The following is a 56,261-nucleotide window of genomic DNA, read 5'->3' on the forward strand; positions in this document are numbered from 1 at the left end:
TGCCTGATAGAACATATATGGCAGTTATAGATGAAGATTTTGATATTGATAAATTTGTAGATATAGGACAGGGCATTTTAAAGTTTATTTGTCCTATGCCTTATAAGTTAGGGCCCTCTAGAACGGTGGAATTTGAAATGGATGGTCGAGGATTAATTGCAAATGTTCAAAACAAAGGGAGCGTCGAATCTAACCCAATTATAGAAGTTGAAGTAACGAAGCCTTCCACATTTCTTGATGTATGGAATGGAACGGATTATTTTCGCATTGGATATCCATTGAAAGCAGACCAGGTTCCAGTGGAAAGAAATCAACGTGTGTTATGGGACGAAATGGGGACAACAATAGGATGGACGGATGTTCCTAAAACAGAAGATATGACTGGTGGAGGAAAGTTTAAAACAGACGGATATCGTTTTATGGCTGAATATCTAGGTGAACCTACAGTAAAAGGTTGGCATGGTTGCATAGCCAAAAAGAATATTCCACAAGGACCATTACAGGATTTCATCATGCAAGCCTATGTACGTATTAATAGTCATCATTGGGATCAAATGGGACGTGTGGAAATAGGCCTTCTTGATGAAAATAGCGATTATGTAGCTCGTATATCGATGAGCGATGTTCAATGGGAAGCCGAGCAAAACAGTGGATTCGCTTCTGTTGGTAATAGTAAAAAACCAGGTGGACAGGTATTCATTAATGAACATGGAGATCACCCAGACACTTGGACAAATTTTAGAGGTCGTTTATGGCTTGCTAGAACTGGGAACAGATGGGAAGCGTATATTTCTAAATTTATTTTAGGTACGGAGATTGATGATGCTGAAAGGTTTGTTGTATGGTTCGATGAAAATAACGTCAATATGAATAAAATTACTCAAGTACAAATCAGTATTTCTCAATTCTCTAACAACATGTTTTGTTCGGAAATGTCTATTGACGATTTGAAAATTTGGAAGGTTAACATGAATACACAAAATAATCCGCCTTATATCTTTGATGTTGGTGACAAAGTAGTTATTGATACTGAGCGAAGTCTTGTAACGATAAATGGTAAAAGTGCTATTAATCTAAAAGATATATTTAGTGACTATCCTGTTATTCATAAGGGTTCGAATAAACTAGAAATCATGCCTTCAACTGTCGGAACAGCCAAAGTAACGTATAGGGAGCGATTTAGATGAGGACACCAAGTGGAATCTTACATGTTGTTGATTTTAAAACGAGTCAAATTGTTTCCAATATACAACCAAAAGATTATTGGGACGATAAACGACATTGGGAAATAAAAAATAACATTGATACATTAGAGTTTAAAGTGTTTGATAATACAGATCATGCAGTAACACTCATGCAGCAAAATTTAGTTTTAAAAGAAGTTCGTGATGGTCGCATTGTTCCATATGTAATTACTGAAGCTGAAAAAGATTCAGATGATAAATCAGTCATTGCTTATGCATCTGGTGAATGGATTCAACTCGCGAAAGCTGGCATTATCAATCCACAGAAGATTGTAGGTAAAACGGTCAATGAGTTTATCGATATAGCTCTTGTGGGTACGAAGTGGAAAAGAGGAAAAACAGAATACGCTGGCTTCCACACTATGACGATTGATGAATTTATAGATCCACTGAAATTTTTAAAAGACATTGCTTCCTTATTCGATTTAGAAATTCAATATCGCGCGGAAGTTGTAGGGTCTCAAATTGTTGGCCGTTATGTAGATATGGTGAAAAAGCGAGGGTGTGATACAGGTAAAGAAGTAACTCTTGGTAAAGATTTGATGGGTATCAAACGAATTGAGAATTCCCAAAACATCTGTACAGCCCTATTAGGGTTCGTAAAAAAAGAAGGTGGAGATTTTATAACCATCTCTACTATTAATAATGGAGTTCCTTATCTTGTAGACAGTGATGCGTTTCAGCGATGGAATGAGCGAGGTCAACATAAATTTGGCTTTTATACACCAGAAACAGAAGAAGATATAACACCACAACGTCTTTTAACTCTTATGAAAACAGAACTAGCCAAACGAATAAATACATCCTATATATATGAAGTTCAAGCACAAAGTATAGGTCGTGTATTTGGACTAGCTCATGAGCTGATTAATGAAGGGGATACAATCCGAATAAAAGATACAGGGTTTACACCAAAGCTTTATTTAGAAGCAAGAGCAATTGCTGGTGACGAGTCATTTACTGATCCTTCACAAGATAAATATGTATTCGGAGATTATCGCGAAATTACTGATCCAAACGAAGAATTAAGGAAGTTATACAATAAAATTCGCACTTCTCTTTGGGATCACCAAGAAATCCTTAATCAGCTAGATGAGTTGGTTAAAGAAACTGCTGAAAAAGCAAACGATGCTCAAAAAGAATCTGAATCTGCTAAGAAACTTGCTGAAAAGGTCCAGGAAAATCTAAAAAATAATACGGTGAATATTATTGAAGCTAAAAATCCACCGACCGATAATCTTATAGTAGGTAAGACATTATGGCGAGACATTAGCTTTGGTAAACCTGGTATTTTAAAAGTGTGGAACGGTAAAGATTGGGAGCTCCTTATTCCTGATGTAGAGTCAGTAAAGGAAGAAACACTGAAACAGGTTAATAAAGATATTCAGCTCACAAAAGAAGAATTAAACAAAAAAGTGGAAGAAGCGCAAAAGGAGACCGCTGGACAATTTAATGGGGTAACAGAAAGCCTTCAAGAAGTTACGAGAACTATATCTTCTGTACAAAATTCGCAGGGGGAAATAGATAAAAAAGTTACGAGCTTACAGCAGACTAACGAAGGATTCAATAAATCTATTGAATCATTAAAACGAGAAAATGGTGAAATCAATAATAAACTAAATACAGTTGAAGATACAGTTGAAGGTACAAAACAAACTATTGCCGATGTGAAGCAAACAACAAATGATTTAACAAAAACAACAAATGAAATAAAGAATACGGCGACTTCAAATAAGCAGACCATTGAACAATTACAAACCGACATGAGTAACATTTCTGTAGGTTCAATTAATCTAGCAAGCGATTCAGAAACAGGGTTAAACAAGCAAAATATGACCGGAACATGGTCAGACAGTAAGCAAATGACTCTTTCCAATAAGATTAATTACAGAAACAAAACGTTTACTATCTCCTTCTTATTTACTGGGAAAATGACGAAACTCAATGCGAATCCTTGGTTTGGCGTGGAAACTGCAATAACTTATACAGATGGAGAGCAAGAATGGAAATCTGTACGTGCAGACTCACAATTAAAGATTAATGTAGATTATAAGGACGAGCCTCTAACTGTTACATTCAAAACAAAAGATAAGGATGTAACTCAAATTAGGTTTTATTACTCTGGACGCAATATTGATGGTAATTTAAACTCACATCATGCGAAATTGGAAGAGGGGAACATAAGAACTACATGGCAGCCTGCTAATGATGAAGTTACTTCTAAAGAAACGTTCACGAAAAAAACAACTGAGATTGAGCAAAGTGTGAATGGAATCAAAGAAAGTATTAAAACGGTAGAAAAAACACAAACCTCTTTTAATGAACGTGTTAACACTGTAGAAAAGAATGCAGAAGGAACAACTGCAAGTGTTAAGAAATTACAAGAAACACAAACCAATCAAGGGAAAACGCTTAGTGAGGCTACTACAACAATAGGTCAACATTCTGAAGCATTGAAGTTAACGATGAAAAAGAAAGATGTTGAGGATTATGTTGGTGGATTGGGTTCCATAAATGATCTAAGGAACGCTTCATTCGCTCAGGGCTTCAAGTATTGGTCACAAAATGGTAATAGTGCTGTTATTGAATCTTCTGTAACATATAGAGGCTATACAACGGCTAAATTACATGTGGCTGGATTGAATGAAGATAAATGGTATAGCCTTCATCAAACGATAGATGTAACTGCTGGTGAAGATATTGTAGCTTCGGGTTACTTTATGTCAAATAACATAGGACAAGGTTTCGTGTTAGAAATTGAGTATCTAAATGCCCAAGGTAGTCGAGTTTCACAATCATCAATTGGTATCGATGTAACTGCGAATTCTAATTGGATTAGGGCTGTTATTTCCGGAACGGTTCCGGCTGGAGCTGTTAAAGCACGTTATAAACCGTGGGTGAGAAGAAATGGAACCTTATGGATTGCGTTACCTATGTTGCAGCGTGGTAAAGTAGTTACAGAATTTTGGTTACATCCGAAAGATCAAACTGATGTTGATAAAATGATGGAAGATATCGCTAATAAAGTAGCTACCGAAAAATACAATCAGAAAGTTACAGAGTTAGAAAGAAGTATTAGTGCTAATGAAAAAGGTGTTTCAATCATCTCTGGAAAACAAGAAACGTTTATAAATGAGACTTATAAAGCTTATGTAACGAAAACAGAATCTAGGTTAGAAGTATTAGATGAAGGGATCTTAGCACAAATTTTAAAAGACGGTATCATTACTTCCATCAATATGTCACCTGGTAAGATTACAATCGATGCTGAGAAACTGAATATTAATGCCGATACAATGGTGAAATGGTTAACCGCAAAAGGCATTGATACGAATCTTATTAGAATTAACGGTGACAAGATAACCATTGATAAAGATGGTGTAACTGTTAAAATGCTAGACTTCCTATTCCAAGACGAATGGGGAACAAAAACAACTGCGGTATCAAGACGAAACCTAATAGCAGATCCAGACTTTTCTAGTGTTACAAAGAAAAACATTGGGAATGCAGATTATTATGGATTTGAAGGTGGATATGGTCTTACTTGGAAGTCCTGGGGAAATGTCGTGATAGAAAAGAATACACATATATTTGATTACGAGCAAATGGTGAATGCTACAAGGGTAGATATGTATAACTATCCAGAAGCAATCGTGAATAATGGGATACATCCTGGAAATGAATACACAGTATCTGCTCATTTTAGAACAGCAATGATAAATGGGGTACGTAAAACAGGGAAGCCGCGTTTACAAGTATGCTGCGTTACATTCCGAGACAATGTAAGTTACGATACATGGCATGAACAAAAAATGGATTTCCCTGAACCGTCTACCTATTATGGAGAAATCAGAAGATACTCTTTCACTTTCAAAGTGCCAACAAACTATATTCCGCAACAGCATGCATTAATTATTAAGGTTTGTTCTGGAAATGCTGACATGAGACAAGGGACAGCAGTTTGTGTATCGGGTGTAACGCTATACAGTGGTAAATATGCATCTATGTATAACTGGGATCGAGCAGCAGCAGAAAGGGCCGATGGTCTTCAACCGTTTAATAGAATTGCTATAGGCGGTGTAAATAACAACATAGGTCCATCTGATAACGGGCAGACCTTTGATATAAGTACAGAAAAGGATGTATTCATAAATCAACCTATTCTAACGCAGGGAATAAATTTAGGGCGTAATAGAATGGGCCAAGCTGGATCCGCTCGTTTCTTTGATGGTGGTCAAGGCTATGGGTTTTATTTTATGGGAATGGCAGGACAATGGTACAAGCTACCTAACGTTTAGGAGGAAAATATATGAATGATTACAAAGATTTACAAGGTTATCCCTTACAAGCAGGGGAAGGTGCTCCGTTTGCTGGTAGGTTAGTAGATTCAGAAAGAAACGAAAACGGAGTATTTGTACGAATTCCTTTTGATATGCTAAACAATGCCGGTTTATATGGTACTAATAAAGTAGAGGTGTGGGGGGAAACGGACGGAACGATATATTTCCGTATTGCAACAAGATGTGAAGTATGTAAACGTGGCGCGCGTTTGTATCCACTAGATATGGGGTTTGCGAAAAAGAACATTTGTTTAGAGTGTTTTACATCACTTACAGGGAATTATCCATCTCAAGAACCGCCAACACCAACTAATGAAAATAACACACAAACGGAGCAGGAGCAGCAATAGCTGGTCTTTTTTAATTTTGTACAAAATACGGCTTTTATAACAAAAGAGGGACAAATAACTGTCTCTCTTTTTTATTTTGAAATGAGGTGGTCAAAGTGGAAGGGTTACAAGAAGTAAGAAGCGATGTTCAAGAAATAAAGCAAGATATTAAGGACATTCGCTTAGAGATTAAAAGTTTAGAAATGCGGACAACGGGTAACGAGAAAGACATAATTAATATCAACAAACAGCTAGATAAAATCAGCGCCAATACTACCTGAATTTTGCGACTTATAGTTGGCGGAATTGTTGGTGGTATTCTCACTTTCTTAATGAAAGGAGGTGGTATGTAATGTTTGAAATTACTGTAATGATTGGAATTGTAGTTGGTCTTTCACAAATTGGAAAAACAATTGGTTTACAAACAAAATATGTTCCGTTACTAAATTTAACGCTTGGCATTGTGCTAGGCGTTTTATTTTTGGGCGGAGATATCAAAACAAATGTATTTCAAGGAATCATCATTGGACTATCAGCAAGTGGATTATTTGACCATACAAAAATTATGAAAAAGGATGTTGATGCTAAATGAAAAAGACAATGAAACATATTACCTCGTTACTTATGATTCTAGTACTTGCTGTTTCCTTTGCTACAAGTGCTTTTGCTGATCGAACACTTATTATTCCTGATTTACCGAAACAACCATACCGTTATGGTGTAGGTGCTTATGAGGGCGTTGTAGCACATTCTACAGCAACTCCAGAAGCTCCAGCTATTAACATTCAAAAATATGAGTCTCGAACATGGAGGAATGCATTTGTTCACTATGCAGTCGATTGGGATGAAACAATCCAAATTGCTGATACAAAATACATTGCTTATGGCGGCGGTCCTGCTGCTAATAAACGATTTGTACATGTAGAGTTATGCGAAACAGCGAACTATACAAAATTCAAACGCAGCTATGAAAAATACGTTAAGTTACTAGCTAAAATCTTACGTGATCGTGGGTTATCTGTAGAAAAAGGATTATGGACACACAGCGATGTAACTCATTACCTTGGCGGTACGGATCATGAAGATCCAATTGATTACTTAAATTCTCATGGCGTTTCAGAAGCTCAATTTAGAGCAGATGTACAACGAGCATACAATAATTCTAGTGTGGATGTTTCTGTTCCTGAGAAGCCATCTAAACCAGCGGAAGTACCAACAGCAGTAACAGACGGTATCGTCTATATTGAAGGTTACAACGTTAATTTACGTAAAGGACCAGGTACAAGCTATTCTAAAATTCGTCAACTAAACAAACCAGAATCTTATATTGTGTGGGCGGAAAAGGATGGTTGGTTAAATCTTGGTGGAGATCAGTGGATAAAGAACGATCCATCTTATGTGAAGTTTAATAAGAAAAGCACAGTAGATTCTTCTATTGTTGGAAAGCGTGTTGTTTCAAAAGTTAACAATCTACGTTTCTATGATGCTCCATCTTGGCAGGATAAAGATGTGGCAGGTTCTGTAGATGCAGGATTAGGATTTACAATTGATGCGAAAGTAAATGTAAATGGTTCACCCCAATATAAAGTGCACAATAGCAAAGGAAAAACATACTATATAACAGCAAATGAAGTCTATGTGTATGTGAAGTAAGAAAAGAAAAAGAGGTCACCTATTATTTTTGGGGACCTCTTTCCTATTTAATCATCCTACTCATTTATCGAAATAAACCTTGTATTTCAACTAAATATATCCAAAAAGTCTACAGTGGATCACGACAAAGGAAAACAAAATTATAATTATATCTTTAAAATTGTTGATATAATGTTAATAGAATGCAAAATATATTTAGCTATTAATCAGGGGGAGTGCCAAATGCAAACATCATCAGGTGAATCTATGCAGTATATAATAGATAGTATATTGGATTACATAGAAAGAGATAAAACAAGTTATGCCGTTTTATTAAACGGGAAATGGGGGAGTGGTAAAACATATTTCTGGGAAAATGTATTAAAAGAAAAAATTGAAGCAACAGGTAAGAAGAAAATAAGGTTTTGGGAAAAGGTATTTAAAAAGGAAATTAAAGCGAAAAATAAGAAGACTATTTATGTATCATTATATGGTGTCAATAGTATAGAGGAAATTAACAAAAAGATTTTCTTAGGTCAATGGGAAAAAGTTCAGAAATTTACTGGAAGTAAATTAGGAGGGGGAATGACGGAGGCTGGGAAAGCTATTTTAGGGATGATGAAAAGTGTTGAAATTCCAGGTATAAAAGAAGTGCAACTTCCTGAAATAAATTTTGAACAGTTTATTAATTTCGCTGATACGGTTTTGTGTTTTGATGATTTAGAAAGAGCAAGTTTAGATATTAACGAGATATTAGGGTATATAAATAACTTTGTAGAACATGATAATATAAAGGTTATTATAATTGCAAATGAAAATGAAATTGAAGACAAACTAAATGAGAAAAACCTTGAACTTAAGATGTTAACTACATGTTTTTACATAGATAAAAAAGATGGATTTAAGCAAAATAATAGCCTGAATTCAAATCAAAAACAGCTACCTATAAATGATTTAATTACACAAAATTTACAAGACTTATTTCAAAAGAAAAATGAATATAAAAGGATAAAAGAAAAGCTTATAGGTAAAACACTAACATTTCAACTAGATGAAAAAGATCTTATAGAAGACATAATAAATCACATTTCTAATGAAAAACAAGACCTTCAAACGTTTCTTGAGGGTAACATAGATACAATTGAAACTACGTTTAAGGAAAGTGATACTAAGAATATTAGGGTTTTAAAACAAGCACTAGAAGATTTTGATTTAATTTATCAAAAATATAAAGAGGGTTCTTACAAATCAGATGTAATGCTTAAATCGATATTAAAATTTGTTTTGGCAGCTTCATTTGAAATAAAAGCTAATATACCACGTAATGAAGAACTAGAGGAAATTAATTCACATGATGATTTTATGGCGGAGATAGGTTTATCAGGCATAGTGGGTGGAAAAGCGAAGAATTTCCCAGGAGAATTTCAAAAAAAATATTACACTGGCCAAGGTACATTATATAAAAGGAAATTTTTAAAATTTGCTGAAGTGCTAATAAGAAAAGGAATATTTGACAAAGAATTATTTAAAGTAGAGATGGATAGTTTTCAATTTGAATTAAATGGAATGAAAAATAAAGATCCGCACATAGAGTTTCTTAATGGGGGATATTGGGATTTATCTGATGCTGACTTTCAGGAAGTTGAACGATCTACATATAATAAATTAAAGAATGGAGAATTACAGTTTACTTGGTATTTCAAAGCGTACCAAATATATGAATTCTTTGTGAAAAATAAAATGGTAACTGAAAATATCATAGATATAAAGCAGGAATTTTTGGAGGGGTTAGAAAAAGCTGGAGAAACAGGGGAATACATTGAATATACCAATTCCATGTTCTATAGGTATAGTGAAGAGAATATGGATAACGAACATCTCAATGAGTTTAAAAATAAGATAATTGAAATCAATAATGGTTTAAAATTGGAAAAAGAAAAAGAAAATATTAAGATGTTGTTGGAATTAATGCGAACTGATTCCTATAATTTTTACATAAAGATGAGAGAACAATATCTATATAATCCTTTTTTTGCATATTGTAATGTAGAAGAATTGTATGATATTATAATTAATTTATCAGCAGAAGAAATTAATACTCTAAGAGGTTTAATGAGACACAGAATTCAATTAATAGATGATAAGTACAATAGCAACTTACAAAAGGACTTGCACAATTTAAAAATAATAAAGTATAGATTGAATAATGAAATAAATCCACAAATAAAAACACCTAGGCTAGTTTTATTAGAGTACTTAGTAGAAGATATTAAGGAATTTGAAAATAAAGTAAATCGTTTAAATGATACAAGCCAACCAACTTTATAAAGATATAAATTAAAACCGGCTCATTTGAGCCGGTTTTTAATTTATATCAATGAATTTATCAAATTTTAATCTTATTTCTAATCTTAATGCATTCGTATAACTTATATTTATTGTAACCCAAAATGCGCTTTATTTTGTAGCTTATCTTCTTGGAACATAAAATTAGCATTGGCACCAAATCCTTGTTCGCCGTTCCAAGAGTACATTATTGTGTAGAATTGCTGGCCTTTTTGACCACTATTTTTCCCGCCAACCACAGCAATAATTACTAAAGCGACAATTCCCCAAAACCACCACTTACTATAGAACGGCTTCTGCATAGTCTACCGCCTTGAATATGTAGTAGTATTTCAAAAATAATTATATCAAATAATTCTAATGACTTTACAGAAAGGTTACTAGCAAAATATTTTTTTGTATGGAACTCTTGGATGCATTAGTGGATGAAATAAATGAGGTGGTAAATAGTTATTGGTATCTAATCAAATAAAAAAGTGCTAACAAGTTTGCAAACGAACTTGCTAACACTTATACGGAATAGGCATAAAATATCGCTGATATGTCAACTTCAATAATAGTTAAAATCAATTAGAAAACACTAAATCGAAATGCTTATAAAATCAAATTGAATATACGTGGTATTGTAATAAATTCAAGCGCAATTTGCTTTGGATAAAAAAGTATTTGAGTTAAATCTAGAGCATGTATTAATAGTATCATGAAGCTTGTAAGAATGATAAAACTACCCCAAAAGAAACTTTTTGAAGTGTTGCGGAAATCTTTTATTAAAGAAAAGAATGAAAAAAATGCGGTAACAATGAGAATAAAAAATTTATACTTATCAGCCATTGTGATCCTCCTAAAGAACAGTAATTTATATTATACCGTATTTTCCAATATTATTATAAAAAGATTTTAAAGTGAATAATAAGAAAAAAATAAAGCCATAACTTCAAACATTAGTTTAGGTTCTATTGTTTGAATTTTTTGTTTTAGAAGATATATAATCTGAAATTGAAAATTTTCCAAATGAATTACGATTTTTTATTTCTGATCCAACATTAAGTGCTTAATGAAATGGTATGAAAGATTATAGGCTAGAGATACGAGATTAAATAAGAGGAGTTTGCGTGCTGCAAGCGTCCTAGCTCAGATTTCTACTAGAGAAAAGTATTTAGTTGGAGTTGGTATGTTAATAAAAAACGGATGGATGTCGAAACTAAATATTCATGAGATTAAGGACAAAGATCAGGAAATATAATTTGGTATTCTGGGAATAACCGGAGATCCGTAGTTAAGGTTGCATAGTATTTGTATTTTTTTTCTAATTTTTCAATTGTTGTTATGTGATGAGAACCTAATCCGCGTCGTACACTATGTTGAGAAAGAGTCGGCCCAATTTGTAATTTTCGTTTTTTCATTGCATCGTTCCATGGACTATAAAAAAATTTAAAAATAAAAGCAGGTTCCATGTAAATGCTATAAGGATAATGCGAACCATGTCTCCCGACTCTATAGTTCCCATGCGAATTATTGTGAATTAATCTACCGTTAAGATATAGTTGGTTTGGATTAGGTTGAATTATTATGCCGTGATAACGTTGTTTAACAAGCGGAGAGCTATATCTTGGATTAGTGTAGCCATGAGTCGGTTCATCAATCATCATAATCATTCTTATTGAAAACATATTGCCGCCCATAGTGTTAAGTGATTTGAAAAATTGTTCTTTATTATAACAGCACAGGAATTCTGTCGTATTCAATACCATTTTCCATCCTGTAATTTCTCTTTCAATTTCCATAACTTCTTGATCAACTAAATAAGCATCAAATTCGAATGATTTTGAGTTTCGTATTTCCCAATTAGGAGCGAATGTTTTACAGATTTCAACTGAACGATCAGTGGATCCACGGTTAATAAGAATGCCATGATCAAATAGCTTTGTATGGTGCATTAACCACCACGGAAGTAAATATTCTTCATTGTAAAAATGAGAAATTAAAGTAGTCTTAATCAAAATCACCTCCGTATTTAACCTGCTTCTTATTTAATATGATATGGAAGGAAACCTATTGTTAGAAGGTCTCCTCTTAAAAGTTTTAAACCACATAGGGTATGTGGATGGATTAGTATGTAAAGTAGTCTGAATGATAAAGAGTGGTATTAAAAAGTACAAAATCTAAAATGAGCATCGAATTAGTGTATAACGATTGAAACGGCACTGAAAACTAATAAAACAGCCATAATGATGTTAAATAATTGATTATGTTTTAATAAAAGTTTTTGGAACATGGAACCAAAAAGGCTCCAACTAAATGTACTCAGTAAACCGACTATACCTAGAAATAATGAGAAAAGTAGAAAACTTGAATATGAATTGTAGTAAGGGAGTATAAAAGTAGAGACTACTGTGAGTCCGAATAATATTCCTTTAGGGTTAATAAATTGAAGGAAAATACCCACTGTAAATAAGTTTTTATTATTTTTTTCATTGTGACCGGCACCGCCTTTACTAGTAATTATTTTAAAGGCTAAATATAGCATATACGCGACACCTAAAATTTTTAAAGGAAATTCAATTATAGGGATAATATTAATTAATACAATATTAAAGAAACTGCATAAAGAAGTGAGGATGAAAAAACCGAATGCTACTCCAAAGCAAAAGTTTATGCTTCTCTTTAATCCATGTTGATTTGCGTATGTCATAGCTAAGAAATTGTTGGGACCAGGTGTGAAGCTACTTATAAATACAAATAACAAAAAAGAAAATATAGGCATTTCAAAACCCCCTATTTTTTGTGTGTTATAATGACCAAAAAGAACAATATAACGTGTGCTTTTTATTATACATAACGGTCGTTATATTGTATACAGTGTAGGAGTGTTTTTTATGGAAGAAATTCAACTTATTCTGGCAAAAAATTTAAAATCAATACGTGAAAAAGAAAAATTAAGTTTAGAAAAGGTCTCTCAATTAACAGGTGTAAGTAAAACAATGATTGGACAGATAGAAAGAGGAGATTCAAGCCCGACACTAACAACAATATGGAAAATTGCTAATGGTTTGAAAGTATCATTTACCTCTTTAATTAATAATCCACAGCCTGATACGAAAGTAGTTTTACGAAATGATGTTCAAGTATTGTCTGAAGACAATGGGAGATATAAGGTGTATCCCTCATTTCCTTTCCAAGATGATAGGAATTTTGAAATCTATATGGTTGAAATTGATACAGAAGGGAAATTAAGTTCAGAAGCGCATAAAGAAGGAACAGAAGAGTTTATAACGGTATTTGAAGGGAAATTGACAATTGATATAAATGATTGTCAATATACGTTAAATAATGGAGACTCAATTCGCTTTAAGGCGGATAGACCGCATACTTATACTAATTCAGGAAGAACATTAACTCGGTTAAGTATGACTATTTATTATCCAGCTTTATAAGCTGGCAATAATATAAAGAGTAAAAGTAAATGTGTATTGTTAAAACCATCTATAAGAGATGGTTTTATTTTTTTGAATATAAAAAAAGACACTCAATTGAGTGTCAATATAGTATTGCTCTCGCGTATAGGATTGGAGATGTTCCTCAAATACATATTGAGATGGTCTGTAAAGAAGAAACGATCTTCATCTTTAATGTAACATCGACATGGGGGAAGTGTAAATTGATAATATATATACGGAAAATTTAGTATAGATGTTTTCTACTATGGATATAGTACAATTTATTTTTGTTACGTAATCACTATCGTAATATTTATCAATTGAGTATTTAGATTGTTTATTATAAAAAGAATGAATCATTTTTTAATCAATTCGTATAATTGTAAGAGAGGCACCTGTTGATCCACCTCCAACTAAATTCACGACGGATAATATACCAAATAATTGTAGTGAAATTGTATTACCAGCATTTAAATTAGTAATTAAATTATTACTATAATTTGAAGTTAATAAAGCGGGAGAAAAAATAGAGCCAGGAATTGGCGTAGAAGCGTTTAATAGTAGTCTAGTTCCAGCAAGTAGAGCGGTTGTCGTATTAACTTGATAGGTTAAATGATATCTTCCAGTTACAGGAATTGTAAATACGTCATTTGAAGCGTTAACTGTAAAATTACCGAGACTTTGGTTATTTGAAAGTGGAATGTTTGTTCCTCCTAATATGACTGAAACAGGACCACCTGATGTATTATTAGCGAACATAGAGTTTGTTGTAACGATTGAACCAGTACTTCCGGTAGGCCCAGTACTTCCGGTAGGCCCAGTACTTCCGGTAGGTCCAGTACTTCCGGTAGGCCCAGTACTTCCGGTAAGCCCAGTACTTCCAGTAGGCCCCGTAGGTCCAGTAAGCCTGTAAGGGAAAATAATGTCAAGGGCCATTGACATTATTTCTTTTTTTCTAATTTCATTATTATCATGAATATAAATCACCTCATCTTTTTAAATAAGAATGTTATAGATTTAGTACTTTTTAAATAGAATGATTAATTTATTATATTAATTAAAGCGGTTATAGCAACGGTAAAATGTTTAATATATGTAATAATTCTTTGGGGAGAAAAAAGAGAATAGTTATAAAGTTATTCTTTAATGATAGGGTCATAATGATGTGTATGAATTAAAAAACATGTGGAATGAGGTATTAAATTGAAACGCAATGACAATTTATCATTGAATAAGGAGATGATAGGACCAGAAAATATTGGACCTACATTTCCGATTCTTCCACCGATTTATATTCCAACAGGAGCAACAGGCCCGACTGGAATAACGGGGCCGACCGGAATAACAGGCCCAACCGGAGAAACGGGGCCGACAGGAATAACAGGAGCAACCGGAGAAACGGGGCCGATCGGAGTAACAGGACCGACTGGAATAACAGGACTAACCGGAGAAATGGGACCGACCGGAATAACGGGGTCGATCGGAGAAACGGGGCCGACCGGAATAACAGGAGCAACCGGAATAACGGGGTCGATCGGAGAAACGGGGCCGACCGGAATAACAGGCCCAACCGGAGAAACGGGGCCGACAGGAATAACAGGAGCAACCGGGGAAACGGGGCCGACTGGAATAACAGGAGAAACCGGAGAAATGGGACCAACTGGAGAAACCGGATCAATAGGGATAACGGGACCGACGGGAGCAACAGGGATAACAGGAGCAAAAGGACCAACTGGAGAAACGGGAGCAACAGGTCCTACTGGGGGCATTGGTCCTATAACCACAACCAATTTGTTATATTACACTTTTGCAGATGGAGAGAAACTTATATATACAGATGCTGACGGGATACCTCAATATGGTACAACGAATATTTTGTCTCCTAGTGAAGTTTCTTATATTAATTTGTTTGTTAACGGAATACTGCAACCACAACCATTATATGAAGTGAGTGCTGGTAAATTAACTTTATTGGATACGCAACCACCATCGCAAGGATCTTCAATTATATTACAATTTATCATTATTAATTAAAAGGACAGATCCTTAATGAAAAGGAATCTGTCCTTTTTGTTTTATATTTAAATAGTTAAAATTAAGTAAAGGTACATTCAATTTCTAGCTGTCATAAATGGTTGAATGATAGGGATTTTAACTTCAATCCTTTTCATAGTGTATTGGAATAAAATATAGAATGAATTTTTCAATATATTTTATATGAGAGTTCTCTATAATACAAACGGCTTCATGTTTAAAAAGAGAACACAATCTTAGTAAAGAAATAATGTAAATTTATATGTAAAAAATGGCACCGTTAATTGTTGAGTACATTCAAATTAATATGTGTCTTTGAACCTAAGAGATAAACGTGGAAAAATAAAATAAACTATTAAGTTTAGGTATTTAATCTAAGCAGTCAATTATTAAAAACATATAATTAATATGTGAGTCATGAACATAATTAAATTACGTTTTCAAGTTTAATTATATTTCATGTTTCCTATTTTAAGCCAATATATAACACATACTCTTTTACAACTTTATGATCCTTATAATAGGAAAAACTCAAATATAAAACAAGTAAGGAGGACATAAATGACAAATAATAATTGTTTTGGTCATAACCACTGCGATAATCCGATTGTTTTCACTCCAGATTGTTGTAAAAATCCACAGTCAGTTCCTATTACTAGGGAACAATTAAGTCAATTAATTACTTTACTAAACTCATTAGTATCAGCTATTTCAGCATTTTTTGCAAATCCAAGTAATGCAAACAGATTAGTGTTACTTGATTTATTTAATCAATTTTTAATTTTCTTAAATTCCTTATTACCTTCTCCAGAAGTTAATTTTTTGAAACAATTAACTCAAAGTATTATAGTTTTATTACAATCTCCAGCACCTAATTTAGGACAATTGTCAACATTATTGCAACAATTTTATAGCGCCCTTGCACAATTCTTCTTCGCTTTAGATCTTATCCCTATATCCTGCAACTCAAATGTTGATCCTGCAACTTTACAACTTCTTTTTAATTTATTAATTCAATTAATCAACGCTACTCCAGGGGCGACAGGTCCAACAGGTCCAACAGGTCCAACAGGTCCAGCCGGAACCGGAGCAGGTCCAACGGGAGCAACAGGAGCAACAGGTCCAACGGGAGCAACAGGTCCAACAGGAGCAACAGGCCTAACAGGAGCGACAGGTCCAACAGGAGCAACAGGCCCAACAGGAGCAACAGGAGCAACAGGTCCATCAGGAGTAACAGGAGCAACAGGCCTAACAGGAGCAACAGGTCCAACAGGTCCAACAGGTCCAACAGGTCCAACAGGAGCAACAGGTCCAACAGGAGCAACAGGCTTAACAGGAGCAACAGGTTTAACAGGAGCAACTGGTGCAACTGGTGCAACTGGTGGCGGAGCTATTATTCCATTTGCTTCAGGTACAACACCATCTGCGTTAGTTAACGCGTTAATAGCTAATACAGGAACTCTTCTTGGATTTGGATTTAGTCAGCCTGGTGTAGCTTTAACTGGTGGAACAAGTATCACATTAGCATTAGGTGTAGGTGATTATGCATTTGTAGCACCACGCGCAGGGGTTATTACGTCATTAGCTGGTTTCTTTAGTGCAACAGCTGCTTTAGCTCCATTATCACCTGTTCAAGTGCAAATACAAATATTAACTGCACCTGCAGCAAGCAATACGTTTACAGTACAAGGCGCACCTCTTTTATTAACACCAGCATTTGCCGCAATAGCGATTGGTTCTACAGCATCAGGAATCATTGCTGAAGCTATTCCAGTAGCGGCTGGAGATAAAATACTACTGTATGTTTCATTAACAGCAGCAAGTCCAATAGCTGCAGTTGCTGGATTTGTAAGTGCAGGTATTAATATCGTTTAATTTGTTACAATGTTTAGTAGGAAATTAAACAGGGGTTTGTATATAGTCCTTCCTAATAAATTTAGGAAGGACTATATTTTTTGAGGAAATAAGTAATAAATCAATTGAACAATTACTCTTTATTAAGTTCGTATAAAAAAGTATAATTTACCCTTTCTCATTTAAGGCATAAGTTATGTAACTTTAAAAATTTCCGATCAGCAAAAAAAGATGAATTCTTTTAAAAAAGAATTCATCCATAAAATAAACTATTTATTTTTATTACAGTTACATCCTTTTTTCTTTACATAGCCTTGCTCGGCTAAGTCTCTTTGCGATTGGGAATTGGAAGATTGAGAATTGGAAGATTGAGAGGATGCTGAAGAGCTACTATTTTTATTATAAGAGTAGTTTTTTCGATAGTTATAATTACTCATAGTACTATCACCTCCAATTTAATATATAAATATTATATGTATGTACACTATCAATTGTTACTATTATTAATAGGAAGAGAACATACAATAAAAAAATCTCCTCGGTATTTTCCTAGGAGATAAATGATGATTCTTTTAAAAATTTACAAATTAATAGCCCCAGTAAAGAGGAAAGTAATAAGAATCTTGGGGATACGGATTATGTTGTTGAGGGAGGGGCTGGGTTGGGTAATTTTTCATTCCACGGTTTTGATTGCAGTTTGCCGGAGGGCCAATAACAGTAGTTGATTGAATAGGAGAAACCGCTTGTTTCCATTGTTGTTCATTGAGGCAGTAAGTATGGGCCATCATATGAGCCGGAGTTAATCTTAAAATATCAGAACCGAAAATAACTTCTGGCGCTGGGGCATTGAAAATAGCTAATAAATGAGTATTATCAGCTGTAGCAATTTCATAATGCCACCACGCTTGTGGAATGTTGGCAACTTGCCCCGGTTTTATCGGTAAGTTTAATATTTGATTCGTAAATGGATTAAGTAAAGAAACAACAGCAGACCCTGAAATACAATAAACAAGTTCAGCTGTATTTTGATGAATATGTGGTTCTACAACATTTCCTGTACTTAAATAAATATCTAATAAAGAAGTATTTTCTAAAGTGTTTAATTGTTTAATACCAAGTACATTTATATAATTTTGGGCATCTTTCCGAAAAAAATTACTTTTATTTACATCATAAGTAAAATTGGTTGAGGGGGAGGTATAGTCGATGTTGGCAGTCAATTGTATTACCCGCCTTTCTATAGGTAAGTTAGGTTACAAAATTAGGATATGTGTCTAGTCTTTGTTTTGTGCTGTTGTCGGTAGCTTAATAAATTCACTTATTCCATAAAGAATAAAGTATAAAGATTAAACTATATTCGTATTCCCATTCATACTTTGGATTGATGGAAAAAAGTAATGAAAATGTTAATTTAAAAGTACATCAATCATTTATAAGGAGTGAATGTTCATGTCATTTAGTGAAATGATTAGAAATGAAGTACTCAGCTGGGCGGGTGTTTCTGAAAAACCGCATCGATTTGGTGGTATTGAAATAAATTATGGTAAGAAAGAACTTGGCCATCTTCATGGTGATAAATTAGCTGATTTACCATTTCCGAAGTTAAAGCGAGATGAATTAGTGAAGCAAGGATTGGTAAAACCACATCACGTATTACCTGAATCAGGATGGATCAGTTATTATATAAAGAGTGAAGAGGATATTCCATTTGCAATTGAGTTATTTCGTATGCAATATGACCGAATTAAAAAGTAATGAAATAAAGTAGGGTAATAAAAATTTATTTTCATGTCACATCCCTCCTTAATCGTTCGTCTTGTATGTAGAACGATAAGGAGGGATTTTATTATGAATACATTTGATGTAGCAATTGTTGGCGGTGGGCTTGCTGGATTAACAGCATCTATATATTTAGCGAAAGCTGGAAAGAAAGTGATTGTATTAGAAAAATCCAGTCAATTCGGTGGCCGAGGGATGACTATAAATAAAAATGGAATCTGCATGAGTCTTGGTGCACATGCTTTATATAGAGGCGGGGCAGCGTTTTTAACTTTTAATGAGCTCGGTTTGAATCTTCCAGGTGGAATACCATCTACAAAAGCACATGGAATATGGAAAGGGGATATATTCACCATCCCAACAGATTTTCGCTCAATTTTATCAACACCACTACTTTCGTGGTCTGCAAAAGTACAATTCTCACGTCTTATGATTCGTTTAGGAAATTTAGATGTAGGAGAAGTTCCGAAAATGAGTCTAACTACATGGGCAGAAAATGAAATAAAAGATCCAATGGTTCGTAATATATTTTATGCGCTATGCCGGACAACAACATATACGTTTGCTCCTACAATACAATTAGCATCATCTGTACTAAAGCAAATACAGCTTTCTATAAAAGAAGGAGTGCTTTATGTAGATGGTGGTTGGGAGACGATAATAACAAAATTAAGAGATTTAGCGAATGATGTCGGGGTAAAATTTTTGGCTAAAAAGCATGTTTTGGAAATAGAGCATTATGAAGATAAACAAAGAATACATTGTGTTGATGATGAGGTTTTTGCAGTAGATACAGTCATCGTGACGACTCCGCCAAAAGAGGCTTGTAAAATAATAAAAGGTGCAGAAGGAACAAGTTTGCATAGATGGAATGAACAATCGGTACCGGTTACTGTTGCTGCATTAGATATTGGCTTGAGACAATTACCCAATCCTACACATCAATTTGTATTAGGATTAGATCAACCTATATTTTTCACAAATCAATCGAGAGCAGCTAAATTAAGTGAAGATGGATCAATTGCAGTGAGTCTAATTAAGTACCATAATCCTGTGCTAGAGATGAATCATATTCATGAAGATAAAGAACAGTTGGAAAGTACGATGGAGTTGTTACATCCAAATTGGAAAAGAGAAGTTGTTGCACAGCAATATTTACCAAAAATAACAGTAGTACATGATTTTCCTCATATTGACCGTGTTGAAAAGCCGGGTCCTAATATACCTGAAATGCCAGGTGTTTATGTTGCAGGAGATTGGGCAGGGCATGATGAAATATTAGCTGATGCTGCGGTAGCAAGCGGGAAACGAGCAGCGTTACACATTTTAAAGCAATATGAAAGTGAGGCAGTTCATCATGGAAACGGAGCAGTTATATGAAGCGTATCAACCATTATTATTTTCGTTAGCATACAGAATCCTTGGGAGTGTTATGGATGCTGAGGATATCGTTCAGGATGTATTTATCTCGCTAAATAATATAGAAGATCCTCAATCTATAGAAAATATGAAAGCATATTTATGTAAGATGGCGACAAATCGTTCAATTGATAAATTACGATCGGCAGCGCATAAACGTAACGTGTATGTAGGGATGTGGTTACCAGAGCCACTTGTAGACGAGAGTGATGAGCCATCAAAGTCATTTATAATGAAAGAATCCCTTTCCACCGCATATTTATTACTTTTACAACAACTATCTGAGGTAGAAAGGATTGTTTTCATATTAAGAGAGGTTTTCAGTTATGAATACGAAGAAATAGCTTCAATTGTTGATAAGAGTAGTGTGAACTGTAGAAAAATCTTTCAACGTGCACGAAAAAGCATGTTGGAGAAACCGAAGCAATCAAAATTAAGCACGGAGAAAATGGCTTCTTATGTTGAAAAGTTTGTAGCATCATTACAGTGTGGGGATACGGAAGGTATGTTGGAAGTATTAAAAACAGATGCTATATTCAAAGCTGATGGTGGCGGTAAAGTTACAACTGCGATCAATCCGATTTATTCTGCAGATCGAATTATTCGCTTGTTCTTTGGGATTGCACAACGATTGACAGAAGAGTACACTGTTGATTTTAAAATGGTAAATGGTATACCAGGAGTTATAGTTACAATAAATAATAAAGTAACGTATGTTCTTTCGTTTGCATTTGAGGATGAGAAGATTTCAAATATTTATATGATGGTTAATCCTGAAAAACTTATGCATTTAAATGTAAAAATATAAAAAAGCGCATTTCTTTAGAAATGCGTTTTTTTATTATTTTTCTAACATTTCAAGAGGTACATCTTTTTCGCCAGCTACCTCAAATTTAATTTCCCCGTCTTCTTCATAAATACGTGTAATAATCGGTATAGTAATCATTAATTTTTTATGCTGCTTTCGTTTTCGAGCAGCATCTAAGCTAATCACGTTCATTTGTAAGCATCCTTTCTTCTGGAAATATATAAACAAAGAAAATGCGTCCGAAAAGGGCGCTTAATTGAATTTGAAATACCGATTCATTTAAATGGGGTTTATATAATTTAATAACTGCAATTTTAATATGAAATAATATGAATGGAATAATTGCACGTAGAAATTAACTTTACCAAAAAACGAAACAATATGCTATAAAAAATTATAAATCTTTGTCATATAACGGGAAAAAGGATTTCGTTTCGCATATAATAAAAGTAGACGGGCAGCAAGAGCTTTTTCATCATATTGCTTGGAAAGGCGATGAAAAGAATGGATACGTTAGATTCATTATTACTTCAACTTGAACAATATGGAGAAGAGCATGATCGGAATAAAAAAATACGGGAAGAAAAATTACGGAATATTTCTCGTGAGATGGGGCAATTTTTATCAATTTTAGTAAAAGGGTGTAATGCAAAAAACATTTTAGAAATCGGAACTTCTAATGGTTATTCTACATTGTGGTTAGCTAATGCGGTAGAAGAAACAAATGGAAATGTAACAACTGTAGAGCTTTCTTCAGAACGAGTTGGAGAGGCACTTGTCAATTTTGAAAAGGCAAACCTTTTACAAAGGATTGATGTTCACAATCAAGAAGCAGGGGCATTTTTAGATTCACAACTAGATGATTCATTTGATTTTATTTTCCTAGATTCAGAGCGTACGCAATACATGTGGTGGCTTGAACATATAAAACGCATTTTACAACCACAAGGTCTTCTTGTTGTCGATAATGCTACTTCTCATGCGAGTGAATTAGTTGAGTTTATAAAAATGATTGAAGAAGATGAAATGTTTGAAACAGTATTATTGGCATTTCAAAAGGGTGCATTTGTAGCGCGTAAGAAGAAATAGGATTGAGTGTAATATAATTATCACATTGAAAAAGGGTGAATGTCAAAAGATTGAGTGTAGCACGATTGAAAGAACGTAAATTATTTAGGAAATATATGAAGAATCCGCCTTCAGCATGTTGTTCTCTAGGTCTTAAGTCTGAGGAAAATTATGTTCATTACAGGTATACTTATAGTAAGAAACAGGGAATGACTGCATAAATAGGCATTTCTAAAAAAGTCGATTTCAAGCAGTCAGAATGTATATGAAATACGATATAATTGATGAAATATAGTGCATATAAATTCGCACATATAAATAAAGGAGCGATTTTGTTGACTGAACTCGAGAAAAAAGAACCTGTATCCATTGTGAAAGATAATAATGTAGAAGTAGTAGTTGATACAGTTATAAAAGATGCAGAATTAGAGGAACTAAATAAAGAAGCTGATCTTTATGTACAAAAGTTAAATAGCGAGCAAAATACAGATTTATCAAAAGTATTGTCTCAGCTAGGAGATTTAGGGGATAAAGAGCAACAAGCAGCAGGACAAACGTTATCAGCTTTAAAACGCCCTGTAACAGCGATGATGAATGGGAAAAATGAAGAAATTCCAAATACATTGTTAGAATTAAGAAAAGTGGTATCAGAGCTTGATCCCAATTCACTTAAAGCAAGTGGTATGAAGAAAATAATGTTTAAAGTATTCAAGAAAAATCCACTTGAAACATACGTGCATAAATACCAATCTATAGATAAACAAATCGAGGAAATTATTAGATCCCTTCTAATTGGTCGTGATAACTTACAAGAGGATACAGTTGGTCTTGAAATGTTAAAGGAACAATCGCACGATAAAATTCATGCTCTTGATAAACAAGTATACTTAGGGAAAAAGCTTGCTGGCATGCTTGAAGCTGAGAAACAAAACCCAGAGCGTCAAAGGGATATTCCGTTAATTAACGATGCATTAGAAAAGATACTTGTACGTACACGTAATATGCAGCAAGCGAAAAGTGTATTATTACAATCTATAGCTTCTGTAGACATCATTAAGAAAAATAATGAAAAATTAACAGAGGCGATACGTAATGCGATTACGATGACACAAAACGTTGTAACAGTTTCAGCTGCTATTCAGCTTGCATTAACGAATCAACGGAAAACAATTGATGCCGTAAATGCGACGAATGAAGCAATTGAATCGATGGTATTAAGTAATTCTCAAGCGTTAAAACAAAATACAGAAGAAACGACGAAATTGCTTGAAAACCCTGCTATTAGCATGGATAAATTACGTGAATCATTCCAAAATGTGTTCGCTGCAATTGAAGCATCTGAAAAATCGTCAGAACGTATTATTGAGTCAAGCAAGAAGTTCGTTATTGAACTAGACACATTTAATGATGAGATGAAGCAGAAACTCATTCAGCGTCCAAGGAAATAACGGATTATTAGAGGAGGTGAACAAATGAGTTTCATTCAAACAGTACTATTACTACTCGGTACATTGCTTTTAATAGCATTTACTGTCGTTGTTTTAGTCGTATACTTCGGGCGGAAACTGTATTTTTCATGGACGAAGCCATATAAAAGAGCGCAAGATTCTCTTGATAAGATATCAAACAAATCAATACCGTTTCTACAAGAATTTACACAACATCCACTGTTTTATCGCTGGATTCGCACCGAAGGAAAGAAAGAACAAAATACATTAAATACTCTATTTTGTGCATCAGGTCAACGTACGAGAGAGCAAGTCTTCTCGATGTTACCGAAAGAAAAGCAGAAAAAAGTGCATGTAATGGCAAAAACTACGAAAAAGCTTACGAATGAAGATATTGATGTGGCTGCGATGAAAGTGAAAGATTTTTTAAGACAAGAAACGCAGCAAACTGTAAAACCGACAGACTTATCATTTTACAAATTGTATTTTTATGACCGTTATCCAGACGCATTAAATACAATTCAAGCGTATAAACGCTCAATAAATCCTTCATTACAAAGAACGGTTGATGATATTACAATTTCGGTATTAAATGCACTTCCGTACTATCAAGAGCAACGCATGTTTGAACAACAACATAAACTTGAAACATTCTTAATGAAAGATTTAACGGCCATGTTATCGTTGGTAGTACAATTACCACCTTCACAAAGACCAGAGAAGGAAGAAGAACTGAAGATCTACTTGGAAAATTTCAAAAAAGAAATGGAAGTAGTAGAGCGAGATATTCGCGACTCGATTGATCACGATTTAAATGTGAAGATGAGGGCAGCGACTGAGAAGTTTAAGAATAAATAACAAAAAGCGCCTTAAAAGCTAAGTATCACAGCTTTAAGGCGCTTTTTTTATGAGATTTTATTTTGCTCTAACGGTAGTATGATTAGAAGCCACACTTTCATTATGCAATCGATCAACTGCAGTTACGACATAGGTATACGTTTCTCCGGAAATAGCGGTTTTATCTACATAAATTTCTCCAAGTTTTGTTTTTCTTACAGTAGTAAGTAAATTTTTTGGGTTTTGTATATCCACTTCATTTTTCCCATTCACGCGGTAAATAGCGTAATAAGCAGAATCATTATCTCTATTGTCAATGATACCGATTGCAATACCTTCATCTCTTGGAATGGCGCCTTTTAAAGTCGGTTGTTTTGGTGGATTATGATCAAGCCAAGGCATAGGCGGGATTAATGCAGGATGTTTATATATGTTTTTTGAAAGTCTATCTTTAACTCCGAGTGGATTGTTATTAATATCTTTTAAGCTAAAATGCATACTACCTTTTATATCAGGATATAGCCGGTTTAATGCAATTTGTTTTGGATATTCTTCTGGATCAGACCAAGCAGGGACGGAGTTATTATTAATTTTATAGGCCGCTTGACCGATGTATAGGTGAATCGGTTTGTTATTTGTTTCTTTAACCCACCAATCTACTAATATGTCATATGCAGCTGGGGTGAAACCTATATTCCAATATATTTGCGGTGTAATGTAGTCAATATATCCTTTTTGTATCCACTCACGTGTGTCAGCATAAAGGTCATCATAGTTTCTTTGGCCTGCGGTTGTGTTAGAGCCAGTCGGATCGTCAGCTATATTTCTCCATACGCCGAACGGACTAATGCCAAACTTTACATATGATTTTTCTTGTTTTATAGCAGTATTTAAATCTTTTACAAGTTCATTTACATTGTTACGTCGCCAATCTTCTATATTTGTAAATCTACCGTTATTATATGTTTCGTACGTTTTCTGATCTGGAAATTCTTCACCGGCTACTTTATATGGATAAAAATAATCATCCATATGCAGCGCATCAATATCGTAATTTTGTACGATTTCTAAAGCACCTTCTGTTATAAATTTTTTCACTTCTGGAATACCGGGATTGTAATATAACTTTCCGCCATAAGGGACAACCCAATTGGGATGTTGCCTTGCAGGGTGATAGTTTGATAATCGATTTATATCGGTGTGATTCATCGTTATTCGGTATGGATTAATCCAAGCGTGGAATTCTATATTTCTTTTATGAGCTTCTTCAATCATAAATGCGAGCGGGTCATAACCAGGATCTTTTCCTTGTGTACCCGTAATGTATTCAGACCAAGGACCGTAATTTGAAGGGTAGAAAGCATCAGCGGTTGGTTTAATTTGTACAACAACTGCATTCATACCAGTGCTTTTTACATCGTCTAATAATCTTATAAATTCTTGTTTCTGTTTTTCAATGGGTAAGCCAGTTTTTGAGGGCCAATCAATATTCAGAACAGATGCAATCCATACAGCACGTAATTCATGTTTTTTGTACGTAGTATTTACTTCAGCATAAGTAAAGTGAGGGGGAATGAAAGAGAAAGGGATGAACAAGATGACGATACAACATATCATTAATAAACGTTTAACGATCATTTATACGCCTCCCTATCATATGATTATTTAAAATAATATATGAGGCGAGGTTGACTTTGCAATAGAGAAAATTGCATATTGAAACATTAATTTAATAGGAAAAATATTTTTAATGAAATTTACTTTCATTATAACTAAATTCATTTACTACTTCATATGCTTGTTAGTAAAGTGAAACTTCCTTTCATTTGAAGGGTAATAAATTATAAGTATAGGAGGATTAATAAATGAAAGTTTTGTTCGTCTGTTCTGGAGGAATGTCCAGTGCAATTGTTGTAAACGCTTTAAAAAAAGAAGCGGAGAAAAATGGTGTGAACATGGAAGTGCATGCAATTGGAACGAATGAGGTAGAGGAAGAAGTAAAGAATGGCTGGGATGTCGTAATGGTGGCACCTCAAATAAGACACCGATTTGACTCTGTAAAAAAATTTGCAGAGGAGGAATCTATTCCGTGTGGCATCATACCGCCGCAAGCATACACACCGCTTGGTGGCCCGACTTTATTAAAAACTGTAAATGAATTAATAAGTTAGGGGGAAACGTTATGAATAAGTTTGTCACGTTTCTTGATAAAAACTTATCTGGACCGATGGCAAGGCTTTCTGAGCAGAGACATTTACAAGCAATCCGTGATGGAGTTATTTCGGCGTTACCATTTATTATAGTAGGAAGCTTCTTTTTAATAGTAGCATTTCCACCACTGCCGAAAGATAGTTTCATATCAGTTTGGGCATTAAAGAATCAAACAAGTATATTGATACCATATCGTTTAACCATGTTTATTATGTCCTTATATATCGCATTTGGAATAGGATATAATTTAGCGAAAAGTTATAAATTAGATGCTTTATCAGGAGCACAGCTCGCGGTATGTTCACTACTTTTAACATTAACGCCTGAGTTAATTGATAAAAAAGGATTCATGCTTCCGATGACAAATCTCGGAGGTCATGGATTATTTGTGACGATGATTGTTTCTATTTTATCCGTAGAGATTTTAAGATTTTGTAAGAAGAAAAATGTAATGATTAAAATGCCAGAACAAGTACCGCCATCTGTATCGCGTTCATTTGAAGCACTTATACCTGCAGCATTCGTTATTATTATAATGAGTCTAGTAACTGTCGTTTTTAGCATTGATTTACACCATGTTGTTGATAAATTAGCAGCACCATTAGTAAAAGCTGGGGATAGTTACTTCGGTGTAATGATTCCAGTGTTTTTAATTACGTTTTTTTGGTCATTCGGAATCCATGGTGTGTCGGTTGTTGGAACTGTTGCTAGGCCATTATGGGAAGTATACCTAGGGAAAAATGGTGAAGCAGTTGCTAGTGGAGCAGATCAGTTGCCATTTATTTCACCAGAGCCGTTATATCAATGGTTTATATGGATTGGCGGTTCTGGTGCGACGTTAGGGCTTGTATTAGCTATGATTATATTTGGTCGATCGAAATATTCGAAAGCATTATCAAGAACTTGTATTGTTCCAGGTATTTTTAATATTAATGAACCAGTCATATTCGGATTACCGATTGTACTAAATCCAATTTTAATTATCCCATTTATCATTACACCACTTGTAACAGCAACTGTTGCATATTCAGCAACTGCGATGGGATTTGTAACACCAACGCATATTATGCCGCCATGGACATTACCTGCTCCAATTGGTGCATATTTAGCAACAGGTGGAGATTGGCGTGCGATTGTATTAGTTTTTATAAATATAGCAATATCGTTCCTTATTTATTTACCATTCTTTAAAATGTACGACAAAAATATGCTTGAAATTGAAAAGAATGGTGACGGGGAATCTGTTAATCCTTAATCTGCACGCTGTTATTTTGAGTGATAGACTTTTTGTCTATCACTTCTTTCACATTAAAACTAGAAAGGGGGAAATAGAATGAATATAAAATTTAGTTATAAAGGCGTATTTTTATTATTATTTGGAGTGATTTGTGCAAATTTACTTTTTGTCCCTTTATTAGGCATGCTAAATCTATCACAAATGCATAGTATCTGGCTCGTTACAAGTATTGCGGCAAGCGTTTTGCTTACGGTAGTTGTTTCTTTCATTGATGGGTCTTTTGCATCGAAAATTCAGTTGTTTTTTCGGTTTATATTATTTTCGATTGGTTGTACGTTCGTTACTTACATGATTGTTTTTTAGTAAATAGGAGGTCATGCACGTTATGTATATTGCAGGGGTAATGTCTGGTACTTCATTAGATGGAATAGATGTAGCGCTCGTTCATATAGAAGGAAGTGGTGTAGATTCTAAAATCGAACTCATCCATTTTACTACTGTTCCATTTTGTAATGATATGAAAAATGAGATCCAACAAGCGTTATCAATTGAAATTTCGAATGTCCAACTTATATGTAGTTTAAATTTTAAACTTGGTTTATGCTTCGCCAATGCTGTAAAGGAAGTTTGTAAAGAGGCCAATTTTCCTTTGAGACAATTAGATTTAATAGGCTCTCACGGACAAACGATTTATCATCAGCCAAAGCAAGAAGGGAATATTATTTCTTCAACATTGCAAATTGGGGAACCAGCAGTAATAGCATATGAAACGAACACGACGGTTATCTCGAATTTCCGAACGATGGACATGGCGGCAGGGGGACAAGGTGCACCACTTGTACCATATTCAGAGATTATTTTATATCGGCATCAAACTAAAAATAGACTACTGCAAAATATTGGCGGGATTGGTAATGTTACAGTGGTTCCAAGTAAACGAAGTAATGAGAGTGTTATTGCTTTTGATACTGGACCAGGCAACATGGTAATCGATGAAGTATGTCAAAGATTATTTCATGTACCATATGATCAAAATGGTTGGATCGCAAGTCAAGGGGTGGTTGTAGATGAAATTTTAACATACTGTATGAACCATCCATTTTTGAACGTGAAACCACCAAAATCAACAGGTAGAGAACAGTTTGGAGAAGCGTTTGTGACTGAATTATTAAATCGATTTGAAAAGCATAGTAAAGGAAATATATTGGCAACTGTCACGATGTTTACAGCATGTTCAATTGTTCATCATTATAAGGAGTATATTTTACCGTATTATGACATTGATGAGGTGATTTTAGGTGGTGGTGGAAGTTATAATAATACACTTGTTGAAATGATACGGAATGGATTAAGAGAAGAGAAATGTAGTATATGTATACAAGAGGATATTGGTCATTCTTCAGCAGCGAAAGAAGCGATTGCATTTGCTATTTTAGCAAACGAAACGTATCATCGTAATCCGAGTAATGTGCCGAGCGCAACAGGTGCTAAGAATTCCGTGGTTTTAGGGAATGTAACATTCCCTCCAATATGTAAATGAAAATGAGGCGAACATATGAAGTATATGATTGGAGTAGATGGCGGGGGAACGAAGACAGAGGCAATTGCATTTGATCAAAATGGAAATGAAGTTGTAAGAGGTACGAGCAGATTTGGAAATGTATTAATAGATTTTGATCAGGCGCTTTTGCATATTATGGAAGCAATTAATCAATGCCAGAAGAATTTAATAAATGAGCATTGCGTTTGTATTTGTTTAGGATTAGCTGGTATAAGCGGAGCGAATACAAATGAATTAACATTACGTTTAAAAAAGAAATACGGAACAAAAATTGAAATTTTTAATGATGCAATGATCGCGCATGCAGCTGCTTTAAAAGGTAAGGATGGAATATTAACTATAGGTGGTACAGGTGCAATTTGTATAGGAAAGAAAGGAGAAGTATATCAGTATAGCGGTGGATGGGGACATATTTTAGGAGATGAAGGGAGCGGATATTGGATTGCATTACAAGCTTTAAAGAAAATGACAATTCAATTCGATCAAGGAATCAGCCTTTGTCCATTGAGTTTGAATATTCAAAGGCAGTTTCAACTTTTGACACCGTCTCATATAAAAAGCTTAGTATATACTTCTTCTAAAGATAAAATTGCAGCAATCGCACCATTAGTTATTCAGGAAGCGAGAAGTGGCAATGATGATGCGCATGAAATTATAATGCAAGCTGGAAAGGAATTAGCAAGAATTACGGTAGATGTTTATAACAAGATGCAATTTAAGCGCTCAACTCCAATTGCAGTAAGTGGCAGTATATTGCGTTTAGTTCCTGAAATATTTGCTGTATTTAAGAAATGCTGTGAAGAAAGTATGAAAGAAATTACATTCGTATCACAAGCAGAAATGGCAGTGAAAGGAACATACCATTTAATGAGGGATATATATTTTTAAAATTAGCGCATGAGAATTTTTGTATGATTTGTAAAAATATGATGTTAAAATGTATAAAGGGGTGTATGTTAAAAACGTACAATATACGTAGTAATTGAATATTGTATATGTATTCCCATTTAGAAAGTGAATGATTACATGATTAATAGTATGCAGTTTTTATATTTGGTGGCTTCTTATTTAATTGGAAACATATTGACCGCTTATATAGTAACAAAATTGAGACATAACGTTGATATTAGGGATGAAGGAAGCGGAAATCCTGGCGCAAGAAATATGGGGCGCGTATATGGAAAAGGGTATTTCATCGCTACATTTTTAGGGGATGCGATTAAAGGGGCAATCGTTGTTGCTGTAGCAAAATATCTTTTTGAAGATCCTACATTCATAATGTTAACATTATTGGCCGTTATTATTGGACATATTTACCCAGTTTTATTTAAAGGTAAGGGCGGTAAAGGTATTTCAACATTTATTGGAGGATTAATCGCATTTGATTATTTGATAGCGCTTACCCTCATAGGCATTTTTATTGTATTTTATTTAATATTCAAAGGATTTACGAAGCCAGGACTAATTACGATTGCTTGTTTACCAATTTGTATGATTCTTTATTCTTATTCTGTTGTTACGACTATTTTAAGTGGAATGATTATTGTACTTATTCTATATGTAAATCGAGAATAAAATAAATGTTTAATAAGTGGGGATAATCTCCACTTATCATTTTTTATTAAATAGATAAAGGAGATAAGGCATGGGGTTAATTTATAAAGTTGCTGATCAAGATTGGGAATTTGAAAGTATACATAAATTAAATTATAAAACTTTTGTAGAAGAGATTCCGCAACATGAAGAAACGAAAGACCGGTTTCGTATAGATCGGTTTCATGAAGAAAATACATATTTAATTTGTTTAGATGAGGATAGATTAGTAGGTATGGTCGCGGTGCGGGGAAAACGACCATTCTCGTTAGATTATAAAATTTCAAATTTAGATGTTTATTTGCAAGAGCATGGAGAAAAAGTGTATGAAATTCGTTTACTTTCAGTAGAACGTGAATATAGGAATGGAAGAGCGTTGTTAGGATTAATCCGTTTTCTACATCGTTATTTGCTTCTAAATGGATATGAATTAGCACTCATTTCTGCAACAACACGTGAACTAGCTTTATATGAGCAAATGGGATTCAAAGTTTTCCATACGTTAGTTGGTACAGAAGAAGCGGCCTTTCAGCCAATGTATGTTACCCCTGCTATGTTTGAAGAATCGAGCATTGGGGGGATTATGACGAAAGAATATACGTTTTTACCTGGTCCAGTAGATATTGAAGAGAATGTTCGAAAGGCATTTTGTACTAAGCCTATTTCGCATCGCTCTAAGTCATTTCAAGTGACAATGGACAATGTGAAAAAACGGTTACTTTACATGACAAAAGCAAAACATGTACAACTTATGTTAGGAACAGGGACGTTAGCCAATGATGCGATTGCTTTACAGTTACGTTCTTTAACAGGGAAAGGACTAGTATTAACAAATGGAGAATTTGGAAATAGATTAGTTGGGCATGCAAAACGAGTACAATTACATTTTGATACGTATAAAAAGGAAATGGGAGAGCCGTTTATTTATACAGAATTAGAAGAAATAATGAAAACTGGAAATTATGAATGGCTTTGGTTTGTTCATCATGAAACATCTACTGGAATGTTAAACGATTTAAACGAGCTAAATACTCTTTGTAACACGAATCAAATGAAACTATGTGTAGATTGTATAAGCTCAATTGGTGCAATACCAATAGATTTGAAGAATATATATTTTGCAAGTGGTGTTAGTGGAAAGGCAATTAAATCGTTTACTGGAGTATCTTTTGTTTTTCATAATCACAATGTGAAAGTAAACGAGACATTACCGGCCTATATGGACATTGGTATGTACGAAGAAAATGAAAGTATTCCATATTCTCATTCATGGAATTTAATTTATGCTTTGCAAGAAGCACTGAAGAGATTTGAAGATGAAAAAGTATATGTGAAAATTAAAGAGACATATGATTATATGGAAGAAGCTATTACTAGTATAGGATTAAAACTTGTTTCACCTAAAGAATATGCCGCGAAAATTATACTTACGATTCAATTAAGCGAAGGTCAGTCTTCTAAAACGGTAGGTGATGCGTTAGCTTTACAAGGATATATTGTCCATTATGAATCAGCGTATTTACAAAAGAATAACTGGATCCAAATTGCATGCCTGAATCATTATAAAGAACGTGATATGAAGAGGATGTTAAATTGTTTGCAAATGTGTTTATTTCAGAGTGGGGTACATATATAAAGACTTTTTCTTTTCGTATAAAGGAGCTACGACTTACGAAAACTTAGGAATAGAACATTGGAAGAGGTGTAAGTATGATAACTAGAAAACTCCCATTACATATAGACGATATTAAAAAAGCTCACAAGATTCTAGATAGAAATGCTCGTAAAACGCCATTAGTAAAATCTTTTTACTTGACTAGTAAAACGGGCGGAGAAATTCATTTGAAATTAGAAAATATGCAATTAACGGGTTCTTTTAAATTCCGTGGCGCATTTAATAAAATGTCGCGGCTCACGGATCAAGAAAAAGAAAGAGGTGTGATTGCATGTTCAGCAGGTAATCATGCACAAGGAGTTGCATTATCTGCTCATTTACTCGGTATTAAGAGTAAAATTGTTATGCCAATTTCTGCACCGCAGGCGAAAGTTGAAGCAACTAGAGGATATGGATCTGAAGTGATTTTACATGGTGAAACCTTTGATGATGCAAAGGCAAAATGTGAAGAAATTATAAGGGAAACAGGTGAGACATACTTACATCCATATGATGATGTAGAGGTAATGGCTGGTCAAGGTACAATTGGATTAGATATTCTTGATGATATGTGGGATGTAGATACTGTTATTGTACCAATAGGTGGAGGCGGAATTATTTCTGGTATTTCTGTAGCATTAAAATCTTTTAATCCATCGATTAATATAATTGGTGTCCAAGCAGATAATGTTCATGGAATGAAGGCATCTTACGATAAAGGCGCAATCGTAGAACATTATGAGGCGCCTACTATTGCAGATGGTTGCGCAGTTAAAATACCAGGGGAATTAACATTTGAGATTGTAAAAGAATTAGTAGATGATATTGTAACTGTATCAGAAAAAGAACTGGAAGTAGCGATGAAAGATTTATTACAACGTGGGAAAGCTGTTGTAGAAGGTGCAGGTGCATTAGCAACTGCTGCACTTCTTGCAAGAAAAGTTGATAGTTATATAAAAGGAAAAAAAGTAGTAGCTGTTATATCTGGTGGGAACGTAGACTTACAGCGCATATCAAGTGTATGTGAGCACTTTTTTGTCGCTAATGAAGTGAAATAGTTTTATGAAAGAAGAGCTAAGAGAAATGATCTTAGCTCTTACTTTTTGTCTACTGTTTACTGTAAGTAGCAATAAATTTGCTGTTTAATGAATTGTTTTATTTAAGCACCAATTTTTACACATATCTTTAATGTTACAATAATTATTTCAATATTGTCGAAACATAAGCAGAAATTTAATATAATAGTTTTAATGTGCTAATGAGCGGTGAGGAGGGCAGGTCATGAATAAAGAAGAACAGGTCATGAACGGTTTCAGGGAATTATATAATAAGCTGGTTTGGCTTAATAAAGATAAGATGGAAGAAGGTCTTAAAGGTTTTAAGTCTTCTGAAGTCCACTGCATTGAATATATTGAAAACAATGCAGATTCTAACGTGACACAACTCGCAGAGGCTTTTTATGTGACTCGCGGTGCTATAAGTAGAATGACTAAGAAGCTCATACAAAAAGGCCTTGTTGAAAGCTACCAAAAGTCAGAAAACAAGAAAGAAATTTATTTTAGGCTTACCGAACAAGGGAAAGAAATTTATAAAATCCATGAAAATCTGCACAAAGAGTTTCAAGAGCGGGATAAAGCTGTATTTGAGCAAGTAACTGAAGAAGAATTCAACAGTATAATTAGCTTTGTGGAAAAGTATAGTAGACATTTGGATGCAGAAATAAAAAAACAAGGTATACATATTAAATCGTAATATATTTTAATAATGAAATGGCAGCCTTACTCTAATGAGAATAGGCTGCTTTTTTATCATGTTTTTGTTGAATAATCAACAAAACGGAGTTATCATTTTGTTGACACAGCAACAAAGTTTTTTAAGGAGAGAAGTTAAATGTCTATATTTAGATCACAAAATGAAAGGAAAACTGAAAAAAGCATAGATAAACTTGCGTTACTATTCGGACTTATTTCTGTATTTCTTTGTGGTATAGGTTTCAGTATCATCATGCCTGTAGTCCCATTCTTAGTACAGCCATATACAAGTAATCCGGAAGAACAAGCATTAGTTGTTACACTACTAACTTCCGTATATGCGGTTTGCGTGTTTTTAGCTGCCCCAGTACTCGGGGCTTTAAGCGATAAGTATGGCCGTCGGCCATTACTTTTAATATGCTTATTTGGTTCTGCAATTGGGTACTTAGTTTTTGGAATAGGAGGAGCATTATGGGTACTATTTGCTGGACGCATAATAGAAGGAATAACAGGCGGGAGCATAAGTACTATCTTCGCATATTTTGCAGACATTATTCCAAAAGAGCAGAGAACGAAATATTTTGGATGGGTGAGTGCAGTTGTAGGTGCGGGAACTATCATTGGCCCAACCATTGGGGGGATACTTGCCAAGTTTGGTGATACTGTACCTATGTATTTTGGTGCAATCATAACGTTAATAAATGTTGTATATGGGATCAAATATATGCCTGAGAGCCTTGAAAAAAATAATAGGTTGAAAGAGATTACTTTTGTAAGGTTAAATCCTTTTGCGCAGCTAGCAAACATACTTTCCATGAAAAATTTAAAATGGTTACTTGTCTCAGCGTTTTTACTTTGGATACCTAACGGATCTTTACAAGCAATTTTCACGCAATTTACAATGGATACTTTCAGTTGGAAACCGGCATTAATCGGAATTATGTTTTCAATTTTGGGCTTTCAAGACATCTTTTCACAAGCTTTTATAATGCCAAAGCTTTTGATCAAGCTTAGTGATAAACAAATAGCGATACTTGGGATGGTTTCGGAGATTATTGGTTACAGTTTTATTGCAGCATCTGCTTTGTTTTCCCTATATCCTCTTCTAATCGTTGGGATGTTACTGTTTGGTTTTGGTGATTCAATTTTCGGGCCTTCATTCAACGGGATGCTTTCAAAGTCTGTTAGTTCTAGTGAACAAGGAAGGATTCAAGGTGGAAGCCAATCTATTCAAGCTTTAGCAAGAATGATTGGTCCTCTTATTGGAGGGCAAATCTATGTATCGCTTGGTCATGCTGCACCTGCTTTTATGGGTATGATCCTTATATTCGCGGCAATAGCAGTTTTGTATAAGGGGACACATGCAACTGTATAACAGATAGATATAAGAACAAATAATAGGGTGACAGAACTTAGGAATAAGTGCTGACACCCTATTTGTTTACAGTTTGAGGACTAAGAGAAATTCTTTTACTGTTTAGGAATTTATTCTGCAATGCTCTCATGGTAAATGACTAGATAGTTTCATTATGCTTGTGCTGAAGTAAATAATGACTCCATCTTTACTTTGCTCTTCTCTCGAATTTCAGCATCTGCGTGTCTCATAACGTATTTATGCGCTACAGCGATTGCTAAAACATCATCTAATAAGCCAATCCCAATAATAGCAGCTATATCTGGAATGAAATCGATTGTTAATACGTAATAAGATAAAGCGGCTAATATTATGAATTTCGCTTTAGTAGGTAATTCTTTCTTTTTCATTGTGTAGAATAAAATAATACTTTCATATACGCTGGATTTACCGAGGTTTACAGAGCTTTTTTTGAACTTTTTCCAAAGTGTCTGTTTCTCCATATAAACACTCCTTTTACAAAATATAGATTTTTTAAAAGGATGGACAAAGAAGTGAGAGATTAATCAATTTTATTGTTTTTCTTAATTATATATTTCCATAAAAATAGGGGATTACCTGTTTAAAATAATATAATGTGGATTATACAATGATTCACATTGTTCCGTTACATAGTATATATATTGTAAGATGTATGTGGATGATTTAGTTATTATTATGCATTTTATAAGCGGTATGGGGGAAGAAAAATGAAAATAATAGAACTACCAATTGAATTCGAATTTAACTGGCGAAAACAATGTGTTTATCCAAGTTTAATTATAGTACATAATGAATTAACATTAGTCGATACAGGATATACAAGTTTTTTACCTTTAATTGAAAATGCAATATTAAAACATGGATATGAGATGAAAAACTTAAAAAATATAATTATTACTCATTATGATGATGATCATCTAGGGGCTTTATATGATTTCAAAGTGAAATATCCTCACATTAATATTATTGCTAGTGAAATTGAATCTAACTACATTAGTGGTGATATAAAATCAGAGAGGTTAGTTCAAGCTGAAGAAATGTTAGAACGTATGCCAAATGAAGAAAAAGAATTTGGTAAATGGTTTATACAACAGTTAAAAAATATAAAACATATTTCCGTCGATGAAAAAGTGCATGATGGTCAAATGATTTTGAATAATGAATGTCAAATAGTAGCGACGCCAGGACATACTTCGGGGCATATTTCATTATATTTTCCGAATTTAGATTGTGTAATTACGGGAGATGCGGCTGTTCAAGAGAATAGTGAGTTAGTAATAGCTAATCCGAATTTTTGTTTAGATATAGAAAAAGCGAAACAGTCTTTAAATAGGATTAAAAGTTTTAAAGCAGCAGAGTATTATTGCTATCATGGAGGAAAGCTTACTGTATAAACTAATGAAAACCGGTCTTTCCTAAATCGAAAAGATCGATTTTTTAGTTCATATATTTTGCGATTTCAACCAAATCAGTAACATTATATTTCGGTAAAATTGAAATATATATGTAAAGAAGAATATATATAATTTGAGCAAGATTATAGGGGGGAGAAGATGGGTTCGTTATTTGCTATAATAGAAAAATTAAGAAGTTCATTTTGTCTTCTACTAACATGGAAGCATTAATAAAATCCGAGAAAAAGCAAAAAGAATTTGTCCATCTAGTACACGATGAATATAAAAAAAGAAGATAAGAATTTTTTTATTTTTCATATTTAGTGAAACAAATGGTACAATGAAAGCTAATGTGAAAAATAAGGAAAAGAAGTGGTCTATTTGAAAAACTTTTTAGAATTAGGAATTAGTGAAACTTTTAATCATACATTACGTGAAAATGGAATTACAGAAGCAACACCAATTCAAGAGAAGGCAATTCCTGTTATTATGTCAGGTAAAGATATTATTGGGCAGGCGAAAACAGGAACGGGTAAAACGTTAGCATTCGTGTTACCGATTTTAGAAAAAATCGATCCAGAGTCTAGTGATGTTCAGGCTTTAATTGTTGCACCAACAAGGGAACTAGCCCTGCAAATTACAACTGAAATTAAAAAAATGCTTGTTCAAAGAGAAGATATTAATGTACTAGCGATTTATGGTGGGCAAGATGTAGCACAACAATTGAGAAAATTAAAAGGTAATACACATATTGTTGTTGCAACACCAGGACGATTATTAGATCATATACGCCGTGAAACAATTGATTTAAGTAATCTTTCAACGATTGTACTAGATGAAGCGGATCAAATGCTTTATTTTGGTTTCTTATATGATATTGAAGATATTTTAGATGAGACACCAGGTAGTAAACAAACGATGTTATTCTCAGCAACGATGCCAAAAGATATTAAAAAATTAGCGAAACGTTATATGGATGAGCCGCAAATGATTCAAGTACAAAGTGAAGAAGTAACGGTTGATACAATTGAGCAGCGTGTCATTGAGACGACAGACCGTGCAAAGCCAGATGCACTTCGTTTTGTTATGGACCGTGATCAGCCATTTTTAGCTGTTATTTTCTGTCGTACAAAGGTTAGAGCAAGTAAGCTTTATGATAATTTAAAAGGATTAGGTTATAATTGTGCTGAACTTCATGGTGATATACCTCAAGCGAAACGTGAAAGAGTTATGAAGAGTTTCCGCGAAGCTAAAATTCAGTACTTAATCGCAACGGATGTAGCAGCTCGTGGACTTGATGTAGATGGTGTAACGCACGTATTTAACTTTGATATCCCTGAAGATGTAGAAAGTTACATTCACCGCATTGGCCGAACAGGACGTGCAGGTGGATCAGGTCTTGCAATTACGTTCGTTGCAGCGAAAGATGAAAAACATTTAGAAGAAATTGAAAAAACGCTTGGTGCACCAATACAAAGAGAAATAATCGAACAACCGAAGATAAAACGTGTAGATGAAAATGGAAAACCGGTACCAAAGCCGGCTCCGAAGAAATCAGGTCAAAATCGTCAAAGAGATAGCCGCGAAGGTTCAAGAAGTGAATCAAGACGTGATTCAAGAAATAGTTCTAGAAATGAAAATAACCGATCATTTAATAAGCCAAGTAATAAAAAAGGTAGTACAAAGCAAGGTCAGCAAAGACGTGGCCGTTAAATAGTTATAATTGTAAAAGAGTCGCAAAATATTGTGGCTCTTTTTTTGTTTGTATACAACAAGGATGATGGCAAGAAAAAAACAAAAATTTCATTCACCGCATTTGAAATTTATAAAGGAAATTTTATAGTCCAAAACCATTAGAGCCAGGGTATTATTATCATTCAGCAGAACACTTTGGTTAAAAGAAAAGGTATTGAAGCGAGCGAGTATTTTCATTACACATTCCGCAATTATCGAAATAGAACAAGAGAAGTTTATGAAGGATTAAACTCGTATTGGTGTACGATCGTTGGAAACTGGAAAACTAATTTGTTAGTTTTGATCGATGAGGAACTCGAGAAGCACCACTGCCATCCTTATGGGGAAATTGCTTACGACGACGATGAAGGTAATGTAGTGATAATATGCGAAATAAGAAAAAAGGACTAGCAGTCGTACCTGCCGTCCTTTAATAGGAGAAAAAGTAATCTTGTTTAGAACTACGCATAAACAGAAAATCTGCTTGTAATTAGTTTTACCCTAAATATACGTGTCTATACAAAAAAGGGATAAGTAAAAAATACTTATCCCCGGAAGGGAAATCCCAAGCATCAAAATGGCTCGTATTGGTCTGCAGGTTCAAAAGTAGTATATGTAAAACGAAAAATCTCATACAAAAAGCAGACAACGATTTTGGTTGTCTGCCAGTGAGTTCAATGAGTTAGCTAATTGTGATAATTTGCATCCCCATTGCGAGAAGAGTGAAGCTGCTAGTTCAAACAGCTTGTTGGTATTATTTTCGATTTCTTAAAAAATATACATCAAAAGAAAGAGGTATTAGCCATGGACACGGCGGCTTGAAAATAGTATGTATTTTTATTTGAAAAATATTCAAGGGGTGAAGAAACATGGAATGTTTAATAAAGGTGTTTGTTTTATTAATCAGTTAATTAATAAAACAAAATAGTTATTTGGGAGAAAGGGAAAATGAATATGAGATGAATTGAAGCTGTTGAAAAATTACTTGAAGTGATGAAAGAATGCTTTTGGAACGGAACATCTTTAAAGGGTGAAGCTAATGATTTTAATATTGTATCTTGGCTGATTGAAGAAGCGACGCGTAAAACAAAATAAAGATTTCATTTTGTAGCAAAGGGGAATAGATATGTGTACTTATTGGGGAAAAGTAGATAAAGAGTTCTTTAAGAGGCAAGAACCGGAACAAAATAAAAGAGCAGCTAGCAAAAGCTAACTGCTCAATACAAGGAGATACAGAGAAGACTACTTTAAATGAATGTTGGCATACAGCCTACATTCAGTATTGACCGAATATTTATTTTAAATTCAATTTATTTAAAGTAAACATCCCAACAGATAAAATGGTTGCGCCTGCTACAGAACCTAGCCAGTCTCTCCAGCCTAATGTATTTAAAGATGCATCTGTTAAATCCGTAATTAAGAAGATAGCAAACATTAATACACCAAATGCTAAGCATCCCCAAAATGTTTCCGAATATTTAATCATCTTCTTTCGGAACTTGCTCATATAAATCACCCTTATTAATAATTTATATTTTTATAAATAAATTATCGCATGTGCGAAAATTAAAAGTGCGAAATATGCAATATTACATATTGGAACTCAACAAAATACTCCATTGATAAGTACATAGATCGAACGGAGGGGAACCGTATCGTATGAATCAATTGTCATTTTTTGAAGTCATCGATGTAAAGGAGATGCGCTGACTTGTGGTGAAGGAGCTGAAAAACTACAAAGTGTTGTGCGTCTGGATAAAGAATCGAGAAAAATAGGATCAAGCGGAGGGCATCGTTCTTTTCCTAAAATGAAAGGTGACGATAAGAAACATGAGATACGTTTTAAACAAATTGAGCGGACGTTAAAAAATAAAAATTTATAAAGGAAATAGAAAGTATGGTGTTGTATATGTACGATAATAGGAAAGTTTTTGCAAACTAAACATATAATTTTAATAGACCGACAGTCGGTCTGGTGGGAAGGAGAACTTGAATGCGAATTGTAAAGGAGTATGAGGAGCGTAGAAAGGAAATTTTAGAAACAGCTGAGCGTTTGTTTCTTACGAAAGGTTATACGAAAACAACCGTGAATGACATTTTAAAAGAAATTGGTATAGCAAAGGGGACGTTTTATCATTATTTTAAGTCGAAGGAGGAAGTAATGGATGAAATCATTATGAGGATTATTAAAGAGGATGTCACTAAGGCGAAAAGGATTGTCTCCAATCCCGATATTCCAGTTTTAGATAAGTTATTTAAAATTTTAATGGAACAATCACCAAAATCAGGAGATGTAAAAGAAAAAATGATTGAACAATTCCATCAACCAAATAATGCAGAAATGCATCAGAAAAGTTTAGTGCAATCCATTATACATTTATCTCCTGTATTAACGGAAGTTTTAGAGCAAGGAATAGAAGAAGGCATATTTTCTACCTCATACCCACAAGAAACAATTGAATTATTACTCTCTTCAGCACAAGTCATATTTGATGATGGTTTATTCCAGTGGAAACTGGAAGAAATGATGAGAAGAGCTAAGGCTTATATTAAAATGATGGAAGTATCTGTTGGAGCGAAAGAAGGGTCCTTTGATTATATGATAGAGGTTTTAATGAAACAGAAATAGCTTTTTTCTGTTTGGGTATTATAGACCGGCAGTCGGTCTAGGTTAAATGAAGGATGTGATGAGGATGCCAGCAAGTATTCAATCTTCCTTGAAAGATTTTCACTTAATGGTAAGTGGTCAAATTATTACTATTTTAGGTTCAACACTATTACGTTTTGCACTGTCTTTATATGTGCTAGATATAACAGGACGTGCCGATATATTTGCAGGGTTATATGCCATAACGAGTATCCCGTTTTTGTTAGCTCCTCTTGGCGGAGCGATAGCAGATCGTTTCAACCGCCGTAATGTAATGGTCATTTTGGATTTTATAAACGCTGCTATTGTATTAAGTTTTATATTTTTGTTATTAACTGAATCGGTATCTATTTTATTGATTGGAACAATTATGTTTTTACTAGCAGTCGTTAGTGCAATGTACTCACCAGTTGTTATGGCAAGTATTCCGCAATTAGTTCCAGAGAAAAAGTTAGAACAAGCAAACGGTATCATAAATGGTGTGCAAGCATTATCTAATATAGTTGCACCTGTACTAGGAGGAATATTATATGGCATAATTGGTTTGAAAATGCTCGTAATAACAAGTTGTCTTGCTTTCTTTTTATCTGCGATTTTAGAAATGTTTATTACAATACCTTTTATAAAAAGAGCGCAAGAAAGCCATATCATACTGACAATTGTAAAAGATATGAAAGAAGGTTTTCTTTATGTTTTAAAGCAACCTTTTATTTTGAAGGCTATGTTACTTGCAGCTTTACTAAACTTAATTTTGACACCGTTATTTGTTGTTGGAGGACCTATTATGTTACGAGTAATTATGCAGAGTAGCGATACGATGTATGGAATTGGAATGGGATTAATTGATTTTGCAACCATATTAGGGGCATTGTCAATTGGTTTCTTTGCTAATAAGTTACAGATGAAAACATTATATTATTGGATGCTTATCATAGCTCTATTAGTCATACCAGTGGCACTCTCGGTTACACCATTTATTCTCAATTTAGGAATCTATTCACCATTTATCCTCTTTATACTTTCTTCTATTCTAATTGCGATGATTATGACAATTGTATCCATCTATGTGATTACTGTAGTCCAAAAGAAAACACCAAATGAAAATCTAGGAAAAGTGATGGCAATTATAACAGCGGTATCTCAATGTATGGCACCGATTGGGCAAGTCGTTTATGGTTTTATGTTTGAAGGATTCAGTACGAAAATTTATTTACCTATATTAGCTATTAGTTTCATAATGATAATAATAGCGGTGGTGATGAAGAAAATATTAAGAAATGAAGGGAATTAGCTTCATATGATTAGGAGAATGTTAAAAAGAGTCAGCGGATTCGGTGAGCAAGTCGCAGTTTGGATAAACGGTAAAGTTGATCGTGTAGATACTAAGTTTACTGAAAAGATAAAATAATCATTTTAGAAAGTGGGTTCGCTTATGAGTGTAGCAAGAAGTCATGAAGCGATGAAGGAATCACGTTTGAAAATATACATTGCTTTAGAAGAAGCTAACTTCATTTGGGATGAAAGAGATGTACTTCGTTTTCGTGAAATGTGGAATCAAGGTATGAGTTTACCAGAAATGGTGGAAGCACTAAGGAGACATCATGCTGAGGTTGCGCTCCTTGTAATAGATCAGGCTGATAAGTATTTAATTGAAAATCGTCCGATAGGATTAGGAATTTGCTAAATAGGAAGGGGAAAACAAAATGAAAGCTATGGAAAATGGTGTATATGAAACAACTAAATTAGTTAGTAAATCAAAGGGAGGAAAAGCTGCAATGAATATTAATCAAATCAGTGAATTAGATCAATATCAAGAAGCGGCATTATGCACATGGAATACAAATAATGATTTCGGTGGACATGTTTTAAATGCAGCATTAGGGCTTACGGGAGAAGCTGGCGAGATTGCTGATGTTGTAAAAAAAGCAATTTTTCATCATGGATTTGATCTGGCTCATTGTCCAGGAGAAGAAGAAGGGAATACGCATAAAATCGCTTTAGAGTTAGGAGACATCTTGTACTACATTTCAATCATGTCTCACGAAATGGGGTATACCCTAGAAGATATTGCTCAAATGAATATATCTAAATTAGCAAAAAGATACCCAGGCGGATTTAGTCGAGAAGCTAGTCAAAATCGTGTAGATGTGAAGTGAAAATCGTAATAAAAAAGAGCCATGAGTGGAAAGACTCATAGCTCTTTGTATAAGGGTAATGATTTTATAGGTGAATATTACCGTAAAATACCAAAAAAATTCAATGTCAGTAAATTAATTGGTATGTGATTTAAATTTCATTAAAAAGGAGGAATAGAGGAATATGTAAAAGACTTTGAAAAATCTATAAAAAAAGAATTCAGTAAAACTCTGAATTCTTTTAAATGAATAGTTGGGAAAACACAGCCTCAAGGATATTTTTTCGAATGTTTTGTGATTTGTATATAAAATAAAAAATCAACGGTATATAAAAAATTGTGATGCTAAAGAAAATAAGAATAAAAAAAGATAATAAGGTAAGAAAATACATAATTAATTTTATGTTCTTTTCTTGAGTTAGGATCATTAAGGTCCTCCTATATGTATGAGATTTGTTGTATCTATTAAAAATACGGGATGTAGGTAATTATAATATGAAAATTAATTGTATTAGAATTCTGTATCAAAAAGAACACGTAATAAATTAAAAAAGAGCTTTATTTTATTATAGATAAATAGGTGACTCAGCAATTGTGCTAGCCGAGTCACCTAGTACTATGGAACCAGATAATGTTCTTTTTTTATATGTAGTTATGTGGAGTTCTTAGAGGCTAGCCCAATAGACAGTTAAGGGATAAATAAAATCATTTTAGAGAGTTTTACATTTTATTATGTTAATGCTACAACAGCAAGAGTTAAGCCCAATGTATTTAATGTATTAGAATATGGTCCTACATTAACAGTAAGAGTACTTGTTATACCTGAAGGTGTAGTGAAAATAGCGGGTGCTGATACAGAAGTGAATCCTGCAGTATATCCCAGAGAAGTACCAGAGCCAATGATTGGATTATTATTAAGGTACATAGTGATACCTGCCGAATTACCTCCTGGTTGAATGATAACTTGCACTTCATAGATTGCCAAATAGGTTCTTCCACCTTCAAGTAAAACAGTTGTTGGTGGTGTGAATGAGATTGCCGTACCATTAGAATTTACCACGGTATCTAGTGGAATCGCAGAATTTACAAAAACTATTGATGGGGTAGTTTGAACAACATTTAAACTGTTAGCCGTGGGGGATGGACAAGTGCAAGGGTTGTGAAAGTTAGAGTTATTATCATTTTGGTAATTCACAAATAATCAAGCTCCTTTACGTAAGATAATTTTTTATCCTATATAAAACGTAGCTTTTTTGTATCTAAGTTATTTTTAATAAGTTTTTAAAGAGAAGTCGAATATTGGTGGTCAGTCAATTCTTAAAAATATTTGATACTCTGGGATTTCAAAGTGCATCTGATAAATATATATGAATGTTTTTTTTAGGACATTACTGTAAGTTAGGAAACATAAAAAAATAGTTATTTGAATTAAATAGAGCACCATTAGAGATTGGGGTGCTCTTAAGCCAAGACCTATAATGTGGATTACTAAAGTCTGTGTACGTATATGAACGTTGTATATAAATAGTACAGAAAAAGAAAATTTAACAAAGGTTAACTGTATGAATCTAATGGGAATGAATTAAAGAATACTGTATGCAAGATTGATGATAATGTTATCCATCCAAATGTAATTGTAATATATTTTAAGATTTTCATTATGGTAATAATGCGCCACTAAAAAAATTACTACTGCCTACAGTTAAAGTTCCGTTTTCTGCTGCAGAAAATTGTATATCTATTGTTTGGCCAGCTAATAAATCAATAATAGTTGTAATTTCAAGTTGAGGTGTACCACCAGTAGTAATTGTTCCTGTTTGGCTAGCAACTGATACTAAATTTTTTCTTATAGTTATTCTTAGAGTAGAAGTCGTACCTAAAGTTGGATTAAATCCTATACTGGCACTGAATAAATAGATACCATTTATAGGGGCTGTAAATGTATTCGTTACTGGAGAATACCCTCCACCATTATTAAATATTATACTACCATACGATACTTGAATATCTGCAGGAGAAGTAAAAGACTGTGCAACATTTTTTTCTGCACGAAAATTAATGTTAAATGTGGGTCCGGTAGGCCCAGTGTTCCCAGTAGGCCCAGTGTCGCCAGTAGGCCCAGTGTCGCCAGTAGGCCCGGTGTTCCCAGTAGGCCCAGTGCTGCCAGTAGGTCCGGTAATGCCAGTAGGCAGAGTAAATGATGGGATTAGTGGGAAAGTAGGCCCGACTAGGTCGGGAGAAATTGAAATTTCAGATTTTATTTTAGATGAATTGAATCTGTCTTTCCTAGACATACGTGACCGGTTAAATTTGTCTTTTCTAGACATATGTATATCATCCTTTCTTAGAATCTCAGATTATATCCAGTAGATGCATGATATGAATTGGGTGTGATTGTATTTTGAGATAATAAGAAACAAATTTATCTAATCTAACTATAAAAATCAGAACTAAACAAAAGCGTTATTTTATAGTGATGCAAAAAGAGTACATATCGAATATGTACTCTTGAAAAAAGGAAGTGTATATAAGTGATGAAACACTATACTACAACATATGCTTGTCTCATTTAAAAGTGCAAGGAATATAACAAAATAGTTATTTTGTTATATAAAAAACATGCACAAAAATTGTGCATGTATAGTAAAAGCTATGTCTTGTCTATATAAATATATGCTTAGTTTATATAAATCGTGTGTATGTTTGAACGAAATAGTTATTTGTAATATAAAGAGCGCTTTTTAAGGCGCTCCATGAACAAAACTAATATTGAAAAAGAATACCACATGATATTTTATGTATGTTCTTAATGAATGTGCAGTTTAAGAAAATCTTTCTTTTGCACAACAAAGCAGCTAGTTAATAAAACTAACTGCTTGTTGTACAAAAGAAACGCTGCGCTTACAGAAATAGTTTGTAACATTAAGTTACAAAAATAGTATGAACAGGGTTAAAAATGTTATTCAGAAGTGAAAGAAAAAAATAAAAAAGAGCGCCATGCATAAGTGCTCTTTAAGATAGGAGGTAACACTTTGAGCTGGATGTTTAGGTTAAAAGTATATGATGTAGAAAAGGAATAAGACCTAAACCCTAAAACCTATTTTTAACCAAATACAAAAGAGCAGCTAGCATAGGCTAACTGCTCCATCCGATACAACCTGGGTAAGAAGCAGATTGTATTGTGGTTGTTATTGACGGAATGTTTAATTTTATTCAGTTATTTAATAAAATCCTTATTGTAAAGAAAAGAGATAGGATTCACAACCCCATCTCTTCCAACAGAGATAATTCCAGTTTTGCTTCTTCACAATTTGTATTGATGCAGTAATGGATAAACGAATGTTCATCTTGTTGTATGAGAGGTTGATCACAAGATACACATGTATACGGTGAGAGGATTTTATATACTTCTTTACAGAATATGGATTAATTGTAGCGTAGTTTTAGTTGGTTAAGGAGTAAAACAAAATCGTTAATTAAATGATAAAATAATAATAAAAATACCCCTTCAAACATAAAGGGGCAAAAAAACATTATATATTTTGTAATTCTTCTTTTGGGACAGCAAGCCAACCATACGCTTCAAGTTTTTCTATGTAAGTATCTAATTTAATGTCCTCAAGTTCTATAGCAAGAGGATGTAGAGAAACAAAACATTCATTTGATGCGTAATTGATTGAAACTTTTACAACCTCATATCCATTATGAAAACTTGAGTCGAACCCTGGATCATCGATGATATCGCCTTTAATTGGACGAATATCAGATTCAAATGTTTTTATCATTAATTTGGGGACAGTTTTCTCTTTGATTGATGATACAAACAATACTAAATTTATTTTCATTATAGTCTCCTTATTAGTTGATATAAAAGCTCATTTTAATGAAATTAAACAATAAAATCAAGTGCTTTATAAAGGAAGACAGAGCATTATAAAACTAAACAAAAACGCTATTTTGTAGAGCGTTAATTCCATGGGAAAAGAGCACTTCGTAAAAGTGCTCTTCTGACCAAAATCCATTTTGTAAAAGAGAGGAATACGTAATATCATATGAATTTATTTTTAAATGTGTTTAAAATCGTATAAAAACTTCATTTTACACAACAAAGCAGCCAGCTTAATTAGCTAACTGCTTGTTGTACAAAAGAAAATTAGGCCCTACAAGTAAATGATATGTAACTTTAAGTTACAACTATATTATAAGCAGAATTAAACATGTTATGCGGTAGTAAAAATAAGCTTAATCAAACTTTCATTTTGTATTAAGTTGGAATTGGAATATAAAAAGAGCACTTAGTAAAGTGCTCTCGTGACGAGTCTCATTTTATAACGACTATTTTATAAAGAAAGGAACTCAGGATATTATATGTGCGCCAGTCAATTGAGTACCTTGTACAAATAAAGAGCAGCTAGCAAAAACTAACTGCTCATATAAGGAAATCGGAAAAAGATAACCATGTGTCTACAGTATTGACGGAATATTGGTTTTTATTCGTGAAGAACTACGATTAACTTAATGCATAGACAACAATCAAAGTTAGTGTTAAAAACACTGATAATAAAAGTGTTAGTAGAACTGTTGTTATGCTTCTAAGCATTGATATCCAATTATCTACTTTAGAGAATCCTTTAATACCAGCAAAAAAAGTTCCTATTGAAAATTAGATTACGCTCATCCAAGTACATCGGGAAAAAGTATGGGTACGGTTATAACAGATGCACTGGCTAAAGCTGATTCTCAAGTGAATTTTGCTAGTCTTGATACTAATAATGATCAAGTCATTGACTCTAAAGATGGCTTCTACATTGTAAGTTTTCTTGCTGGTAATGAACAGGCTGCTCCTGGTGCTCCACTTCCTTATATTTGGGCACATCAGTCGTACGCTCCAAATACAAATCACGATGGTGTTACGGTATCAGGCATGTATACGGCGCAGGGTGAAAAACAATATGGTCATATGGCAACAATTGGTATCCCTGCTCATGAATTAGGTCATTCCTTTGGCCTGCCAGATCTATATGGTGATAATAATCGTGTGGGTAGCCTAAGTATAATGGGTAATGGATCTTGGAATAGTCTACAAGGAGAAGATTATGGAGCTACACCGGGTCATATGGATGCTTGGTCAAAAGTAAAATTAGGATTTGTAACACCAAATGTAGTAAATACCACTAATAACTTTACTCTAAATGCGATCCCAAATAATTATAATGTGTTAAAGATTCCTTTAAAGGATAATACGTATTTTTTAGTTGAGAATCGCGCAAAGGTTGGGTATGATGCGAGCTTACCAACAAGTTCTGGTGGTATTGCAGTTTGGCATATTGATGAATCCATGAATAATAATTCCAGTGATCCTCATCCTTTCATTGATATAGAACAATCAGTCAGTGAATACCAAGACCCGTTCTATTACACGAATCAAAATCATGCTGCTACCTTTGGTCCAGACACTAATCCGAATAGTAATACCTACACGGGAGAAAAATCAGGAGTAACGATTACAACGACAAGTACAAGTAATTCTGCTATGAATGTAGCAGTCACAACAAAAGAAGCTAGTTTAATTCCGCAAACAAACTGGACACTAAAATATGTAGATAGTTATAATTGGTACAATTTAGGTACGTATGCCTTTGATGGAAACAAAGATACATTTTGGCATACAAACTGGAGCCCCGTAGCTCCAATGCCGCACGAGATTCAAATTGATTTAGGTGCAACTTATAACCTCTCCAAATTCAGCTACTTGCCAAGGCAAGACGGCCAAATAAATGGAACGATTAAGGACTATGAGTTTTACGTCAGTAGTGATGGAGTAAACTGGGGAACAGCGGTATCCATAGGTGCTTTTGCAAACAATATTAACTTGAAAGAGGTCAGCTTTGCAAACAAGACAGGTCGTTATATTAAACTACGTGCATTAAGCGAGGTAAACAACAATCCATGGACAAGTGCCGCTGAAATTAATGTATTTGGGGTGGTTCAATAATATATTTGTGAGGTTATCTAATTAAATTATTGATACGCTAGTTCAAAGGGTTATCATCTGCTGAGAGTTCGCTCGGCATTTGATAACCTTTTGTTCTATACTAGCCAATATGCAAAAGAAAAACATGGATTGATAAAATTCATATCCTTAGCTTGGTAGCAATGTGGTGGTATTCCTTACAGTTACTCATAAATTTTGTACTATGTAACTCAAAAAAGAAAGTGTTATAAATTCAATGATACCAAGGGATTCAGCGAAGGGGGTAGTTACACACAATATAAGATATGGGTAAGTCATAGAGAACTTGAAATGATATATTAATTACTTTGTGAAAATAGTATGGATTAAGAAGATAATGATTTCAAATCGTCAAAGTAGAGAAAAAGATACGAATGATTAAATTCAAATGTGGGTTATAAAATTATTAATATAAATATAACGATTTTAAAAATGGTCAATGACATTTTCCTCAAAAATGGAAAAGTTGATATAAAAGCACATAACCGTTTACAGCCCAATACATATAGTGTCAGTGTAGTGATAAGCAAGTACAACATGACTGCAATGAAAAATCATTTTTCTGTTAGCTTGTTTTCATTACGAGTTAAATTAATAGAACTTCTGTTAGTTATTATGAAACGCATCTTTGTTATAGGATCGGGGGGAATATCTTGGCTGCAGAAAAAGGATATAGAAGTGGTTATGGTGGAGGATTTGCATTACTAGTTGTATTATTTATCTTGCTTATTATCGTTGGCGCTGCTTGTTTCTGCTAGTTTATGAACTTCTAGAGAGGAGGAGTGTATCTTGGCTGCAGAAAAAGGATATGGAAGTGGTTGTGGTTATAGCGGAGGATTTGCATTACTAATCGTATTGTTTATCTTGCTTATTATCGTTGGCGCAACTTGTTTTTGCTAGTTTATGAACTTCTAGAGAGGAGGAGTGTATCTTGGCTGCAGAAAAAGGATATGGAAGTGGTTGTGGTTATGGCGGAGGATTTGCATTACTAATCGTATTGTTTATCTTGCTTATTATCGTTGGTGCAAGCTGGTGCGGATATGGTGGTTTTTAAGTAACAACCTTCTTATATCACCAAGAATAAATAAAGGGTTGCTTCACGTAGTGTGAAGTAATCCTTCATTAATATAGTTTAATATATGTTTAGAATATATAATGTGTTCGTTATGAAAGGAGAAAAAAATGGGATCTAGCCCATATTTTAATAAAAATGTTTCGTATCAAACTTCATCTATTCCAATAACCGAAGTAACTCAGAAGAAAAGTCGAATAATAGCGGCCGAAGCTGTTACACTTCCCAAAACGAATAATGAAACAACCAATGAAGCAATCAATGGAACGACTGATGAAAAATTAAAAAAACAGAAAAATAATTCATCTGATTATTCGCCATTCCAAATTAACATTCCTTATTTTAATATAAAAATAACTTCGACAGAGATATTAGGTGTTGCTAAATCCGTATTTATGCAAGCTCTTATTCAAAAGGTTCAAGATCCGGTATTTTTAATGAATCTTTTGAATAGTGAAGGTGGAAAGAAACTACTTAATTTAGCAGGTGATTTTTTTAAAGATACTGCTACGAAATCAGAAAATGATAAAGATGAAAACTAACATCAGCCTTTATTGATATACATCTCTTTGATAGCTCTAATTTCATAAATACTACAATCACAAAAGATAGGGATTAAAAATAATTCCTTCTTTTGTGAGCATAATTGTATTTTTTTATTGTAATTATATGTAAATCAGATAATAAAAAGTGACAGGGTTATGGCCGTTTTTTTGGCAGGAAATGTGCCGGTCGTTTTGGAGTTAACGTGATATATTTGTATTGTGAGAAGTGATGGAAAACACAACTCATAATATACCTTTATAATCTATAAAATCAATTAATGGATAATATGAGCCGTATGATGGCTAGTTCCGCAAGCCAATTAGGAGGATTAAAGGCCGTCATGAGTGGTGTATATGGAAGTATGTCAAACAGTAGACAAGCCATGACAAATAGTGTATCAAATCAAGTCATTAATAATTCTTTCGGATCATCTGGCAGTGGAGTTATTCCAATGCTTGGTGGAGATTTATTTATTGAAGTACCCGTAAATTTAGAAGGAAGAGACGTGGCACGCGGTACTTATCGCTATACAACCGAGTATCAAGAAAGAGAAGAAAAGAGAAACTCAGCCTTTTAGGTTTGGGTTTCTTTTATTTTATAAAGAAACGGAGTGTCAAAATGAGCTCTTTTACATTCAACAATCAACGAAAAGAATATATCCAACTAGAAAAAGGATGGAGCCCGCCAACATGGGCACCTCTAAAACGTAAATTCTTAAACACGCCTGGATATCCAGGCGCAAGATTATTAAGAACGGAAACAGATTCTCGTCGACTTTCTGTCCCTGTGGGAATTATCGTTTCAGATGGAACAGATTTAGAAACGTTAAAAGAAGAAATAGCGACATGGTTAATTACTGAACAAGCAGCCGAGCTAACTTTTGATACAAAACTAGATAGGACATATATAGCTGTTATTGATGAAGATTTTAATGTTGATAATTTTGTGAGTTTAGGAAAAGGCACCTTAAAATTCATTTGTCCAATGCCTTATAAACTAGGCCCAAGGAGAAAAATAGATTTCAAATTACAAGGAAGTAGATTAATTACAAATATATCGAATAATGGGAGTAAATATTCTGATCCTACGTTCACAGTTAAGGTAGAAAATCCCTCTACTTTTATTGATATTTCACGAAAAAAGGAAGAAGAAATTCAACATTTTCGTATGGGATACCCTGTTTCTGTGGAAGAACGAACAGTCGAGAAAGAACAGCTTGTTATGCACGATGAAATGAAAACAATGGTTGGTTGGACTCAAAATGGTCCAAACACTGACGAAGGTGAAAACACAGGAACTCTAAAGTCAGATAGTGAGCGCTTTGTTATAGATAACTTTGGGTCAGGTAGTAAATGGCATGGCGGAGTGGCTAGGAAAAGTTTAAAAGAACCGCTACAGGATTTTACTGTTGAAGCAATTGTAGAATGTTGGAATCAAAATAGCGCTAAATCTATGGGGCGTGTAGAAATATATCTTCTGGATGTGAATTCTGATGTTATAGGCAAAATGTCAATGGCTGAAGTACATGTAAACGTAGCTTCTAATTATGGAGAGATACACGCCGGAAAAATTGACGAAGGACATCACATTATCTCAACTACGGGAGATTCTCCTTGGACTTGGAATGATTTTACAGGTCGTTTACGAATTACTCGTGTCGGAAACTTTTGGGCGGCTGATATTGCTCGTATTTTAGAAAAGGGTGGATACGATTCAGAATCATACCGTGAGTATTTTGATGTGGATGAAAGATACTCAAAAAATCAACTAGCACAAATTATGGTGCATATTGGAGGATGGAAAGAAGCACCCAATTAAAATGCTTCAATAAACGACATAAAAGTTTGGAAATTTAATAAAACAACCACTCTCGAAGCGCCTTATTATATCGTACGAAAAGGTGATGTAGTGGAAATCGATACAGCAGATGCAAGTATCAAGATTAATGGAAAAGATGCAATCTATACGAAAGATTTATTCGGTGACTTTATAAATATAGAAAAAGGAACGAATCAAATTGAAATTTTACCTTCTGATATCGGACAAGTGGAAGTGGCATACAGGGAGAGATATTTATGAGTAATAACGATTTACACATTTTTGATTTTAAAACAGAACAAATCATTGCAGTAATTAAAGAACAAGATTATTGGGATGATCTTCGTAAATGGGAACTAAAAAACAATGTAGACCAATTCGAATTTACGGTTTCAGATGGTACACACAAAGCGGCGAAGTTAATGCAACAAAACATAATCTTAAAGCGTGTGCGTGATGGATCGTTTGTTTCATATGTGATAAACGAAAGCGAACAAGATTCTATAGATCGTTCTAAAAAAATATATGCGCTAAGTGAACATAAGAAATTAAAAAAAGCAAAAGTAATTAAACCACAAACCTTAGAAGGATACACAGTTAATCAATGGCTGGATTTCGCTTTAGAAGGAACGAAGTGGCAACGTGGTGTAACGGAATATGCAAGCTTCCGCACGATAAATATCAAAGAATTTACAAACCCACTAGATTTATTGAAAACAATAGCAAGTACCTTTGAGTTAGAAATCCGATTCCGTACAGAAGTAAAAGGTTCGTTTATTGTTAGTAGATACGTAGATATGGTACGTAAAGAAGGTAGGGATAACGGAAAAGAAATTGTCTTAGGAAAGGACTTACAAGGCATACGCCGTATTGAAAATTCACAAGATGCAATTTCTGCACTAGTTGGTGTCGGGCCCTTCAACGAAGAAACAGGTGAGTATCTAACTTTTGAAAAGATTAACGGTGGGAAGTTATACGTCGCTGATGCAGATGCCTTACAACGTTGGACAGAAGATGGTTCACACAAATATGACATCTATAGTCCACAAACATAAGATCAAAATATGTCAGCCGAAAGATTAAAACAACTAACGGAAGCGGAACTAAAGAAACGTATTAATAGCACTGTACAGTATGAAGTAACTCCAATTGCATTAGAAAAGATATTTGGTTTATCTCATGAAAAAGTAAATAAGGGCGATATTGTCCATATCAAAGATACAAAATTTACGCCACCTTTGTTTTTAGAAGCGCGTCTTATCGCAGCGGATGAATGTGATACAAATGCAGCAAATGATAAATATTATTTTGGTGATTTTAAAGAAGTAGAAGATACGAGAAGTCTGTTAAATCACATGTATGCCCAAGTTATGGGCAGTCTAGCTGGAAAAGCAAATAAAGGCTTGTTAGATAAGTTGGAAGAACTTGTGAAAGAGACAAATGAACAAGTTGATGTTGTGTAAAAGGAATCAGAAGCAGCAAAAAAGTTAGCAGAAAAAGTACAAGAAAACCTTAAAAATTATCAAACAAAAATTATTGAAAGCGCAAAACCACCGACAATCGGTTTAGAAGATGGAAAAACCTTATGGTTAGATATTTTAAACGGCAAGCCTGGCATCCTCAAATTATGGAAGAATGGCAATTGGGAGTCGGTTGTTCCTGATGTGGACAAAGTAAAGAAAGATACCTTAGAGCAAGTCAACAAAGATATTGAAACCACAAAAACAGAGTTGAATAAAAAAGTTCAAGAGGCACAAAATCAAGCAACAGGACAATTTAATGAAGTGAATGAAAGATGTTGAAGATTACGTTGGTGGAATTGGTAACCAAACGGTTTTACGCAATGTCTTGTGGAAGAACGACACGAAATATTGGCAATTAACTTCAAACGCAGTAAGAGATACACAAGTCACTTATAAGGGGTGCAATTCACTTAGTGTTATTACTACAGGTAATATGACTTATTCTTTATCCTGTTTCTTTCTTAGTTGTACCTAGCGCGTTTTTATAATTCTTTATTTAATTCCTAATTTAAAGAACAAACTATCCAAAATAACATGATTTATAAGACTATGTATACTCTTTTTTGGAAAATATTGTAATTAATTAACATTTGAAACTATAACACAAATTATATAAATAATATATCTAAATTTATCGTCATCACAATGGTGCTTGTCTTTAGATTTCCAGCAATCATTATTCCAGGAAATACTTTTATGTCGCCCTTCAATTAGGGTTAGTATTATTCTATGTTTTAGTAAAAAAACTGCTTGTTTATTAACCTATTATTATACTTTTATATGATAGAGAGCTTTCTACTAGATATAGAATTCATAAAAACTATGCTAATTTTTAAGGGAGAGTGGATAGAACTACTGATTATGAAATTAATCAACACACATTTATCAAAGAAAATATTCTAATTTAAAATAATTTCTTATTTTGGAGTATACTGTCTTGAATGTATATTTCAAAATTGAATAGGTAAAAGATTTTATGTAACAACAAATAAAACTTCAGTATATGTAAAGCGATTTTTTACGAATATATAGCTTGATAAAAATAAAAATCATCATTTGGTAACCATGTTCATATCGTGATATCCAAAATTAAATTCAAGATAACTCATGTAATAAAGACTTCATAATTTTACCGAATCTGCGAGATACGTTGAAAACAGAATTTGTATCCCTCTAAAAATATTAATTTTCAGAATTTTCAATAAAAATGATTAGATTATACTAACTTAATGATAATGATTAAAAAGGCTACTATAGAACCCAAACATTAGTAGAAGAAAGACATATACAAGTATTATGAGTTTGAAAATTTCATAAACTCTAAAATCTTATAAAAAGAGGAGCATAAAACATGAGCGAACAATGTCCAATTAATGTACCATGTCAGGTAGCGGGACAAACC

48 protein-coding genes and 7 pseudogenes (1 of these 55 running past the window's edge) are annotated in these 56,261 nt (G+C 33.9%); 41 read left to right on the plus strand and 14 right to left on the minus strand.

Annotated elements, in window-relative coordinates; genetic code table 11:
* From ACS2FK_RS25350 to ACS2FK_RS25380, 7 genes and pseudogenes are all read left to right on the plus strand, one after another.
* On the plus strand, positions 1 to 1,187 hold the 3' portion of the coding sequence (locus ACS2FK_RS25350) for a distal tail protein Dit (RefSeq protein WP_063547249.1). It extends 271 nt beyond the left edge of the window; the window shows 1,187 of its 1,458 coding nt (coding positions 272-1,458); its start codon lies off the left edge, out of view; the stop codon is at positions 1,185 to 1,187.
* Entirely contained in the window at positions 1,184 to 5,542 is a 4,359-nt protein-coding gene (locus ACS2FK_RS25355; RefSeq protein WP_063547250.1) for a phage tail spike protein, read from the plus strand. The genes ACS2FK_RS25350 and ACS2FK_RS25355 overlap by 4 nt, the downstream gene beginning before the upstream one ends.
* Before the next feature lie 11 nt (positions 5,543 to 5,553).
* Positions 5,554 to 5,934, plus strand: a complete 381-nt coding sequence (locus tag ACS2FK_RS25360) for a hypothetical protein (protein WP_063547251.1) — start codon at positions 5,554 to 5,556, stop codon at positions 5,932 to 5,934.
* Between the two features lie 95 nt (positions 5,935 to 6,029).
* Positions 6,030 to 6,266, plus strand: a pseudogene (locus ACS2FK_RS25365) (hemolysin XhlA family protein).
* Positions 6,266 to 6,505, plus strand: coding sequence for a hypothetical protein (locus tag ACS2FK_RS25370; protein ID WP_000461725.1), 240 nt, complete (start codon positions 6,266 to 6,268; stop codon positions 6,503 to 6,505). Before ACS2FK_RS25365 ends, ACS2FK_RS25370 begins: the two are co-directional and overlap by 1 nt.
* Positions 6,502 to 7,566 carry an N-acetylmuramoyl-L-alanine amidase gene (locus tag ACS2FK_RS25375; protein ID WP_063547252.1) on the plus strand — a complete coding sequence of 355 codons (1,065 nt, stop codon included), beginning with the start codon at positions 6,502 to 6,504 and terminating at the stop codon, positions 7,564 to 7,566. Before ACS2FK_RS25370 ends, ACS2FK_RS25375 begins: the two co-directional genes overlap by 4 nt.
* Positions 7,567 to 7,788: 222 nt before the next feature.
* Positions 7,789 to 9,873, plus strand: coding sequence for a P-loop NTPase fold protein (locus ACS2FK_RS25380; protein WP_063547253.1), 2,085 nt, complete (start codon positions 7,789 to 7,791; stop codon positions 9,871 to 9,873).
* A 107-nt stretch (positions 9,874 to 9,980) separates the two neighbouring features.
* Here ACS2FK_RS25380 and ACS2FK_RS25385 read toward each other — a convergent pair whose 3' ends face one another.
* The 4 genes from ACS2FK_RS25385 to ACS2FK_RS25400 all read right to left on the minus strand — a co-directional run bounded on the left by ACS2FK_RS25385 (position 9,981) and on the right by ACS2FK_RS25400 (position 12,655).
* Positions 9,981 to 10,193 carry a hypothetical protein gene (locus ACS2FK_RS25385; protein ID WP_063547254.1) on the minus strand — a complete coding sequence of 71 codons (213 nt, stop codon included), beginning with the start codon at positions 10,191 to 10,193 and terminating at the stop codon, positions 9,981 to 9,983.
* 292 nt (positions 10,194 to 10,485) lie between these two features.
* Positions 10,486 to 10,722, minus strand: a complete 237-nt coding sequence (locus tag ACS2FK_RS25390; RefSeq protein WP_000774113.1) for a hypothetical protein — start codon at positions 10,720 to 10,722, stop codon at positions 10,486 to 10,488.
* A 386-nt stretch (positions 10,723 to 11,108) separates the two neighbouring features.
* Positions 11,109 to 11,891: a glycosyltransferase family 2 protein gene (locus ACS2FK_RS25395; RefSeq protein WP_053564517.1), complete on the minus strand. Its 783-nt coding sequence runs from the start codon at positions 11,889 to 11,891 to the stop codon at positions 11,109 to 11,111.
* 179 nt (positions 11,892 to 12,070) lie between these two features.
* The gene (locus ACS2FK_RS25400; protein ID WP_001121273.1) at positions 12,071 to 12,655 is read right to left on the minus strand and encodes a LysE family transporter; all 585 of its coding nucleotides are present in this window, start codon (positions 12,653 to 12,655) and stop codon (positions 12,071 to 12,073) included.
* Positions 12,656 to 12,710: 55 nt separating this feature from the next.
* On the opposite strand from ACS2FK_RS25400, the gene ACS2FK_RS25405 reads away from it, so the two are divergent.
* Positions 12,711 to 13,325, plus strand: coding sequence for a helix-turn-helix domain-containing protein (locus ACS2FK_RS25405; protein ID WP_130813712.1), 615 nt, complete (start codon positions 12,711 to 12,713; stop codon positions 13,323 to 13,325).
* Positions 13,326 to 13,691: 366 nt separating this feature from the next.
* Here the strand turns inward: ACS2FK_RS25405 and ACS2FK_RS25410 are convergent, their stop codons facing one another.
* Complete coding sequence (locus ACS2FK_RS25410) at positions 13,692 to 14,315, minus strand: BclA C-terminal domain-containing protein (RefSeq protein WP_063547255.1); 624 nt, start codon at positions 14,313 to 14,315, stop codon at positions 13,692 to 13,694.
* Between the two features lie 216 nt (positions 14,316 to 14,531).
* Here ACS2FK_RS25410 and ACS2FK_RS25415 point away from each other — a divergent pair, with 216 nt between their 5' ends.
* Together ACS2FK_RS25415 and ACS2FK_RS25420 are read left to right on the plus strand one after the other, a co-directional pair.
* A complete protein-coding gene (locus ACS2FK_RS25415; protein ID WP_063553415.1) occupies positions 14,532 to 15,362 on the plus strand; it encodes a DUF4183 domain-containing protein in 831 nt (276 codons plus the stop codon).
* A 561-nt stretch (positions 15,363 to 15,923) separates the two neighbouring features.
* Positions 15,924 to 17,237, plus strand: coding sequence for an exosporium glycoprotein BclB-related protein (locus ACS2FK_RS25420; RefSeq protein WP_063547257.1), 1,314 nt, complete (start codon positions 15,924 to 15,926; stop codon positions 17,235 to 17,237).
* Between the two features lie 566 nt (positions 17,238 to 17,803).
* On the opposite strand, the gene ACS2FK_RS25425 is transcribed toward ACS2FK_RS25420, so the two are convergent.
* Positions 17,804 to 18,436, minus strand: a complete 633-nt coding sequence (locus ACS2FK_RS25425) for a cupin domain-containing protein (protein WP_063547258.1) — start codon at positions 18,434 to 18,436, stop codon at positions 17,804 to 17,806.
* Positions 18,437 to 18,665: 229 nt separating this feature from the next.
* Here ACS2FK_RS25425 and ACS2FK_RS25430 point away from each other — a divergent pair, with 229 nt between their 5' ends.
* The 3 genes from ACS2FK_RS25430 to ACS2FK_RS25440 all read left to right on the plus strand — a co-directional run bounded on the left by ACS2FK_RS25430 (position 18,666) and on the right by ACS2FK_RS25440 (position 21,222).
* Positions 18,666 to 18,971, plus strand: coding sequence for a luciferase domain-containing protein (locus ACS2FK_RS25430; RefSeq protein ID WP_000010317.1), 306 nt, complete (start codon positions 18,666 to 18,668; stop codon positions 18,969 to 18,971).
* Between the two features lie 93 nt (positions 18,972 to 19,064).
* Positions 19,065 to 20,375, plus strand: a complete 1,311-nt coding sequence (locus tag ACS2FK_RS25435) for a phytoene desaturase family protein (protein ID WP_063547259.1) — start codon at positions 19,065 to 19,067, stop codon at positions 20,373 to 20,375.
* The gene (locus ACS2FK_RS25440) at positions 20,353 to 21,222 is read left to right on the plus strand and encodes a sigma-70 family RNA polymerase sigma factor (protein ID WP_000447147.1); all 870 of its coding nucleotides are present in this window, start codon (positions 20,353 to 20,355) and stop codon (positions 21,220 to 21,222) included. Before ACS2FK_RS25435 ends, ACS2FK_RS25440 begins: the two co-directional genes overlap by 23 nt.
* Before the next feature lie 33 nt (positions 21,223 to 21,255).
* On the opposite strand, the gene ACS2FK_RS25445 is transcribed toward ACS2FK_RS25440, so the two are convergent.
* A complete protein-coding gene (locus ACS2FK_RS25445; RefSeq protein WP_001100984.1) occupies positions 21,256 to 21,414 on the minus strand; it encodes a hypothetical protein in 159 nt (52 codons plus the stop codon).
* A gap of 303 nt (positions 21,415 to 21,717) precedes the next feature.
* Here ACS2FK_RS25445 and ACS2FK_RS25450 point away from each other — a divergent pair, with 303 nt between their 5' ends.
* From ACS2FK_RS25450 to ACS2FK_RS25460, 3 genes are all read left to right on the plus strand, one after another.
* Positions 21,718 to 22,311: an O-methyltransferase gene (locus tag ACS2FK_RS25450; protein ID WP_063549302.1), complete on the plus strand. Its 594-nt coding sequence runs from the start codon at positions 21,718 to 21,720 to the stop codon at positions 22,309 to 22,311.
* Between the two features lie 314 nt (positions 22,312 to 22,625).
* Positions 22,626 to 23,738, plus strand: a complete 1,113-nt coding sequence (locus tag ACS2FK_RS25455) for a toxic anion resistance protein (RefSeq protein WP_000137396.1) — start codon at positions 22,626 to 22,628, stop codon at positions 23,736 to 23,738.
* Between the two features lie 24 nt (positions 23,739 to 23,762).
* The gene (locus tag ACS2FK_RS25460) at positions 23,763 to 24,596 is read left to right on the plus strand and encodes a DUF3974 domain-containing protein (RefSeq protein ID WP_000008372.1); all 834 of its coding nucleotides are present in this window, start codon (positions 23,763 to 23,765) and stop codon (positions 24,594 to 24,596) included.
* 57 nt (positions 24,597 to 24,653) lie between these two features.
* On the opposite strand, the gene ACS2FK_RS25465 is transcribed toward ACS2FK_RS25460, so the two are convergent.
* Positions 24,654 to 26,213 (minus strand): glycoside hydrolase family 10 protein, encoded by a 1,560-nt coding sequence (locus ACS2FK_RS25465; protein ID WP_063547260.1) that lies wholly within the window; start codon positions 26,211 to 26,213, stop codon positions 24,654 to 24,656.
* A 227-nt stretch (positions 26,214 to 26,440) separates the two neighbouring features.
* On the opposite strand from ACS2FK_RS25465, the gene ACS2FK_RS25470 reads away from it, so the two are divergent.
* From ACS2FK_RS25470 to ACS2FK_RS25515, 10 genes are all read left to right on the plus strand, one after another.
* Positions 26,441 to 26,746 (plus strand): PTS sugar transporter subunit IIB, encoded by a 306-nt coding sequence (locus tag ACS2FK_RS25470; protein ID WP_000865907.1) that lies wholly within the window; start codon positions 26,441 to 26,443, stop codon positions 26,744 to 26,746.
* An 11-nt stretch (positions 26,747 to 26,757) separates the two neighbouring features.
* Positions 26,758 to 28,041, plus strand: a complete 1,284-nt coding sequence (locus ACS2FK_RS25475; RefSeq protein WP_001032277.1) for a PTS sugar transporter subunit IIC — start codon at positions 26,758 to 26,760, stop codon at positions 28,039 to 28,041.
* A gap of 78 nt (positions 28,042 to 28,119) precedes the next feature.
* Positions 28,120 to 28,386: a hypothetical protein gene (locus tag ACS2FK_RS25480; RefSeq protein ID WP_063547261.1), complete on the plus strand. Its 267-nt coding sequence runs from the start codon at positions 28,120 to 28,122 to the stop codon at positions 28,384 to 28,386.
* 22 nt (positions 28,387 to 28,408) lie between these two features.
* Positions 28,409 to 29,563 carry an anhydro-N-acetylmuramic acid kinase AnmK gene (anmK, locus tag ACS2FK_RS25485; RefSeq protein WP_063547262.1) on the plus strand — a complete coding sequence of 385 codons (1,155 nt, stop codon included), beginning with the start codon at positions 28,409 to 28,411 and terminating at the stop codon, positions 29,561 to 29,563.
* A gap of 15 nt (positions 29,564 to 29,578) precedes the next feature.
* Positions 29,579 to 30,472 (plus strand): BadF/BadG/BcrA/BcrD ATPase family protein, encoded by an 894-nt coding sequence (locus ACS2FK_RS25490; RefSeq protein ID WP_049107811.1) that lies wholly within the window; start codon positions 29,579 to 29,581, stop codon positions 30,470 to 30,472.
* A gap of 138 nt (positions 30,473 to 30,610) precedes the next feature.
* Positions 30,611 to 31,159, plus strand: a complete 549-nt coding sequence (gene plsY / locus ACS2FK_RS25495) for a glycerol-3-phosphate 1-O-acyltransferase PlsY (protein ID WP_063547263.1) — start codon at positions 30,611 to 30,613, stop codon at positions 31,157 to 31,159.
* Between the two features lie 70 nt (positions 31,160 to 31,229).
* A complete protein-coding gene (locus tag ACS2FK_RS25500; RefSeq protein ID WP_063547264.1) occupies positions 31,230 to 32,813 on the plus strand; it encodes an aminotransferase class V-fold PLP-dependent enzyme in 1,584 nt (527 codons plus the stop codon).
* A gap of 74 nt (positions 32,814 to 32,887) precedes the next feature.
* Positions 32,888 to 33,889, plus strand: coding sequence for a bifunctional threonine ammonia-lyase/L-serine ammonia-lyase TdcB (tdcB, locus tag ACS2FK_RS25505; RefSeq protein ID WP_063547265.1), 1,002 nt, complete (start codon positions 32,888 to 32,890; stop codon positions 33,887 to 33,889).
* A 223-nt stretch (positions 33,890 to 34,112) separates the two neighbouring features.
* Positions 34,113 to 34,583 (plus strand): MarR family transcriptional regulator, encoded by a 471-nt coding sequence (locus ACS2FK_RS25510; protein ID WP_001030904.1) that lies wholly within the window; start codon positions 34,113 to 34,115, stop codon positions 34,581 to 34,583.
* 138 nt (positions 34,584 to 34,721) lie between these two features.
* Complete coding sequence (locus tag ACS2FK_RS25515; RefSeq protein WP_063547266.1) at positions 34,722 to 35,957, plus strand: MFS transporter; 1,236 nt, start codon at positions 34,722 to 34,724, stop codon at positions 35,955 to 35,957.
* 152 nt (positions 35,958 to 36,109) lie between these two features.
* Here ACS2FK_RS25515 and ACS2FK_RS25520 read toward each other — a convergent pair whose 3' ends face one another.
* Positions 36,110 to 36,439 carry a YkvA family protein gene (locus ACS2FK_RS25520; RefSeq protein ID WP_000415089.1) on the minus strand — a complete coding sequence of 110 codons (330 nt, stop codon included), beginning with the start codon at positions 36,437 to 36,439 and terminating at the stop codon, positions 36,110 to 36,112.
* A gap of 246 nt (positions 36,440 to 36,685) precedes the next feature.
* On the opposite strand from ACS2FK_RS25520, the gene ACS2FK_RS25525 reads away from it, so the two are divergent.
* Both ACS2FK_RS25525 and ACS2FK_RS25530 read left to right on the plus strand, forming a co-directional pair.
* Positions 36,686 to 37,372, plus strand: coding sequence for an MBL fold metallo-hydrolase (locus ACS2FK_RS25525; protein WP_063547267.1), 687 nt, complete (start codon positions 36,686 to 36,688; stop codon positions 37,370 to 37,372).
* A gap of 372 nt (positions 37,373 to 37,744) precedes the next feature.
* The gene (locus ACS2FK_RS25530; protein WP_063547268.1) at positions 37,745 to 39,085 is read left to right on the plus strand and encodes a DEAD/DEAH box helicase; all 1,341 of its coding nucleotides are present in this window, start codon (positions 37,745 to 37,747) and stop codon (positions 39,083 to 39,085) included.
* Between the two features lie 1,315 nt (positions 39,086 to 40,400).
* On the opposite strand, the gene ACS2FK_RS25535 is transcribed toward ACS2FK_RS25530, so the two are convergent.
* Positions 40,401 to 40,613, minus strand: a complete 213-nt coding sequence (locus ACS2FK_RS25535) for a hypothetical protein (RefSeq protein WP_063547269.1) — start codon at positions 40,611 to 40,613, stop codon at positions 40,401 to 40,403.
* 486 nt (positions 40,614 to 41,099) lie between these two features.
* On the opposite strand from ACS2FK_RS25535, the gene ACS2FK_RS25540 reads away from it, so the two are divergent.
* From ACS2FK_RS25540 to ACS2FK_RS25560, 5 genes and pseudogenes are all read left to right on the plus strand, one after another.
* On the plus strand, positions 41,100 to 41,735 hold the full coding sequence (locus tag ACS2FK_RS25540) for a TetR/AcrR family transcriptional regulator (RefSeq protein WP_063547270.1): 636 nt from the start codon (positions 41,100 to 41,102) through the stop codon (positions 41,733 to 41,735).
* A gap of 64 nt (positions 41,736 to 41,799) precedes the next feature.
* On the plus strand, positions 41,800 to 43,044 hold the full coding sequence (locus ACS2FK_RS25545) for an MFS transporter (RefSeq protein ID WP_063547271.1): 1,245 nt from the start codon (positions 41,800 to 41,802) through the stop codon (positions 43,042 to 43,044).
* Between the two features lie 30 nt (positions 43,045 to 43,074).
* Positions 43,075 to 43,161, plus strand: a pseudogene (locus ACS2FK_RS25550) (DUF3954 domain-containing protein); the annotation flags it as partial.
* Positions 43,162 to 43,185: 24 nt separating this feature from the next.
* Positions 43,186 to 43,437 (plus strand): hypothetical protein, encoded by a 252-nt coding sequence (locus ACS2FK_RS25555; protein ID WP_063547272.1) that lies wholly within the window; start codon positions 43,186 to 43,188, stop codon positions 43,435 to 43,437.
* A 19-nt stretch (positions 43,438 to 43,456) separates the two neighbouring features.
* Positions 43,457 to 43,909, plus strand: coding sequence for a nucleoside triphosphate pyrophosphohydrolase family protein (locus ACS2FK_RS25560; RefSeq protein WP_063547273.1), 453 nt, complete (start codon positions 43,457 to 43,459; stop codon positions 43,907 to 43,909).
* Positions 43,910 to 44,132: 223 nt separating this feature from the next.
* Here ACS2FK_RS25560 and ACS2FK_RS25565 read toward each other — a convergent pair.
* The 4 genes and pseudogenes from ACS2FK_RS25565 to ACS2FK_RS25580 all read right to left on the minus strand — a co-directional run.
* Positions 44,133 to 44,315: pseudogene (locus ACS2FK_RS25565) on the minus strand (hypothetical protein); the annotation flags it as partial.
* A 302-nt stretch (positions 44,316 to 44,617) separates the two neighbouring features.
* Entirely contained in the window at positions 44,618 to 45,082 is a 465-nt protein-coding gene (locus ACS2FK_RS25570; protein ID WP_063547275.1) for a hypothetical protein, read from the minus strand.
* A 463-nt stretch (positions 45,083 to 45,545) separates the two neighbouring features.
* Positions 45,546 to 46,181, minus strand: a complete 636-nt coding sequence (locus ACS2FK_RS25575) for an exosporium leader peptide-containing protein (protein ID WP_063549304.1) — start codon at positions 46,179 to 46,181, stop codon at positions 45,546 to 45,548.
* Positions 46,182 to 47,420: 1,239 nt separating this feature from the next.
* Entirely contained in the window at positions 47,421 to 47,732 is a 312-nt protein-coding gene (locus ACS2FK_RS25580; protein ID WP_063547276.1) for a hypothetical protein, read from the minus strand.
* An 815-nt stretch (positions 47,733 to 48,547) separates the two neighbouring features.
* Here ACS2FK_RS25580 and ACS2FK_RS25585 point away from each other — a divergent pair.
* The 8 genes and pseudogenes from ACS2FK_RS25585 to ACS2FK_RS25620 form a co-directional block, all read left to right on the plus strand.
* Positions 48,548 to 49,882, plus strand: a pseudogene (locus ACS2FK_RS25585) (M6 family metalloprotease domain-containing protein); the annotation flags it as partial.
* 671 nt (positions 49,883 to 50,553) lie between these two features.
* On the plus strand, positions 50,554 to 50,658 hold the full coding sequence (locus ACS2FK_RS25590) for a YjcZ family sporulation protein (protein ID WP_080469794.1): 105 nt from the start codon (positions 50,554 to 50,556) through the stop codon (positions 50,656 to 50,658).
* A gap of 31 nt (positions 50,659 to 50,689) precedes the next feature.
* Complete coding sequence (locus ACS2FK_RS25595; protein ID WP_071740200.1) at positions 50,690 to 50,800, plus strand: YjcZ family sporulation protein; 111 nt, start codon at positions 50,690 to 50,692, stop codon at positions 50,798 to 50,800.
* Between the two features lie 31 nt (positions 50,801 to 50,831).
* On the plus strand, positions 50,832 to 50,954 hold the full coding sequence (locus tag ACS2FK_RS25600) for a YjcZ family sporulation protein (protein WP_071740201.1): 123 nt from the start codon (positions 50,832 to 50,834) through the stop codon (positions 50,952 to 50,954).
* A gap of 128 nt (positions 50,955 to 51,082) precedes the next feature.
* On the plus strand, positions 51,083 to 51,514 hold the full coding sequence (locus ACS2FK_RS25605) for a hypothetical protein (RefSeq protein WP_000535862.1): 432 nt from the start codon (positions 51,083 to 51,085) through the stop codon (positions 51,512 to 51,514).
* A 272-nt stretch (positions 51,515 to 51,786) separates the two neighbouring features.
* Positions 51,787 to 52,095, plus strand: a pseudogene (locus tag ACS2FK_RS25610) (phage tail tape measure protein); the annotation flags it as partial.
* 41 nt (positions 52,096 to 52,136) lie between these two features.
* A pseudogene (locus tag ACS2FK_RS25615) lies at positions 52,137 to 53,597 on the plus strand (distal tail protein Dit).
* Positions 53,594 to 55,138, plus strand: a pseudogene (locus ACS2FK_RS25620) (phage tail spike protein). The pseudogenes ACS2FK_RS25615 and ACS2FK_RS25620 overlap by 4 nt, the downstream one beginning before the upstream one ends.
* Positions 55,139 to 56,261: the final 1,123 nt, after the last annotated feature.

The organism is Bacillus cereus group sp. BceL220, from assembly GCF_051776965.1.
In the GTDB taxonomy this organism is placed as follows: Bacteria; Bacillota; Bacilli; order Bacillales; family Bacillaceae_G; genus Bacillus_A; species Bacillus_A cereus.

Bases quoted from the DNA above. Each gene is read 5' to 3' on its own strand.
- ACS2FK_RS25355 (WP_063547250.1), top strand. From the start codon at position 1,184: ATGAGGACACCAAGTGGAATCTTACATGTTGTTGATTTTAAAACGAGT.
- ACS2FK_RS25360 (WP_063547251.1), top strand. From the start codon at position 5,554: ATGAATGATTACAAAGATTTACAAGGTTATCCCTTACAAGCAGGGGAA.
- ACS2FK_RS25370 (WP_000461725.1), top strand. From the start codon at position 6,266: ATGTTTGAAATTACTGTAATGATTGGAATTGTAGTTGGTCTTTCACAA.
- ACS2FK_RS25375 (WP_063547252.1), top strand. From the start codon at position 6,502: ATGAAAAAGACAATGAAACATATTACCTCGTTACTTATGATTCTAGTA.
- ACS2FK_RS25380 (WP_063547253.1), top strand. From the start codon at position 7,789: ATGCAAACATCATCAGGTGAATCTATGCAGTATATAATAGATAGTATA.
- ACS2FK_RS25385 (WP_063547254.1), bottom strand. From the start codon at position 10,193: ATGCAGAAGCCGTTCTATAGTAAGTGGTGGTTTTGGGGAATTGTCGCT.
- ACS2FK_RS25390 (WP_000774113.1), bottom strand. From the start codon at position 10,722: ATGGCTGATAAGTATAAATTTTTTATTCTCATTGTTACCGCATTTTTT.
- ACS2FK_RS25400 (WP_001121273.1), bottom strand. From the start codon at position 12,655: ATGCCTATATTTTCTTTTTTGTTATTTGTATTTATAAGTAGCTTCACA.
- ACS2FK_RS25420 (WP_063547257.1), top strand. From the start codon at position 15,924: ATGACAAATAATAATTGTTTTGGTCATAACCACTGCGATAATCCGATT.
- ACS2FK_RS25430 (WP_000010317.1), top strand. From the start codon at position 18,666: ATGTCATTTAGTGAAATGATTAGAAATGAAGTACTCAGCTGGGCGGGT.
- ACS2FK_RS25435 (WP_063547259.1), top strand. From the start codon at position 19,065: ATGAATACATTTGATGTAGCAATTGTTGGCGGTGGGCTTGCTGGATTA.
- ACS2FK_RS25440 (WP_000447147.1), top strand. From the start codon at position 20,353: ATGGAAACGGAGCAGTTATATGAAGCGTATCAACCATTATTATTTTCG.
- ACS2FK_RS25445 (WP_001100984.1), bottom strand. From the start codon at position 21,414: ATGAACGTGATTAGCTTAGATGCTGCTCGAAAACGAAAGCAGCATAAA.
- ACS2FK_RS25450 (WP_063549302.1), top strand. From the start codon at position 21,718: ATGAAAAGAATGGATACGTTAGATTCATTATTACTTCAACTTGAACAA.
- ACS2FK_RS25460 (WP_000008372.1), top strand. From the start codon at position 23,763: ATGAGTTTCATTCAAACAGTACTATTACTACTCGGTACATTGCTTTTA.
- ACS2FK_RS25465 (WP_063547260.1), bottom strand. From the start codon at position 26,213: ATGATCGTTAAACGTTTATTAATGATATGTTGTATCGTCATCTTGTTC.
- ACS2FK_RS25470 (WP_000865907.1), top strand. From the start codon at position 26,441: ATGAAAGTTTTGTTCGTCTGTTCTGGAGGAATGTCCAGTGCAATTGTT.
- ACS2FK_RS25475 (WP_001032277.1), top strand. From the start codon at position 26,758: ATGAATAAGTTTGTCACGTTTCTTGATAAAAACTTATCTGGACCGATG.
- ACS2FK_RS25480 (WP_063547261.1), top strand. From the start codon at position 28,120: ATGAATATAAAATTTAGTTATAAAGGCGTATTTTTATTATTATTTGGA.
- anmK (WP_063547262.1), top strand. From the start codon at position 28,409: ATGTATATTGCAGGGGTAATGTCTGGTACTTCATTAGATGGAATAGAT.
- ACS2FK_RS25490 (WP_049107811.1), top strand. From the start codon at position 29,579: ATGAAGTATATGATTGGAGTAGATGGCGGGGGAACGAAGACAGAGGCA.
- plsY (WP_063547263.1), top strand. From the start codon at position 30,611: ATGATTAATAGTATGCAGTTTTTATATTTGGTGGCTTCTTATTTAATT.
- ACS2FK_RS25500 (WP_063547264.1), top strand. From the start codon at position 31,230: ATGGGGTTAATTTATAAAGTTGCTGATCAAGATTGGGAATTTGAAAGT.
- tdcB (WP_063547265.1), top strand. From the start codon at position 32,888: ATGATAACTAGAAAACTCCCATTACATATAGACGATATTAAAAAAGCT.
- ACS2FK_RS25510 (WP_001030904.1), top strand. From the start codon at position 34,113: ATGAATAAAGAAGAACAGGTCATGAACGGTTTCAGGGAATTATATAAT.
- ACS2FK_RS25515 (WP_063547266.1), top strand. From the start codon at position 34,722: ATGTCTATATTTAGATCACAAAATGAAAGGAAAACTGAAAAAAGCATA.
- ACS2FK_RS25520 (WP_000415089.1), bottom strand. From the start codon at position 36,439: ATGGAGAAACAGACACTTTGGAAAAAGTTCAAAAAAAGCTCTGTAAAC.
- ACS2FK_RS25525 (WP_063547267.1), top strand. From the start codon at position 36,686: ATGAAAATAATAGAACTACCAATTGAATTCGAATTTAACTGGCGAAAA.
- ACS2FK_RS25535 (WP_063547269.1), bottom strand. From the start codon at position 40,613: ATGAGCAAGTTCCGAAAGAAGATGATTAAATATTCGGAAACATTTTGG.
- ACS2FK_RS25540 (WP_063547270.1), top strand. From the start codon at position 41,100: ATGCGAATTGTAAAGGAGTATGAGGAGCGTAGAAAGGAAATTTTAGAA.
- ACS2FK_RS25545 (WP_063547271.1), top strand. From the start codon at position 41,800: ATGCCAGCAAGTATTCAATCTTCCTTGAAAGATTTTCACTTAATGGTA.
- ACS2FK_RS25555 (WP_063547272.1), top strand. From the start codon at position 43,186: ATGAGTGTAGCAAGAAGTCATGAAGCGATGAAGGAATCACGTTTGAAA.
- ACS2FK_RS25560 (WP_063547273.1), top strand. From the start codon at position 43,457: ATGAAAGCTATGGAAAATGGTGTATATGAAACAACTAAATTAGTTAGT.
- ACS2FK_RS25575 (WP_063549304.1), bottom strand. From the start codon at position 46,181: ATGTCTAGGAAAGACAGATTCAATTCATCTAAAATAAAATCTGAAATT.
- ACS2FK_RS25580 (WP_063547276.1), bottom strand. From the start codon at position 47,732: ATGAAAATAAATTTAGTATTGTTTGTATCATCAATCAAAGAGAAAACT.
- ACS2FK_RS25605 (WP_000535862.1), top strand. From the start codon at position 51,083: ATGGGATCTAGCCCATATTTTAATAAAAATGTTTCGTATCAAACTTCA.